52 protein-coding genes and 1 tRNA gene (2 of these 53 only partly in view) are annotated in these 55,921 nt (G+C 64.1%); 19 read left to right on the top strand and 34 right to left on the bottom strand.

Annotation, left to right across the window (positions count from 1 at the left end):
• Both ACEWQ0_RS01940 and ACEWQ0_RS01935 read left to right on the top strand, forming a co-directional pair.
• Positions 1–119, top strand: partial view of an acetoacetate--CoA ligase gene (locus ACEWQ0_RS01940; protein ID WP_476484328.1) — the 3' portion only. The gene continues 1,843 nt to the left of window position 1, outside the view; the window shows 119 of its 1,962 coding nt (coding positions 1,844–1,962); the start codon falls outside the window, past its left edge; its stop codon occupies positions 117–119.
• 433 nt (positions 120–552) lie between these two features.
• A complete protein-coding gene (locus ACEWQ0_RS01935) occupies positions 553–1,062 on the top strand; it encodes an REP-associated tyrosine transposase (protein WP_476484327.1) in 510 nt (169 codons plus the stop codon).
• 103 nt (positions 1,063–1,165) lie between these two features.
• On the opposite strand, the gene ACEWQ0_RS01930 is transcribed toward ACEWQ0_RS01935, so the two are convergent.
• A complete protein-coding gene (locus ACEWQ0_RS01930) occupies positions 1,166–1,705 on the bottom strand; it encodes an alpha/beta hydrolase (protein ID WP_476481650.1) in 540 nt (179 codons plus the stop codon).
• 281 nt (positions 1,706–1,986) lie between these two features.
• On the opposite strand from ACEWQ0_RS01930, the gene ACEWQ0_RS01925 reads away from it, so the two are divergent.
• The 3 genes from ACEWQ0_RS01925 to ACEWQ0_RS01915 all read left to right on the top strand — a co-directional run bounded on the left by ACEWQ0_RS01925 (position 1,987) and on the right by ACEWQ0_RS01915 (position 5,372).
• Positions 1,987–2,574, top strand: coding sequence for a LemA family protein (locus tag ACEWQ0_RS01925; protein WP_476481649.1), 588 nt, complete (start codon positions 1,987–1,989; stop codon positions 2,572–2,574).
• Positions 2,571–4,469 (top strand): DUF2207 domain-containing protein, encoded by a 1,899-nt coding sequence (locus tag ACEWQ0_RS01920; RefSeq protein WP_476484326.1) that lies wholly within the window; start codon positions 2,571–2,573, stop codon positions 4,467–4,469. The genes ACEWQ0_RS01925 and ACEWQ0_RS01920 overlap by 4 nt, the downstream gene beginning before the upstream one ends.
• 99 nt (positions 4,470–4,568) lie before the next feature.
• On the top strand, positions 4,569–5,372 hold the full coding sequence (locus ACEWQ0_RS01915; RefSeq protein ID WP_476481647.1) for an NYN domain-containing protein: 804 nt from the start codon (positions 4,569–4,571) through the stop codon (positions 5,370–5,372).
• Between the two features lie 116 nt (positions 5,373–5,488).
• Here the strand turns inward: ACEWQ0_RS01915 and ACEWQ0_RS01910 are convergent, their stop codons facing one another.
• From ACEWQ0_RS01910 to ACEWQ0_RS01860, 11 genes are all read right to left on the bottom strand, one after another.
• Positions 5,489–6,325: a mechanosensitive ion channel family protein gene (locus ACEWQ0_RS01910; RefSeq protein WP_476484325.1), complete on the bottom strand. Its 837-nt coding sequence runs from the start codon at positions 6,323–6,325 to the stop codon at positions 5,489–5,491.
• 270 nt (positions 6,326–6,595) lie between these two features.
• Positions 6,596–7,366, bottom strand: a complete 771-nt coding sequence (locus tag ACEWQ0_RS01905; RefSeq protein WP_476484324.1) for an SDR family NAD(P)-dependent oxidoreductase — start codon at positions 7,364–7,366, stop codon at positions 6,596–6,598.
• A gap of 84 nt (positions 7,367–7,450) precedes the next feature.
• Positions 7,451–7,855 (bottom strand): GxxExxY protein, encoded by a 405-nt coding sequence (locus ACEWQ0_RS01900; RefSeq protein WP_476484323.1) that lies wholly within the window; start codon positions 7,853–7,855, stop codon positions 7,451–7,453.
• Positions 7,856–7,910: 55 nt separating this feature from the next.
• Positions 7,911–8,804, bottom strand: coding sequence for a hydroxymethylglutaryl-CoA lyase (locus tag ACEWQ0_RS01895; protein WP_476484322.1), 894 nt, complete (start codon positions 8,802–8,804; stop codon positions 7,911–7,913).
• A gap of 4 nt (positions 8,805–8,808) precedes the next feature.
• Positions 8,809–9,978 (bottom strand): acetyl-CoA C-acyltransferase, encoded by a 1,170-nt coding sequence (locus ACEWQ0_RS01890; protein WP_476481642.1) that lies wholly within the window; start codon positions 9,976–9,978, stop codon positions 8,809–8,811.
• A gap of 248 nt (positions 9,979–10,226) precedes the next feature.
• Positions 10,227–12,044 (bottom strand): SLC13 family permease, encoded by a 1,818-nt coding sequence (locus ACEWQ0_RS01885; protein ID WP_476484321.1) that lies wholly within the window; start codon positions 12,042–12,044, stop codon positions 10,227–10,229.
• A 306-nt stretch (positions 12,045–12,350) separates the two neighbouring features.
• Entirely contained in the window at positions 12,351–13,499 is a 1,149-nt protein-coding gene (locus ACEWQ0_RS01880; RefSeq protein ID WP_476481640.1) for an isovaleryl-CoA dehydrogenase, read from the bottom strand.
• Between the two features lie 143 nt (positions 13,500–13,642).
• On the bottom strand, positions 13,643–14,746 hold the full coding sequence (locus ACEWQ0_RS01875; protein ID WP_476481639.1) for a Glu/Leu/Phe/Val dehydrogenase dimerization domain-containing protein: 1,104 nt from the start codon (positions 14,744–14,746) through the stop codon (positions 13,643–13,645).
• Positions 14,747–15,112: 366 nt separating this feature from the next.
• The gene (locus ACEWQ0_RS01870) at positions 15,113–15,316 is read right to left on the bottom strand and encodes a YgaP family membrane protein (RefSeq protein ID WP_476481638.1); all 204 of its coding nucleotides are present in this window, start codon (positions 15,314–15,316) and stop codon (positions 15,113–15,115) included.
• A gap of 134 nt (positions 15,317–15,450) precedes the next feature.
• Positions 15,451–16,701 (bottom strand): inorganic phosphate transporter, encoded by a 1,251-nt coding sequence (locus tag ACEWQ0_RS01865; protein WP_476481637.1) that lies wholly within the window; start codon positions 16,699–16,701, stop codon positions 15,451–15,453.
• A gap of 38 nt (positions 16,702–16,739) precedes the next feature.
• Complete coding sequence (locus tag ACEWQ0_RS01860) at positions 16,740–17,420, bottom strand: TIGR00153 family protein (RefSeq protein ID WP_476484320.1); 681 nt, start codon at positions 17,418–17,420, stop codon at positions 16,740–16,742.
• A gap of 179 nt (positions 17,421–17,599) precedes the next feature.
• Here ACEWQ0_RS01860 and ACEWQ0_RS01855 point away from each other — a divergent pair, with 179 nt between their 5' ends.
• The 4 genes from ACEWQ0_RS01855 (at position 17,600) to ACEWQ0_RS01840 (ending at position 22,173) form a co-directional block, all read left to right on the top strand.
• The gene (locus ACEWQ0_RS01855) at positions 17,600–18,880 is read left to right on the top strand and encodes an HD-GYP domain-containing protein (protein WP_476481635.1); all 1,281 of its coding nucleotides are present in this window, start codon (positions 17,600–17,602) and stop codon (positions 18,878–18,880) included.
• 112 nt (positions 18,881–18,992) lie between these two features.
• Entirely contained in the window at positions 18,993–19,502 is a 510-nt protein-coding gene (locus ACEWQ0_RS01850; RefSeq protein ID WP_476484319.1) for a response regulator, read from the top strand.
• Positions 19,503–19,541: 39 nt separating this feature from the next.
• The gene (locus ACEWQ0_RS01845; RefSeq protein ID WP_476481633.1) at positions 19,542–20,699 is read left to right on the top strand and encodes a hypothetical protein; all 1,158 of its coding nucleotides are present in this window, start codon (positions 19,542–19,544) and stop codon (positions 20,697–20,699) included.
• Positions 20,700–20,769: 70 nt separating this feature from the next.
• Positions 20,770–22,173, top strand: a complete 1,404-nt coding sequence (locus ACEWQ0_RS01840) for a sodium/proline symporter (protein WP_476481632.1) — start codon at positions 20,770–20,772, stop codon at positions 22,171–22,173.
• Between the two features lie 19 nt (positions 22,174–22,192).
• Here ACEWQ0_RS01840 and ACEWQ0_RS01835 read toward each other — a convergent pair whose 3' ends face one another.
• A complete protein-coding gene (locus ACEWQ0_RS01835) occupies positions 22,193–22,540 on the bottom strand; it encodes an ArsR/SmtB family transcription factor (protein ID WP_476484318.1) in 348 nt (115 codons plus the stop codon).
• Positions 22,541–22,696: 156 nt separating this feature from the next.
• Here ACEWQ0_RS01835 and ACEWQ0_RS01830 point away from each other — a divergent pair, with 156 nt between their 5' ends.
• Both ACEWQ0_RS01830 and ACEWQ0_RS01825 read left to right on the top strand, forming a co-directional pair.
• Entirely contained in the window at positions 22,697–26,218 is a 3,522-nt protein-coding gene (locus tag ACEWQ0_RS01830) for a methylmalonyl-CoA mutase family protein (RefSeq protein WP_476484317.1), read from the top strand.
• Positions 26,219–26,300: 82 nt separating this feature from the next.
• Positions 26,301–27,905: a peptide MFS transporter gene (locus ACEWQ0_RS01825; protein WP_476481629.1), complete on the top strand. Its 1,605-nt coding sequence runs from the start codon at positions 26,301–26,303 to the stop codon at positions 27,903–27,905.
• A gap of 72 nt (positions 27,906–27,977) precedes the next feature.
• Here the strand turns inward: ACEWQ0_RS01825 and ACEWQ0_RS01820 are convergent, their stop codons facing one another.
• The 6 genes from ACEWQ0_RS01820 to prmC all read right to left on the bottom strand — a co-directional run bounded on the left by ACEWQ0_RS01820 (position 27,978) and on the right by prmC (position 32,519).
• Positions 27,978–28,787, bottom strand: coding sequence for a prolipoprotein diacylglyceryl transferase family protein (locus tag ACEWQ0_RS01820; protein WP_476484316.1), 810 nt, complete (start codon positions 28,785–28,787; stop codon positions 27,978–27,980).
• Between the two features lie 85 nt (positions 28,788–28,872).
• Positions 28,873–29,667, bottom strand: coding sequence for a sterol desaturase family protein (locus ACEWQ0_RS01815; protein ID WP_476481627.1), 795 nt, complete (start codon positions 29,665–29,667; stop codon positions 28,873–28,875).
• Positions 29,668–29,678: 11 nt separating this feature from the next.
• Positions 29,679–30,350, bottom strand: a complete 672-nt coding sequence (locus ACEWQ0_RS01810; protein WP_476481626.1) for a TIGR04282 family arsenosugar biosynthesis glycosyltransferase — start codon at positions 30,348–30,350, stop codon at positions 29,679–29,681.
• Positions 30,347–30,919, bottom strand: a complete 573-nt coding sequence (locus ACEWQ0_RS01805) for a glycosyltransferase (RefSeq protein WP_476484315.1) — start codon at positions 30,917–30,919, stop codon at positions 30,347–30,349. The genes ACEWQ0_RS01810 and ACEWQ0_RS01805 overlap by 4 nt, the downstream gene beginning before the upstream one ends.
• 105 nt (positions 30,920–31,024) lie before the next feature.
• Entirely contained in the window at positions 31,025–31,432 is a 408-nt protein-coding gene (gene rnk / locus ACEWQ0_RS01800) for a nucleoside diphosphate kinase regulator (protein WP_476481624.1), read from the bottom strand.
• A 220-nt stretch (positions 31,433–31,652) separates the two neighbouring features.
• Positions 31,653–32,519 (bottom strand): peptide chain release factor N(5)-glutamine methyltransferase, encoded by an 867-nt coding sequence (gene prmC, locus ACEWQ0_RS01795; protein ID WP_476481623.1) that lies wholly within the window; start codon positions 32,517–32,519, stop codon positions 31,653–31,655.
• Between the two features lie 271 nt (positions 32,520–32,790).
• On the opposite strand from prmC, the gene ACEWQ0_RS01790 reads away from it, so the two are divergent.
• The gene (locus ACEWQ0_RS01790) at positions 32,791–35,685 is read left to right on the top strand and encodes a diguanylate cyclase (protein ID WP_476481622.1); all 2,895 of its coding nucleotides are present in this window, start codon (positions 32,791–32,793) and stop codon (positions 35,683–35,685) included.
• Positions 35,686–35,845: 160 nt separating this feature from the next.
• Here the strand turns inward: ACEWQ0_RS01790 and ACEWQ0_RS01785 are convergent.
• Positions 35,846–35,921, bottom strand: a tRNA-Phe gene (locus tag ACEWQ0_RS01785).
• A 152-nt stretch (positions 35,922–36,073) separates the two neighbouring features.
• On the opposite strand from ACEWQ0_RS01785, the gene ACEWQ0_RS01780 reads away from it, so the two are divergent.
• On the top strand, positions 36,074–36,523 hold the full coding sequence (locus ACEWQ0_RS01780; RefSeq protein ID WP_476484314.1) for a DUF6491 family protein: 450 nt from the start codon (positions 36,074–36,076) through the stop codon (positions 36,521–36,523).
• On the opposite strand, the gene ACEWQ0_RS01775 is transcribed toward ACEWQ0_RS01780, so the two are convergent.
• The 3 genes from ACEWQ0_RS01775 to ftsY form a co-directional block, all read right to left on the bottom strand.
• Positions 36,502–36,777, bottom strand: a complete 276-nt coding sequence (locus ACEWQ0_RS01775) for an oxidative damage protection protein (protein WP_476484313.1) — start codon at positions 36,775–36,777, stop codon at positions 36,502–36,504. The two genes, ACEWQ0_RS01780 and ACEWQ0_RS01775, sit on opposite strands and share 22 nt — an antisense overlap.
• A 64-nt stretch (positions 36,778–36,841) precedes the next feature.
• Positions 36,842–37,903 carry an A/G-specific adenine glycosylase gene (gene mutY / locus ACEWQ0_RS01770; RefSeq protein ID WP_476484312.1) on the bottom strand — a complete coding sequence of 354 codons (1,062 nt, stop codon included), beginning with the start codon at positions 37,901–37,903 and terminating at the stop codon, positions 36,842–36,844.
• A 119-nt stretch (positions 37,904–38,022) separates the two neighbouring features.
• Positions 38,023–39,012: a signal recognition particle-docking protein FtsY gene (gene ftsY, locus ACEWQ0_RS01765; protein ID WP_476481619.1), complete on the bottom strand. Its 990-nt coding sequence runs from the start codon at positions 39,010–39,012 to the stop codon at positions 38,023–38,025.
• Between the two features lie 168 nt (positions 39,013–39,180).
• On the opposite strand from ftsY, the gene rsmD reads away from it, so the two are divergent.
• Complete coding sequence (gene rsmD / locus ACEWQ0_RS01760; protein ID WP_476484311.1) at positions 39,181–39,735, top strand: 16S rRNA (guanine(966)-N(2))-methyltransferase RsmD; 555 nt, start codon at positions 39,181–39,183, stop codon at positions 39,733–39,735.
• A gap of 89 nt (positions 39,736–39,824) precedes the next feature.
• The gene (coaD, locus tag ACEWQ0_RS01755) at positions 39,825–40,322 is read left to right on the top strand and encodes a pantetheine-phosphate adenylyltransferase (RefSeq protein ID WP_476481617.1); all 498 of its coding nucleotides are present in this window, start codon (positions 39,825–39,827) and stop codon (positions 40,320–40,322) included.
• Positions 40,323–40,364: 42 nt separating this feature from the next.
• On the opposite strand, the gene ACEWQ0_RS01750 is transcribed toward coaD, so the two are convergent.
• Positions 40,365–42,956: a TonB-dependent receptor plug domain-containing protein gene (locus ACEWQ0_RS01750; RefSeq protein ID WP_476484310.1), complete on the bottom strand. Its 2,592-nt coding sequence runs from the start codon at positions 42,954–42,956 to the stop codon at positions 40,365–40,367.
• 208 nt (positions 42,957–43,164) lie between these two features.
• On the opposite strand from ACEWQ0_RS01750, the gene ggt reads away from it, so the two are divergent.
• The 4 genes from ggt to ACEWQ0_RS01730 all read left to right on the top strand — a co-directional run bounded on the left by ggt (position 43,165) and on the right by ACEWQ0_RS01730 (position 49,095).
• Complete coding sequence (gene ggt / locus ACEWQ0_RS01745; RefSeq protein ID WP_476484309.1) at positions 43,165–44,853, top strand: gamma-glutamyltransferase; 1,689 nt, start codon at positions 43,165–43,167, stop codon at positions 44,851–44,853.
• A gap of 217 nt (positions 44,854–45,070) precedes the next feature.
• Positions 45,071–46,759 carry a DUF1800 domain-containing protein gene (locus ACEWQ0_RS01740; RefSeq protein ID WP_476484308.1) on the top strand — a complete coding sequence of 563 codons (1,689 nt, stop codon included), beginning with the start codon at positions 45,071–45,073 and terminating at the stop codon, positions 46,757–46,759.
• Positions 46,756–48,099, top strand: a complete 1,344-nt coding sequence (locus ACEWQ0_RS01735; protein ID WP_476484307.1) for a DUF1501 domain-containing protein — start codon at positions 46,756–46,758, stop codon at positions 48,097–48,099. Before ACEWQ0_RS01740 ends, ACEWQ0_RS01735 begins: the two co-directional genes overlap by 4 nt.
• 90 nt (positions 48,100–48,189) lie before the next feature.
• Positions 48,190–49,095, top strand: a complete 906-nt coding sequence (locus ACEWQ0_RS01730) for an SDR family oxidoreductase (protein WP_476481610.1) — start codon at positions 48,190–48,192, stop codon at positions 49,093–49,095.
• Here the strand turns inward: ACEWQ0_RS01730 and ACEWQ0_RS01725 are convergent.
• From ACEWQ0_RS01725 to ACEWQ0_RS01680, 10 genes are all read right to left on the bottom strand, one after another.
• A complete protein-coding gene (locus tag ACEWQ0_RS01725) occupies positions 49,086–49,817 on the bottom strand; it encodes an MlaA family lipoprotein (protein ID WP_476484306.1) in 732 nt (243 codons plus the stop codon). The two genes, ACEWQ0_RS01730 and ACEWQ0_RS01725, sit on opposite strands and share 10 nt — an antisense overlap.
• Complete coding sequence (locus tag ACEWQ0_RS01720) at positions 49,814–50,134, bottom strand: STAS domain-containing protein (protein WP_476484305.1); 321 nt, start codon at positions 50,132–50,134, stop codon at positions 49,814–49,816. Before ACEWQ0_RS01720 ends, ACEWQ0_RS01725 begins: the two co-directional genes overlap by 4 nt.
• The gene (locus ACEWQ0_RS01715) at positions 50,127–50,732 is read right to left on the bottom strand and encodes an MlaC/ttg2D family ABC transporter substrate-binding protein (protein ID WP_476481607.1); all 606 of its coding nucleotides are present in this window, start codon (positions 50,730–50,732) and stop codon (positions 50,127–50,129) included. Before ACEWQ0_RS01715 ends, ACEWQ0_RS01720 begins: the two co-directional genes overlap by 8 nt.
• Positions 50,729–51,199, bottom strand: a complete 471-nt coding sequence (mlaD, locus tag ACEWQ0_RS01710) for an outer membrane lipid asymmetry maintenance protein MlaD (RefSeq protein WP_476481606.1) — start codon at positions 51,197–51,199, stop codon at positions 50,729–50,731. Before mlaD ends, ACEWQ0_RS01715 begins: the two co-directional genes overlap by 4 nt.
• Before the next feature lie 10 nt (positions 51,200–51,209).
• Positions 51,210–51,977 (bottom strand): MlaE family lipid ABC transporter permease subunit, encoded by a 768-nt coding sequence (locus ACEWQ0_RS01705; RefSeq protein WP_476481605.1) that lies wholly within the window; start codon positions 51,975–51,977, stop codon positions 51,210–51,212.
• The gene (locus ACEWQ0_RS01700; RefSeq protein ID WP_476481604.1) at positions 51,974–52,792 is read right to left on the bottom strand and encodes an ABC transporter ATP-binding protein; all 819 of its coding nucleotides are present in this window, start codon (positions 52,790–52,792) and stop codon (positions 51,974–51,976) included. The genes ACEWQ0_RS01705 and ACEWQ0_RS01700 overlap by 4 nt, the downstream gene beginning before the upstream one ends.
• Before the next feature lie 113 nt (positions 52,793–52,905).
• On the bottom strand, positions 52,906–54,246 hold the full coding sequence (hslU, locus tag ACEWQ0_RS01695; protein ID WP_476481603.1) for an ATP-dependent protease ATPase subunit HslU: 1,341 nt from the start codon (positions 54,244–54,246) through the stop codon (positions 52,906–52,908).
• A 3-nt stretch (positions 54,247–54,249) separates the two neighbouring features.
• The gene (gene hslV / locus ACEWQ0_RS01690; RefSeq protein WP_476481602.1) at positions 54,250–54,801 is read right to left on the bottom strand and encodes an ATP-dependent protease subunit HslV; all 552 of its coding nucleotides are present in this window, start codon (positions 54,799–54,801) and stop codon (positions 54,250–54,252) included.
• 129 nt (positions 54,802–54,930) lie between these two features.
• Entirely contained in the window at positions 54,931–55,830 is a 900-nt protein-coding gene (xerC, locus tag ACEWQ0_RS01685; protein ID WP_476481601.1) for a tyrosine recombinase XerC, read from the bottom strand.
• A 3-nt stretch (positions 55,831–55,833) separates the two neighbouring features.
• On the bottom strand, positions 55,834–55,921 hold the end of the coding sequence (locus ACEWQ0_RS01680; protein WP_476481600.1) for a DUF484 family protein. 593 nt of this gene lie beyond the right edge of the window; 88 of the gene's 681 nt are visible here — the last part of the coding sequence; the start codon falls outside the window, past its right edge; its stop codon occupies positions 55,834–55,836.

Here is a 55,921-nt window from a genome sequence, read left to right as displayed (position 1 = left end):
AGATCGTCGAACTGGCCGTGCGCGACGTCATCCACGATCGTGAAGTCAAGAACACTTCGGCGCTGGCCAACCCCGAAGCGCTGGAACAGTACCGCGACCTCGACGAGCTGCAAAGCTGAAGCGTTGCTCGTCGGCGGTGTAACGCCGACCTACGTGGGGGTTCGTCGGAGAGGTCGTCCGTCGGCGGTGTAACGCCGACCTACGTGGGCGGTTTGTCGGAGGGTCGGGTAGGTCGCGGTTACATCCGCGACGGGCGACGTTCGGGGTCTTGTTCACACGTGAGCGATGCGTGTTCCGATCGGCCAGGTTGTCCGTCGGCGGTGTAACGCCGACCTACGTGGGTGGTTTGTCGGAGGGTCGGGTAGGTCGCGGTTACATCCGCGACGGACGACGTTCGGGGTTTGCGTTTACATGTGAGCGATGCGTGTCCCGATCGGAGAGGTTGTCCGTTGGCGATGTAACGCCGACCTACGGTGTTTCTGGTTGAATTCCTACGGCGGGGCGGGCGGGGCGGCGGATGCCTCGCAGCACGGGGCGGTGCATCATGCCTGCATGCCTCGCTACAGACGCTATTTCGGAGACAACTGCTGGGTTTTTCTGACGCTGGTGTCGGCACAGCGGCGGCCGTGGCTGCGCGCGGCTGCAGAAAAGCGCATGGTGGTAGAGGGGTTTCGGGAAACGAAGGCGCGACACGGGTTTCGGCATCTGGCGCACGTGATTCTCGATGACCACCTCCACTGGATGCTGGTGGTGGACGACGGAGCGACCATTCCGCAGATCGTTTCCTGCTTCAAGCGATGCGTGGCTTTTTCACGACGCGACCGGCGGTTGCCGTGGCGGCAGTTGTGGCAGCGTCGCTATTACGATCATATGCTGCGTGATGATCGCGACTTGTGGCTGCATCTGGATTATCTCCATTACAACCCCGTCAAGCATGGTTATGTGGCCATGGCCTGTCAGTATCGCTGGTCCAGTTTTCATGCCTGGGTCAAGCGGGGGCAGTACAGCCATTCCTGGGGGACGAGCGAGCCGAAGCACATTTCCGGCATGGATCTCGAGTAGGTCGCGGTTACATCCGCGACGGACGACGTTCGGGGTTTGCGTTCACATGCAAGCGATGTGTGTCCCAGCCATCCACGTCGTCTGTCGGCGATGTAACGCCGACCTACGCGGGTGGTTGTCCAGTTGGCATGATGAATTGCCGGAAGATGGCCTTGAGCTCGGGCAGGGCGCTTTCGAGGCGGTGGTCGCTGTCGAGGAGGTGGAGGGCGGTGTTGTTCGCTTCAGCAAAGCGCAGGCTGTGCTGCCACGGAATGATGTCGTCGTGCCAGCCGTGAATCACGGCGAGCCGGTTCGATCGGGGCGCGTAGCTTTCTGGCACTACGCCATTGGGTACGCGGTCTTCCAGAAACAGGGCCGGGGCCATCAGGAACAGGCCGGCGACGGGAACGGTTTCGGCGGCGTGCATGGCAACCCAGCCGCCCATGGAGGAGCCGACCAGTACGGGTTCGACGGCCTGCCCACGCACGACCTCGATCAGCCGATCCGCGCGCGCGACGGGGTCGTCGCGCTGGTCGCGATAGTCGATGGCCAGGGTGTCGAAGCCGGCGCGGCGGGCAATGGGTTCGAGTTCGACGATTTTCAGACTCTGCGGGCTGGAGAGGTGGCCGTGGCTGAAGATGACGGTTGTCGTGGTTTGGCTCATACGTTCATTCACTCCTGTGTCCGGTCCGGATTGTTGCATCGTTTTGGCGGGGTGCCAATATCGTAGGTCGGCGTTACATCGCCGACGGGCCACCTTGATGGTTGGGGTGAATGTGGTACACGCATGAACAGGGCCTCGAGCTTTGTCCGTCGCGGGCGTGACCGCGACCTGCGTCGGACGGAATCCCCCTTTTCGCCGCCCGGGCCGTGGTCGGTTGGCGGCATGCTCAAGAAACGCGGACAGGCATATCTCGTTGTTTCGGTCCGATGTAGAATCTGTGGATGATCGAGGGAGTCCTGATTGCCGTTCTGCTCGTCCTGCTGGTGTGGGCTGTCTTCATCTTCAATCAGCTGGTGCGCTCGCGCAACCTGGTGCGGAATGGTTTTGCCGATATCGACGTGCAGCTTCAGCGTCGCCAGGATCTGGTGCCGCAGCTGGTCGAGGCGGTGCGTGCCTACAGCGGGCACGAGCAGCGCGTGTTCGAGGAGATCACGGCGCTGCGTTCGCGGGCGCGCGAGGCCGCCGGCGAGGGCAGGGCTCTGACCATGGCCGAAACCGAAGGGGCGCTGGCCTCCGGTCTGGGCCGCCTGCTCGTGCTGGCCGAGAGCTATCCGGACCTCAAGGCCACCCAGAGCTTTCAGCAGCTGACCGACGAGCTTGTCGAGACCGAAGACCTGCTCTCGCACGCGCGGCGCTTCTACAACGGCGCGGTGCGCGATCTCAATACCCGAGTCCAGCAGTTTCCCGACCTGTTGATCGCGCGGCTGACGGGCTTTGATCAGGCAAGCTACTTCAGCGCCGATATCGAGGCGCGCTCGGTTCCCGAAGTGGCCCGCCTGCTTTCGGTAAACGAGCAGGCGTCCCGGTGACATCCGGCCTGCCGCGGTTTCTGCTTCTGCTTGCGCTTGCGCCGCTGGCAGTGGCCGCCGAGGAGCGCATCGCCGAATTCGCCAGCGAGATCGAGGTTCAGCCTTCCGGCGAGCTGCTGGTCACCGAAACGATAACCGTCTTGGCCGAGGGGCGCGAGATCCGGCGCGGTATCTACCGGGATTTCCCCACCCGCTACCCGCAGCGCGACGGCAGGCGCGTGAGCGTGCCGTTCGAGATAACAGACGTGCGCCGCAACAGCGAGCGCGAGGATTGGCATATCGAGTCGATCAGCAACGGCGTGCGGGTCTATTTCGGCAGCGCCGACCGGACGCTCGACCACGGCCGGCACACCTACGAGCTGAGCTATCGAACCGCGCGCCAGGTCGGCTTTTTCGAGGATTTCGACGAGCTCTACTGGAACGTGACCGGAAACGCCTGGGCCTTTCCGATCGAGCGGGCCAGCGCCGTGGTGAACTTGCCGGCCGGCGCCGGGCCGGAGGAGCTGCGCCTGGATGCCTACACCGGACTTCAGGGCGAGCAGGGCAGCGACGTGCGCAGCGCGGTAGTCAGCGGCAGACGGGCCCGTTTCGAAACGACGCGCCGGCTCTCTCCCGGCGAGGGGCTGACCATTGCGGTCGGTTTTCCCAAGGGCCTGGTCAACGAGCCCACGGCGGCAGAGAAGCTGCGGCTGGATGCCCGGGACAATCGCGTGGCGATCATCGGGGCGGCCGGCACGCTCGTGATGGCGCTGTGGTACCTGTTTGCCTGGGCGCGGGTCGGCCGCGATCCCGACGGCGGCGCGATCTATGCGCGTTACAACCCACCACAGGGTTATTCGCCGGCCATGCTGCGCTATGTCTGGAAGATGGGCTATGACAAGACTGCCACCGCCGCCGCCCTGGTCAGCCTGGCGGTCAAGGGCGCGCTCAGGCTCGACAAGGGCGCGGACGGCTACGTTGCCGAGCGGCTCGATGGCGAGACCGAATCGGCAACCGAGGGCAAACTGCTCGAGCGCCTGGGCGAGCGCCTGACGTTCAAGAGGTCCAACCACAAGTCAGTCAGGGCGGCCCTGAAGGCGCACGAAAAGGCGCTTTCCGGGCGGATGGAGGGGCGCTATTTCAAGCTCAACCGCTGGTGGGTGATTCCCGGCATCCTGGTCTCCATCGCGACCCTGCTGGGCATGATCATGAGCCTGCCAGGAGAGGACAAGTTCGTTGCCGGCTCTTTGGCCGTGCACCAGACGGTCTGGAATCTGGGCACGGCCGTGCTGCTGATGCGCGTGTATCGTTCCTGGCGCGATCTCGAGGGCGTCACCGGCCTGCTCGGAGCGATCGGACTGACCGCCTTCAGCCTGCCCTTTGCGGCGGCGAGCGTCATCATCCTGGGCCTGTTCGGTCACATGATCGGCTGGATTCCCGCGCTGATCGTGGTGGTCATTGCCCTTGTCAATGGCCTGTTCTGGAGCTGGATGCGCGCGCCGACGCTGAAAGGGCGCCTGCTGCTCGATCATATCGAGGGCCTGCGCCTGTACCTGACCGTCGCCGAGCGCGATGACATCGAGCGCCGCCACGGCGACGCGCCGCCGCAGACCTTCGAGGAGTTCGAGCGCCTGCTGCCCTATGCCGTCGCGCTCGACGCCGCCGACACCTGGGCCAAGCGCTTTGCCGCCGAAATCGAAGCAGCGGCGCAGGTCGGCACCGCGCAGACCCGGCACTGGTATCCGGCCACCGTCAGCAGCGGCCGCTTCAGCGCAGCCGGCCTGGGCAGCGCGCTGGGTTCGAGCCTGGCCAGCGCCACCGCATCGGCCTCGACCGCGCCGGGATCGAGCTCCGGCGGCGGTGGCGGCGGCTTCTCCGGCGGTGGCGGAGGTGGCGGTGGCGGCGGCGGCTGGTAATCCGAAACCTCTGAAACGCAAAGAGCATGTACGCCTTTGCGTTTTAAGGGTTTTTCAAGCAGAGTATCGACAACTTTCTGATCTGTAACGGTAGACAACATGACATCCAACCCGACCCGCAACCTGGCCGTGTTCTGCGACTTCGAGAACATCGCCCTGGGCGTGCGCGACATGCGTTACGAGGCCTTCGACATCCAGAAGGTGCTCGAACGGCTGCTGCTCAAGGGCAATATCGTGGTCAAGAAGGCCTACTGCGACTGGGGCCGCTACAGCGAGTTCAAGCCGGCCATGCACGAGGCGGCGTTCGAGTTGATCGATATTCCTCACGTGCGCATCTCGGGCAAGAATTCGGCCGATATCCGCATGGTCGTCGACGCACTCGACCTGGCCTACACCAAGGGCCACGTCGATACGTTCGCGCTGCTCAGCGGCGACTCGGACTTTTCGCCGCTGGTCTCGAAGCTCAGGGAAAACAACAAGACGGTGATCGGTGTGGGCGTGAAGAGCTCCACGTCCGATCTGCTGATGTCCAACTGCGATGAATTCATCTTCTACGATGACCTCATCCGCACGAAACCTCGGCCCGCGAGCAAGAAGAAGGTGACGAAGAAAAAGAAGAAGACAGCGGCTCGAAAGATCGACAAGAAACAGCAGGAAGCGTTCGACCTGGTGCTGGAAACAGCCGAGGCGGTGTCCGCCGACCGCGATGCCGAGGAGAAAGTGTGGGGTTCCATGGTCAAACAGGCGCTCAAGCGCCGGCAGCCGGGCTTCAGCGAGTCGTATCATGGCTTCAAGAGCTTCAACAGCTTACTCGAGGAGGCGCAGAAGGCCGGGCTGGTCGAACTCGAACCTGATGAGAAATCCGGCGGCTACATCATCCGGTCAATCAAGTCCGAAGAGTGACGCGTCGTCCGTCGGCGATGTAACGCCGACCTACATCGGGCGGTTGATCGCATCGACGGTTGACCGGCGGCTGTGCGCCGCTCGCGCAGGTCGCGGTTACATCCGCGACGGACGACTCAATCGTCGCCCGCCGATCCTTCGCCGATGTGGTGCACCGTGCGCTGGGGGAACGGAATCGAGCATCCGGCCGCCTCGAGCTCGGCCTTGATCTGCTCGAGCAGTTCGCTGCGCACGACCCAGTAATCGGCCGCGTTCACCCAGGGGCGCACCGCGAAGTTGACGCTGGAGTCGGCCAGGTCCATCAGCAGGATGGCCGGCTCGGGGTCTTTCAGCACCTTTTCGTGGCCGGTAATGACCCTTTCGATCGCGGCGCGCGCCACCTTCAGGTCGTCGGCGTAGTCCACGCCGATGGTCAGGTCGCAGCGACGGGTGTCAAACGCCGAGTAGTTGGTGATCGGGCTGGTGGTAATCTGGCTGTTGGGCACGATCACGCTGCGGTTGTCGGTGGTCACCAGGCGGGTGTTGAAAAGGCCAACGCGATCGACCGTGCCCGACACGCCGCCGGCCTCGACGAAGTGCCCCTTGGTGAAGGGGCGGTAGCCGACCAGCATGACGCCTGCGGCGAAGTTCGAGAGGCTGTTCTGCAGCGCCAGCCCGATGGCCAGCGCGGCGCCGCCGAGAATGGCGATCAGCGGCGTGATGGCGATGCCCAGGTAGCTGATGGATGCCAGGATCACGCACATCAGGAGCAGGACGTAGAGGATGGTGCCGAGGAAGGCGACCAGCATGGCGTCGAGCTGGCGCCGCGTCATGGTGCGCCGCACCAGGGCGACGACCGCTTTGGCGACCCAGCGGCCGATGATGAAGATCAGGACCGCGCCGACAACCTGCCAGGCGACCGCGATGATCTGGCCGGTTTCGAGGTTGGCGAACCACTGCTGCAGGCTTTCCATGTGGGGCTCCCTTCGCTATTGTTCGGGTTGTTGGCGAATGATGTGCCGACGGTGGGGCTACGTCAAGGTTGTCCGTCGGCGATGTAACGCCGACCTACATCACCCGGTCGATCCGGCGTTGTCCGTCGGCGATGTAACGCCGACCTACATCACCCGGTCGATCCGGCGTTGTCCGTCGGCGATGTAACGCCGACCTGCATCACCCGGTCAAGCCGGCGTCGTCCGTCGGCGATGTGACGCCGACGGACGCGGGTCGGTGGAATGCGCGCCTTACTTCGGTTCCAGCCGCACGGCGCCGTCCAGGCGCAGGGTGGTGCCGTTGAAGTAGGCGTTTTCCACGATGTGGGCGGCCAGGCGGGCGTATTCCTCGGGCTTGCCCAGGCGTTTGGGAAACGGGATGGATTCGCCCAGGGCCTTTTGTACCTTCTCGGGCATGATGTCGACCATGGGCGTGTGGAAGACACCCGGAGCGATGGTCATCACGCGTACACCGAAACGGGTGAACTCGCGTGCCATGGGCAGGGTCATGCCGACTACGCCGCCCTTGGATGCCGAATAGGCGGCCTGGCCGATCTGGCCTTCGTAGGCGGCGACCGACGCGGTGTTGATGATCACGCCGCGCTCGCCGTCGTCATTGGGCTCGTTGTGCTGCATCAGGTTGGCCGCTGCCTTGCTGATGTTGAAGCTGCCGACCAGGTTGACCATGACCGTCTGCGAAAAGGTCTCGAGCGGCATCGGCGCCTCGCGGCCGAGTACCCGGCCGGCGCCGAGAATGCCGGCGCAGTTGACGGCAACATTGATCTCGCCGATCCAGTCTTTCGCCTCGCCGAGTACGTTTTCGACTTCCGATTCGCTGGTGACGTCGGTCCTGAAGAACTTCGCCTTGTCTTCGCCGAGCTTGCCGACGGCCTCGGCGGCCTTGTCTTCATTGACGTCGAGCAAGGCGACCTTGCCGCCGAGCGCGACGAAATGCTCGGCCACGGCAAGGCCCAGCCCCGAAACACCGCCGGTGATGACGGCCTTGATGTTGTTGGTATCCATTGAAAACTCCTGTGTTTTGAAGATCAAAAGCAAAACCTTTGAAACGCAAAGACGCGAAGACGCAAAGAAGAACTGACGCTATGCTTATGCATGTCTTGGTAAGTTGTTGACCACGCGTGTTATGCCATCCTTCATCAGTGAACAATTCCAGTTGGCCAGCAGTCCAAGCCGATGATTCGAAAGTTTCAGATAGGTGAAGAGCTGAGTCTTGTGAACAGGAAGAATGGCTTGGACCACTTTGCTTTCGACTATCACCGAGCGATCGATAATCATGTCTGCCCGAAAGCCGGCATCGATTTTCATTCCATCATAGTGAACTGGTAAAAAGATTTCGGTCGCTACTTCATGCCCGCGCTGGCGTAGTTCGTGGTCCAGACACGCTTGGTAGGTTGACTCAAGGAGGCCCGGGCCCAACGCACGATGTACCTTGACCATGGCATCCACAATGGCTGTGGCTGTTCCCTCGATCGCAGCTCGCGATTCACTCATTTCTTTGCGTCTTCGCGTCTTTGCGTTTCAAAGGTTTTCTGCTTCCAGAGTGCACCTAATTGCGTTTGAGGATGGCCTGCCCCGTTCTCGAGCGGGGGCGGTCGAGTTCGCCGGCGATCCAGTCGCCGACGCGGGCGAGGGTCTTGAGGTCGACGCCGGTTTCAAGGCCCAGGCCGTTGAGCATGTAGACGACGTCTTCGGTGGCGACGTTGCCGGTGGCGCCGCGGGCAAACGGGCAGCCGCCCAGGCCGGCGACCGAGGAGTCGACGACGCGCACGCCGGCTTCCAGGCAGGCGTGAATGTTGGCCAGGGCCTGGCCGTAGGTGTCGTGGAAGTGCACGGCCAGCTGGCCAATGGGCACCGAGCGGGCGACGGTCTCGAGCATTGCGCGCGCCTTGCCGGGCGTGCCCACGCCGATGGTGTCGCCCAGCGAGATTTCCGCGCAGCCGGCGTCATGCAGCGCTTCGGCGACACGCACGACATCCGCGATCGGCACATCGCCCTGGTACGGGCAGCCGAGCACGGTCGAGACGTAGCCGCGAACGCGCACGCCGTCGGTGCGGGCGCGGGCGAGCACGGGAGCGAAGCGCTCCAGCGACTCGGCGATGGTGCAGTTGATGTTTTTCTTGTTGAAGGCTTCGGAGGCGGCGGTAAAGACCGCGACTTCTTCGGCGCCGACCTTGCGGGCGCGCTCGTAGCCCTTCTCGTTGGGCACCAGCACCGGGTAGCGCACGCCGCTCTTGCGCTCGATGTGGCCGAAGACCTCCTCGGCGTCGGCCAGCTGCGGGATGGCGGGGGCGGCTACGAAGCTGGTGGCTTCAACCACGCCCAGGCCGGTGTCGGCGAGGCGTTCGATCAGCTCGATCTTGACCCCGGTCGGAATGGTGTAGGGCTCGTTCTGGAGCCCGTCGCGCGGCCCGACCTCGACGATGGTGACGGCGTCACTCATGGCCTCAGACAAGCTCGATGGCCAGTGCAGTGGCCTCACCGCCACCGATGCACAGGCTGGCAACGCCACGCTTGCCGCCGCGGGCTTTCAGGGCGTGAATCAGCGTGACCACGATGCGCGCGCCGCTGGCGCCGATGGGGTGGCCCAGGGCGACGGCGCCGCCGTTGACGTTGACCTTGTCGTGCGGCAGGTCGAGTTCTTTCATCGCCGCCATGGTGACGGTGGCGAAGGCTTCGTTGATTTCGAACAGATCGACTTCGTCGGCCTTCCAGCCGGCGTTGTCCAGCACTTTCGAAATGGCGCCCACCGGGGCGGTGGTGAACCATTCCGGCTCCTGGGAGTGGGTGGCGTGGGCGACGATGCGCGCCAGCGGCGCTGCACCGCGCGACTCGGCCTCGCCTGAACGCATCAGCACGAGGGCTGCCGCGCCGTCGGAAATCTTCGACGAGCTGGCTGCGGTGATGGTGCCGTCTTTCGCAAAGGCCGGACGCAGTTTGGGCATTTTCTCCACCGGCGATTTGGCCGGTTCCTCGTCGGTGTCGACTTCCGCTTCGCCCTTGCGGGTCTTGACCGTGACCGGAGCGATCTCGGCGGCGAAGGCGTCGGACTCGATCGCGGCCATGGCGCGCTCGACCGAGGCCTTCGAGAAGGCGTCCTGGTCGTCGCGGGTGAAACCGTACTTGGCCACGCACTGCTCGCCGAACTGCCCCATCATCTGACCGTCGTAGGGGTTCTGCAGGCCGTCGAAGAACATGTGGTCGAGCAGTTTCGCATGCCCCATTCTCAGGCCACGCTCGCTCAGGTAGGGCGCGTTGGTCATCGACTCCATGCCGCCAGCGACGATGACGTCGGCCGAGCCGGCCAGCAGGGCATCGTGGCCCTGCATCACCGCCTTCATGCCCGAGCCGCAGACCTTGTTGATGGTGGTGCAGCCGGTCGAAACCGGTAGCCCGGCACCCAGCGCGGCCTGGCGCGCGGGCGCCTGACCGACGCCGGCGGGCAGTACGCAGCCCATGATGACCTCGGAGACGTCCGCGCCGTCGACGCCGGCATCGGCCACGGCGGCCTTGATGGCGGCCGCGCCCAGGTCGGGCGACTTGACCGGGGCGAACTGGCCCTGGAACGAGCCGATGGCGGTTCGGCGAGCGGAGACGATGACAATGGAGTCGGTCATGAGGCAAATCCGTGGGTTTGGAAATGGAAGTTATCTATTATCGCAGGTTGGGCCGAAAGGTTGCTACAGCAAGCCGGCGCCGGTTGCCACCAGGGTGCGCCGGGTGCTGTAAAAACCTGTAACCACGGAAGGCGCGGAAAGTCACGGAAACGGCTGTGCCGGAAAAGCTCCCGGAGCACATTCGATCCGATTTTTTCCGTGCCTTCAGTGTTTTCCGTGGGTTCAGAGATTTCGGGTTTTTTCGAGATTCAGAGCCAGAAGCCCCAGATGGCGGTGCTGGTGACGACCATCAGCAGGGCGTTGAGGGGGGCGCCGACTCTGGCGAAATCGGTGAATCGATACAGGCCGGTGCCGTGGATCATGGTGTTGGTCTGGTAGCCCACCGGCGTGAGGAAGCTGGTCGAGGCGGCGAACATCACTATCAACACCAGCGGCAGGACGGGCAGGCCGAGCTGGTCGGCCAGGCCGATGGCCACCGGAACCAGGATGACCGCGGCGGCGTTGTTGCTGACCATCTCGGTGAGTACGGTGGTGATGGCATACAGTGCCATGAGCACCAGCAGCGGATGCCAGCTGCCGGCGTTGGCGGCCAGCAGACCGGCCAGCCAGGCCGCCGCACCGGACTTGGTCATGGCGATCCCCAAGGGGATGACGCCGGCGAGCAGGAAGATCACGTTCCAGGCCACGCCCGAGTACAGATCCTCGCGGGCGAGGCAGCCGGTAAAAAGCATGGCCAGCACGCCGATCAGCGCGGTGATGACAATGGGCAGGGGCGTGAGCACGGCGGCGAGCACCACCCCGGCGACGATCAGGCCGGCCGTCCACATGCGGGCGCGGTCGAACTCGTCTTCGAAGGTGTCGAGCACGATCACGTCGGGGTGGCGCCGCAGCTTTTCCAGCGCGGTGGTCGACAGCTGCAGCAGCACGATCTCGCCCACCCGCAGCGGCTCATCGGCCAGGCGCGGAGCGCTCACGCGATCGGCTTCCAGCCCCACCGGGCGGGCCTGGTAGCGGCGCCAGAAACCGACCTTGCTGCCGTGTTCACCGTTGAAGACGCGCTCGTTGCGCAGCAGGATGCGCGCCAGGTGGCCGTCGCTGCGCACGCCCCTGGCGTGGCCGAAGTCCGAAATCAGCCTGACGTCATCGGATTTGATCAGATCAGCGACCTGGCGGCGCGTGCCGCGCAGCTGGAGGACATCGTCGACCTTCAGGCGGGTAGTGGCCGCGCGCTTGATGTGCGACTCGCCGTCGCGGATCAGGCGCACCACCTCGGCGCCGCTGTGGTCGTCGAAGTCGGCCTCGCTGGCGCTCTTGCCGACCAGGCGGCCGCCGGAGGCGACCCGGACCTCGAAAATGAAATCTTCCTCGTTCTTGTCCTGCACCGACACGCGGTCGCCTCTGGGCAGCAGCCAGCGCCCGACGACCAGGAAATACAGCACGCCGGTGGTGAGCACGATGGCGCCGACGTGGGTGAACTCGAACATGCCGATGGCGCGGCCGAAGTCGGGATGGTCGGCGGCCAGAGCCGAGGCCAGCAGGTTGGTCGAGGTGCCGATCAAAGTCAGGGTGCCGCCCATCATGGCCATAAAGCTCATCGGCATGAGCAGGCGCGCCGCGCTCGAGCCCGAACGCCGGGCCATGTCGAGCACCAGCGGGATGGCCACGGCGACCGCCGCGGTGTTGTTGATCAGGCCCGAGACCGGCCCGACGAGCAGCGCGATGATGATGATCTGACGCGACTCCGGGCCTTTCATCCACGGTGAGAGCAGTAGGCCGAGGCGGTGCACCAGGCCGGTGCGCTGCACGCCGGCCGACAGGATGAACATCGCCAGAACCGTCACGGTGGCCGGCGACGACAAGCCAGACAGGCCTTCACGAACCGTGGGAAACGCGGCCTGGAGGTCGATGCCGCGCTCGACCAGCCACTGCGAATGAAACAGCAGCGGAATGGCGGTGACCGTGATCAGGATCAGAAAGGCGGTGACGTCCAGCGGAAAGCGCTCGCTGGCGAACAGGTAGAGCGCGATGGCGATGATGACGAAGACCAGGCCGATTTCGACGGTCATTCAGGATCCAGCCGGGGTAATGAAAACCAGAACCTTTTTAACGCAAAGACGCAAAGCAGCAAAGAACGCAAAGAAAGCCTGATGAAATAAAACCTCACCTGATTATGGACGTTACTCAGCCAGCTCAGGGCCCGGCTTTTTGAAACCGCAGATTCACCCAGATTCAGTAAGAAAAAAAGTCTTATAACCACGGGAAACACGGAAACACGCGGAACACGTGCTCCGTGAGCCCAATGTTTCTTGTTTGTTTTCTTTTCTTTGCGTCCTTTGCTGCTTTGCGTCTTTGCGTTTCAAGGATTTTCCGTCTCAGCTTCGCCCGGCGGCGAGTTCGCGGCCGATGAGCATGCGGCGGATTTCGTTGGTGCCGGCGCCGATATCGTAGAGTTTGGCGTCTCGGAGCAGGCGGCCGGTGGGGTATTCGTTGATGTAGCCGTTGCCGCCCAGAGCCTGGATGGCTTCCAGCGCGACGTTGACGGCGCTTCTCGAGGCGTGCAGCAGGCAGGCTGCGGCGTCGATGCGCGAGCGCTCGCCGGTGTCGTAGGCGGCTGCAAGCTGGTAGGCAAAGCCGCGGGAAGACTGCAGCGCGGCGTACATGTCGCCGACCTTGGCCTGCATCAGGCCGAAGTCGGACAGCGCGCGGCCGAACTGCTTGCGCTCGCGGATGTAGGGCAGCACATTGTCCATGGCGGCCTGCATGATGCCGATCGGGCCGCCGGAGAGCACCAGGCGCTCCGAGTTGAGCCCTGACATCAGGATCTTCACGCCTTCGTTGACCTCGCCCAGGACGTTTTCTGCGGGAATTTCGCAGTTGTCGAAAACCAGCTCGCAGGTGTTGGAGCCGCGCATGCCCAGCTTGTCGAGCTTTTGCGCCTTGCTGAAGCCGCTGAAATCCTTCTCGATGAGAAAGGCGGTCATGCACTTGCTGCCGGCTTCCTGCCCGGCGGTGCGCATGTAGACCACGGCGACGTCGCATTCAGGGCCGTTGGTGATCCACATCTTCGAGCCGTTGGCGACCCACACATCGCCCTTCTTTTCGGCGCGGCAGCTCATCGAGCCGACCACGTCGGAACCGGCGCCCGGCTCGGACATGGCCAGAGCGCCGACCCATTCGCCGGAGACGAGCCGGGGTACGTACTTCTCGCGCTGGGCCGCTGTGCCGTTGCGGTAGAGGTTGTCCACGCACAGATTGGAGTGGGCGCCGAAGGACAGGCCGATGGAGGCCGAGGCGCGGGAAATTTCTTCCATTGCCACCAGGTGGGCCAGATAGCCCATGTCCGAGCCGCCGTGCGCTTCGGGAATGGTGATGCCGAGAAGGCCCATGTCGCCGAGCTCGCGCCAGAGCTCCTGCGGAAATTCATTGCTGCGGTCGATTTCTTCCGCGCGCGGCGCGATCGAGTCTTCGGCGTAGCGGCGCACGCTCTCGCGCAGCATTTCGATATCTTCGGACAGTTTCATGGTTGGGTGCCTGTCATCAGAAAGAGCCTTGAAGCCAACAGGGGCAAGAAGGGCACGAGGTGAAAATGGAACCTGTTCATTGTTCGTATCCTTCGTGCCCCTGGTGGTTCATTCAGCCCCGGAAGAGCCCGGGCGCTCCGGAGTTACTGGTTGCCACGTTCGCGGCCGGGGAAGCGGTGCGAGCGGCCCATGAAGGGCAGCTTGAGCTTGCCGATCATGGCGATGCGCTCCTCGGCCATGCGGTTGGCGGCTTTCCAGGTCGTGATGCCGTCGCGTTCGGCAATCTGGAAGATCTTGGAGACATTGTAGTAAATGGCGCGCGTCATGCGCTTGGCGCGCTCGCGGTTATAGCCTTCGAACTCGATGGAGACGTTCATCAGGCCGCCGGCGTTGACGGCGTAGTCGGGCGCGTAGATGATGCCGCGGCCATCGAGCTCGTCGCCGGCCTCGTCGTCGGCAAGCTGGTTGTTGGCCGAACCGCACACGATCTTGAACTTGAAGCGCGGGATGGTCTGTTCGTTGACGATGCCGCCCAGCGCGGTGGGCGCAAAGACGTCCGCGTCGACGTCGTAGATGTCGTCTACTCCGACGGCTTCACAGCCGAGTTCGACGGCGGCCTGAACCGGCTCGTCGTAGATGTCGGCCACGAACACCTTGGCATTTTCGCGCCGCAGCAGCTTGACCAGCTCCATGCCGACGTGACCCACGCCCTGAACGGCAAAGCTGTACTTGCTGATGTCTTCGTCGCCGAACTTCTTCTGCAGGCTGGCGCGAATGCCCTGCAGGGTGCCGAAGGCGGTGAACGGCGAGGGATCGCCCGAGCCGCCGTGAACCTGATGGACACCGACCACGTTGCCGGTTTCCTGGAAGACGTACTCCATGTCGTTGACGTCGATGCCCACATCCTCGGCGGTGATGTAGCGCCCGTGCAGCGAGTCGATGAAGCGGCCCATGGCGCGAAACAGTGCTTCGGACTTGTCCTTGCGCGGGTCGCCGATGATGACGGCCTTGCCGCCGCCGAGGTTCAGGCCGGCCACCGAAGCCTTGTAGGTCATGCCGCGCGACAGGCGCAGCACGTCGTCGAGCGCTTCCTGCTCGGTGGCATAAGGCCACATGCGCATGCCGCCCAGCGCCGGCCCGAGCGTGGTGTTGTGAATGGCGATGATGCCTTTGAGGCCGGCATCCTTGTGGTGGCAGAAGATGACCTGCTCGTGCTCGGTCGTGTGAATGGTTTCAAACAGATTCATTGACGGTCCTCCATGGCCTGCACCCGTGCGGTTGCAGGCGTTCAGTGCCGATTCCGCTTCGAATCAGCCGGGTTCGATTCATTGATTGCCATGCCCGGTAGTGATTTTCCCCGCAATGGCGTTTTCAGGAAAGATCGAGGCATCGAATGCCCGCCCGGCCGAGTGCTGACGGCAGACGAGTCAGCCGCTTATTTTAGCCTGATCAGGAGGTGTCGTGTCGGATTGTGCCGCGGCGCGCTTTCGAAGGAGGGCGCGAACGATCGAAGGAGGGCGCGAACGATCTGCAGCTGGGTGTGAAGATCGCGCCCGGGACCACGCCCGGGCGCTGAAGCGTTTCTCCGGCGCCCGGGCTCGCCGGTGAGCGTGTCAATCAAATGCCGGGCCGGGCTGCTTGCCCATGAGCTTGAGTATTCTGGCCAGCGGGCAGAACCCGGTCAATGAAGCCTGCAGCAGGTTGAATCCGATAAAGGCCGTCAGCAGCAGCCAGTAGGCGCTGTGGAGATGTGACAGCGCCACGCTGACAAGCACCATGAAGCCCGCGAAGGCGAAAACCAGTCGGTCGATGTTCATGACGTGTTCCTTGGAAGCAGTGAATTGACCATAATATAAGCAAAGACTAATATATAAGTCAAGCACACAGGGGCAGGCCTGCATTGTGGCACCGCAGAATCAGCTACGGGTCTTGTGGCCGAGGGACAGCCTGCTCAGGTCGCCACGGCCCGAATGGCAAGGAAAAAGAAGACCGAAAGCAGGGCGCCGGCCGGAATGGTGATGACCCAGGAAAGGAAGATCGAACTGACGGTCTGGAGATTGATCGCGGCGATGCCGCGGGCCAGCCCGACCCCCAGAATGCCGCCGACAACCGTATGGGTTGTGGAAATGGGCAAGCCGGTGCCGGAGGCCATGACGATGGTTGCGGCCGCGGCGAGCCCGGCGGCAAACCCGCGGCTGGGCGTGAGCACGGTGATCTTGCTGCCGACCGTGGCGATGACGCGATGACCATACGTGGCCAGGCCAATGACAATGCCGGTGCCGCCGAGGATCAGGATCCATATCGGCACGATCGCCTGCTGCTCGACGCTGCCGCTGCTGGCAACGCTGACCACTGCCGCAACTGGTCCAATGGCGTTGGCAACATCGTTGGAGCCGTGGGCAAAGGCCATGGCGCAGGCGGTCACGACCATCAATACGCCGAAGATGCGCTCGACGGCGTAGTAGTTGAGTTCGGTATCGTCGAGGTTGGCAGCGGGGATGCGCAGGATGAAAATCGTGCCAACGCCGGCAATCACGGCGCCGACCAGCACCGCCAGGGCATACGAGTGCGCCGGGTCGAGGTCGACGCCGATATGCTTGAGGCCCTTGAATACGGTGACCAGGGTCATGAAAAACCCGGCCAGGAAGATATAGCCGGGGACATAGCGCCGCGCCGCCTTGAGCGGGTCGGGGCGGTCGAGAACCAGCCGCTGAACGCTGGTGAACAGCAGCCAGGCGATGAAGCCGGCCATCAGGGGGCTGATGACCCAGCTCATGACGATCTGGCCGACCTGGTCCCAGTGAACAGCGGAAAAGCGGATGCCGATGGCGGCAAAGCCGACAACCGCACCGATGATGGTGTGGGTGGTGGAGACCGGCCAGCCGCGCGCCGAAGCCAGTAACAGCCAGGTTCCGGCAGCGAGCAATGATGCCAGCATGCCGTAGACCAGCAGCTCCGGCTGGCCCTGCAGAAGCGAGGCGTCAACGATGCCCTTGCGAATGGTGCCGGTGACGCCGCCGCCGGCCAGCACCGCGCCGCTGAACTCGAATACTCCGGCGATCAGGATGGCCTGCTTGATGGTGATGGCACGTGACCCGACCGAGGGCGCCATCGCGTTGGCGACGTCATTGGCGCCAATGCCCCAGGCCATGAACAGGCCGAAAAACGCCGCCAGGATGATGTAGAAAATCGCCTGTTCCATCTAGACTCAAGGCCCTTTGGGGTGTTTTTCCAGTCGTGCTAGCGCGCGATCATCAGGTGCAGTCGACTGCCGACCCGCTGGGCCAGGTCGCCCAGGTCGCCGGTCCAGTCGATGACCTTGTAGACGAACATCACGTCGATGGGCGGAAAATCCTTCTCGAGCTGGAACAGCTTCGCTCGGAACTCCACCTGCAGGGCATCGCTGTCGTTTTCGATCTTGTCGAGTTTTTCGATCATGCCCATTACCAGCTCGATCTCGCTGCCGCGAAAGCCGGTTTCAAACAGCTCGTCGAGCTCGTTGACCGTCTTGTGCGCCTGCCTTACGGCGTCCAGGCAGCGGTCGACAAAGCTCAGATACAGATCCTGGAGGACATCGGGGATGACCATGCGCCGCCCCAGCATCAGACCGGAGATGTCACGGGTCTTGTTGGCGATATGGTCCTGTACCGAAAGCATTTCGAGCACGTCGGTGCGGGCGACCGGCATGAACAGGCTGCGCGGCAGGCTCAGGCGCAGCTCGCGCTTGAGGTCGTCGGCTTCATGCTCCAGTTTGACGATGGCCTTGCGTACGCTGGTGGCCTCATCCCAGTCGCCGGCCTGGGCGGCGCGCACGAAGCGGGGCAGTTGTTCGGCGCAGTCGGCTGCCTTTTCGAAATGCTGCTGCAGCGGGCGCACGGGAGACTGGCCGAAGACGCGAGAGATATAACCGGTTGGATTCATCGGGGTTCGTGTCGGGCTTGCCGGGGTCTGGCTTTTGGTTGCTGCGGATTGTACCAGCTAATACGATGCCAACACGGGTGGACAAGGGCTTGTTCAAGATCGTGAGCTGCCGTGGTTGTGTGACCGGCGTCTCAGGCCTTTGCTGGCATAATGCCGGGCAGCTTCAGGGGTGTCAGCGCATGCCGGAACAAAAGGAACCGTCACACTCGCACTGGTCGCGGGAAATGATCGTTCATCCTTCTGATCTGACGATCGGGGATTTCGTCGTGCGCCTGGACATTCCCTGGATCGACACGCCGTTTCCGCTGCAGGGCGTGGCGATCGATACAGAGGATACCCGCGCGTGGTTCGAGGGCCACTGCGAGTGGGTGGTCATTGACCGCGAGCGCAGCCACCGGCCACCCGACCCCGACCGGGGGTCCGGGTCAACACAGCGCGCTGCCCGGACACCGCTGCCGGCTGCCACCAGCCCGCGTCATCCGATCAATGCCCTGCGCGGCAAACGGCTCGACCACGACAGCGTGGGGGTAGCGCTGCGTGCCTACAGCCTGCTCGATACGCAGGCACGGCAGCTGATTCGCGGCTTTGCGCATAACGGTGCGCTGGAGATCAAGACGGCCGAGCGCGTGGTCGCTGAGCTGGGCGGATATCTGCAGCGAAATCTGGCGGCGATGGTCTGGTTGACGCGGATCAAGGAGCGCGACGACTACACCGCCCGACACTCGATCAATTCGGCCATTCTGGCTCTAGGTCTGGCGCATGCCCTGGAGTGGGCGCCGGATCAGATCGAGCGCGCCGGCCTGGCGGCCCTGCTGCACGACGTCGGCAACGTCGAGATCGACAGCTCGATACTCAACAAGCCCGACCTGCTCAGCGAAGAGGAATATCGCCACGTCAAGACACATGCCCGCAAGGGCCATCAGCTGCTGTCTCGCCGTGATGACGTTGATGAGGTCGTGGCCCTGGCTGCGCTCGAGCACCACGAGCGCGTCGATGGCGGGGGGTACCCCGACGGCAAGCAGGCTGCCGATATCCATCGCGTCTCGAAGCTGGTGGCCATTGTCGACGTCTACGATGCGGTGACATCGCACAGAAGCTATCGACCGGCACGGTCACACCATGACGCCCTGGGTGTGCTGTGGCGCGGCCGGACGCACAAGTTCGACCGCGACATGGTCGAAACCTTCATTCAGTTTCTCGGCTGGGTCGCGCCGGGCACGCTGGTGCGCCTGTCCAGCGGCGCGCTGGCCGTGGTCGAGGAAACCAACATTGCCCACGGTTTCTATCCGCTGGTGCGCAAACTCATCCCCGGCGCTTCGGGCTATCGCGCTGGTGAACGCATCGATCTGGACGCGCTGCGTGACGATGACGGCAATCCGCTGATGCATATTCAGGACGTGCTCCCGGACGGGCTGCCCGGCGTCAACGTCAAGGCAATGCTGGTATCGATGCTCGATTGAGCGCGCTCGCTCTGGCGCCGCCGGGCTTGATCGGCCGAATCAGCGGAAAATGTGATTGGAATGCGCCGCCCGATCAAGGGATAATCAAGCGATCGAGTGACCGGGAAACCCAATGAGCCAATTGGATCGATTTCGCCGCCTGCTGGGGATGCGCCAGCCCGATGATCGCCGTCAGCGTCACCGCCTGCATGCCAGGCGGGGGCTGCGGGTGCTGATCGTGGACGACTCGCGCACGATTGTCAGCGCGCTCAGCCACATGCTGGACCAGAACGACTACGAGACGAGTACGGCAGACAATGCGGAGACGGCGCTGGCGATGGCCAGTGAGGACCCGCCCGATCTGATCTTTCTTGATATCGTGTTGCCGGGGATGAGCGGCTTCAGCGCCCTGCGTCAGCTGCGCCGCAACGCGGCAACCCGGTCGGTGCCGGTGGTCATGATCAGCGGCAATCCGCAGGCGGTCGAAGAGTTTTATCTCAAGAAGATCGGCGCCGACGGGTTCATGAAGAAGCCCTTTGGCCGCTACGAAGTGTTTTCTCATATCGAGCGCCTGGTCAGCGCGGGCGAGCTGCCGGCGCGCAGCGCACGCGAGCCCGATTCAGGCCAGCCGCCCGAAGAATAGATTTTTTTGTTGTCGCTGTAGTCCACAGGAGTTCTTGTCGTGCCGGGTTCATGTTTCAGCAAGATCCTTTCTCCGACGTTGGTCTTTGCCGTGGCCCTGGGCCTGATGGCTTCTGCCCAGGCGCTGGCCTGGGATTTTGGCGGTGACCTTCGGGGCGGTTTCTACGCCAGTGAACGCGACGCGCGCGACGGCGGCAACCGCAGCGATGAAAGCCTGCGCGCCCGTGCCCGCGTGTTTGCCGAGACCGCGATTGCCGGCAACTGGTCATTTCGCGGCCGGCTGGCGACCTGGGTCACCAGCGACGGCAACGACTTTTCGTTCGAGCTCGATCGGTATCGCGCCTCCGGGACCGGCACGCGCTCGGGCGAGGCGCATATCGACCAGTTCTATTTTCAGTGGGCCGATGAGGCATCGCAAAACCAGCTGCGCCTGGGCCGGTTCCAGACCAACTTCAGCCTGCCGGTCGTGCCCGGTAAAAGCCTGGACCGCAACGACGCCTCGAACGTGGGCATCGGCTGGACCGACGGCGCCCACTGGATCAGCCGGCTCGGCGGCGGCTGGGAGGGGCACGTGATTGCCCAGCTCAACCATCGTCGGGGCACCGGCAACACCATTCGCGGGCCGATCGATTTTGCCGACAGCTCCAGCCGCCTTGGTGCTTATCTGGGCCTGCGCTCGACGGCGAAGTGGGGGCCGCTGTTCATGCGCATGCTCACGCTCAACTGGATGCCGGATGCGCTGGCTCCGAATGGGGTATCGAGCCCGGTTCGCGAGGACTACCTGACCATGACCGCCAAGGCGGCTGCAGAATGGCCCCTGGGCAAGGGCCCAACGCGGTTTGTGCTTGCCGGCGAGTATGGCCACGCCTTCAACACGCCAAAGGAGCGGGTCATGCTCACCGGGCTTTCCGGCGACGATGTCGACGGCGATGGCTATCAGATCAGCGCCAATCTGTTCGATATCCGCCCCGGCCACAACCTTGGCGTGGTTTACGGGCGCGTGGAGTCGGGCTGGCTGATCGCCAATGATTTTCGCAACAACGACGAGCTCTACGAGATTCGCTATCAGCACCATTTCAGCCCGTCGCTTCGGGTTGCGGTCCGTTTCCGGATTCGCGAGGAAATCGAGCGTCGCGCTGCTGCCTCCGGCCTCCAGCGAGACCGGGATCTCTACGTCCGCCTTACCTACAAGTTCTGAAGGCTGCGCGCGGTCGGTCAACGGCTGCATCCAGCGGCGTTCGGGATCGTTCATGAACAGGGAGTGATCAATGGTTGCCGCTACGCTGGCTGTTTACTTGGTCGTGCTGCTGTCCATCGGCGTATGGGCGCAGAAGCGAGTGGGAGATACGGCCGACTTTCATCTGGCCGGGCGTCGTCTGGGACCCATCGTGGCCTCGTTGAGCGCATCGGCCAGCTCGTCTTCGGCCTGGACGTTGCTGGGCGTCAGCGGCGCAGCCTGGGCCTGGGGGCTGCAGGCCGTGTGGCTGATACCCGCTGTCTGGTCGGGGTTTTTCATCAACTGGGTCTTTATTGCGCCGCGGCTGCAGCCAGCCAGCCATGGCAATGGCGCGCTCACTCTGGTGGAGTTTCTCGGCCGCGGCGCAGATGCAGCCAGTGAACGCCGGATTCGCGCCTTTGGCGCCGTCATCATCCTGTTCTGCTTCACCTTTTACGTGGCCTCGCAGTTCCAGGCGGCGGGAACAGCGATCAGCACCACGCTGAGCGTCCCGCCCATGGCGGCGATCATCTGCGGTGCGGCGATCGTGGTGGCCTATGTGTTTCTTGGTGGTTTCTGGGCGGCAAGCGTCACCGACGCCCTGCAGGGCCTGATGATGCTGTTTGTCGCCGTTGTCCTGCCCATCGTCGCCCTGGTTGCGGTGGGCGGTCCTGCGGGTCTGCTTTCCGGGCTGCAGGCGCTGGAAGACCCCGCGCTTGCCCGCCTGGTCGATCAGCCGGGCCTGCTGTTGTCGATGGTGTTCGTGGCGGGGCTTTTCGGTATCGGCCTTGGCTATCCGGGGCAGCCGCATGTGGTCAACCGATTCATGGCGCTGCGCTCGGCGTCCGAAGTCCGATTCGCGCGCACCATCGCGCTGGTCTGGGCGGCGGTGATCTATGCCGGCATGGTGGTGCTGGGCTGGGCCGGGCGTGTGCTGATGCCCGAGCTGGCCGACGGCGAGTCGGTGCTGCTGGTGCTGGCCGTCGACCTGCTGCCGTCCGTCGCCGGCGGGCTGGTGGCCGGCGGGGTGCTGGCGGCGATCATGTCAACGTCTGACAGCCAGCTGCTGGTCGCCGGTTCGGCTGTCAGCCACGATCTGCGGCGCGGGCGCGTCTCGCTGGCGATCGATCGCATCGTCATCGCGCTGCTCGGAATGGCGGCGGTCGCGCTGGCGCTGTGGTTTCCGGCCTCGATTTTCGACCGCGTCCTGTTTGCCTGGCAGGCTCTTGGCAACGCCTTCGGTCCGCTGCTGGTGGTGATGCTGTTTTCCGCAGGCGTGCGTCCCGGCTACCGTCTGGCGGCCATGCTGGCAGGCTTTTCCCTGACGGTCGTGATCAGCTTTTTTCCGCAGGCCCCGGGTAACGCCGTGGAGCGGCTGGTGCCGCTGTTCATTGCTCTGGGAATTGCCCTGGCCGGCAGGGAAGGGCAGCACGGGCCGGCTTCGGAAAAGCGTTAGTGGCGGTCGGCTTTCGGGCTCAGACTGGCTGGCAGAACTGTTCGTAAAGCGTCGCCATCAGTGCGCGCACTTCTTTGCTGGCCAGCGAATAGTGAATGGTCTGCTGCTCGCGCCGGGTCTTGACCACGCCGGCCTGGCGCAGCACGGCCAGGTGCTGCGACAGCGCCGACTGGCTCAGCGGCAGGTGCCGATTGATCTCGCTGACCGACAGCTCGGTGTCGAGCAGGTGGCACAGAATCATCAGCCGATGCGGATTGGCCATCAGCTTGAGGAAGCTCGCCGCGCTCTCCGCGTGTTGTTCCAGCTCCTGCGGGGAGGGCAGTTCCAGGCGCGCGGGCGGCGCCGCAGGGGCGGTGACGGTTTTCATGATCGCGCAATTATCGCGCAGATCGCGGCTGGGCGCAAAACTCGAGCTTACAGGCGCCTGTGCTGGCGTCTTGCTCAGGCTGCGCGAACAGGTTTTGGTTGGCCGAGCCGCGACCGGCTACAATGAGAGGTTTCCGTTACCGCCCGACTGCACGCCATGAATCAGACTGCCGAAACGCTTTCGAACACCCCGCGTACTGAATCCAACCTGCCGCTGCGAGTGGTTACCGCTGCCAGCCTGTTCGACGGACACGATGCCGCCATCAACCTGATGCGGCGGCTGATCCAGGATCAGGGCTGCGAGGTGATTCATCTGGGGCATAACCGCTCGGTGGCCGAGATCGTGCGCGCGGCCATCTGCGAGGACGCCGACGCGGTTGCCGTCAGTTCCTATCAGGGTGGCCACATGGAGTACTTCAAGTACATGGTCGACATGCTTGAAGAGCTGGGCGCCGGCCACATCAAGGTGTTCGGCGGCGGCGGCGGCACGATCACGCCCGAGGAAATCAGCGAGCTGCATGACTATGGCGTGACCCGCATCTATCACCCGGACGACGGGATGAAGATGGGACTGGTGGAAATGATCGGGGACCTGGTCGACAAGGCCCGCGAGGCGCGCGCCGGGCGGTCAGCCGAGCGGGCGGCAGCCGCTGATACCGACGGTGGTTCAGGGCAGCGGTTCGACGTTCAGGACGTCGCCCATCGCCTGTCGGCAATCGAAAACGGTTCGATTTCAGAGCACGAGCTGGCGCGGCTGCGCAAGTCGGCGGAAAAAGCCACCGGTGTGCCGATCGTGGGTCTGACCGGTACCGGCGGGGCCGGCAAGTCTTCGGTGACCGACGAGCTGCTCAACCGCTTTCTGCAGTATTTCCCGGAAATGCGCATCGCGGTGCTGGCTGTCGATCCTACCCGCCGGCGCACCGGCGGCGCGCTGCTGGGGGACCGCATCCGCATGAACACCCTGCGCTCCGAGCGGGTGTTCATGCGCTCGATGGCCACTCGGCGGCAGCACCTGGCGACCTCCGAGGTGGTGGCCGATTCGCTGGCGCTGCTCAGGACCTCGGGCTTCGACCTGGTGATCCTGGAGACGGCGGGCATTGGTCAGTCCGGCTCGGAAGTGGTTGATCTGGTCGACTTTCCGGCTTACGTGATGACGTCGGATTACGGTGCCGCCAGCCAGCTGGAGAAGATCGACATGCTCGACTTTGCCGAGCTGGTCATTCTCAACAAATTCGACCGGCAGGGCTCGCTCGACGCGCTCAGGGACGTGCGCAAGCAGTGGAAGCGCAATCGTCTGGCTTTTGATCTGGCCGACGAAGACGTGCCGGTCTATCCCACCATTGCCAGTCAGTTCAATGATCCGGGTGTGACCTGGATGTTCGGCAATCTGTGCCGACTTCTGCGCCAGCAGGAAGGTGCGACCGTCGCAGGGCAGGATTCGGAAGATGCGTCTGCAAAGCCGCAGTGGGGAAGCGAGCGCTGTGATTTTGCCCCGGATCTGGAGCTGACCGATCGGGAGCCCAAGGCATCGATTCTGATTCCCGGCAAGCGGGTGCGCTATCTGGCCGAAATTGCCGAGCAGGGACGGGCGCTCAATGAGCATATTCTCGAGTGGGCCGAGGAGGCCCGCCGGGCTCAGCACTTCTACGAAGCTCTCAGGGAGCTTGATGCACAGGATCTGCCCGAGCCGATGGCATTGCCTGCTGCCACTGAGGCCGCCACCCCGCAAGAGGATGCGGCCATCACCACGCTGCGACAGCGCTATGCCGAAGCCCTCAAGGCCATTCCAGAAGAGAGCCGTGACCTGCTCAGGGCCTGGCCCGACCTCAAGGCTTCCGTAGAAGCCGAAGAGTTCAGCTACGAGGTGCGCGGCAAGACCATCAGCGGCTCGAACTACCGCGAGTCGCTTTCCAAGCTGGCCATTCCCAAGATCGCGCCGCCGCCCACGCGCGACTGGGGTGAGCAGCTGGTGTTTCTGATGAAAGAGCACTTGCCCGGGCACTATCCCTACACCGGCGGCGTTTATCCGTATCGCCGCAGCGGCGAGGATCCGATCCGGATGTTCGCCGGCGAAGGCACGCCCGAGCGCACCAACCGGCGCTTCCACTATCTGTCCGAAGGCCAGCCGGTCAGCCGCCTGTCGACGGCCTTCGACTCGGTCACGCTCTACGGCGAAGACCCGGCCGAGCGGCCCGACATCTACGGCAAGGTGGGCAACTCGGGCGTGTCGATTGCCACGCTCGACGACATGAAGAAACTCTACTCGGGTTTCGATCTGGCCGACCCGACCACTTCGGTGTCGATGACCATCAACGGCCCGGCGCCGATGATCATGGCGATGTTCATGAACACCGCCGTCGATCAGCAGGTCGAAAAGCACCTGAAGGAAGCCGGCCAGTGGGAGGCTGCGCAGAAAAAGCGCGCCGAACTCCTGGGCGACGACCGGCCCGAATACATCGGTGATCTGCCGGCATCGAACGACGGGCTGGGCCTGGGCATGCTGGGCGTGACCGGTGATCAGCTCGTCGACGCCGAGACCTACGAGAAGATCAAGGCCGACACGCTCAAGGTCGTTCGCGGCACGGTGCAGGCCGATATCCTCAAGGAGGATCAGGCCCAGAACACCTGCATCTTCTCGACCGAGTTCGCCCTGCACATGATGGGCGATATCCAGCAGTACTTCATCGACAAGGGCGTGCGCAACTTCTACTCGGTGTCGATCTCCGGCTACCACATCGCCGAGGCCGGGGCCAACCCGATCAGCCAGCTGGCCTTCACGCTGTCGAACGGCTTCACCATTGTCGAGTACTACCTGGCGCGCGGGATGGACATCAACGACTTCGCGCCCAACCTGAGCTTTTTCTTTTCCAACGGCATGGACCCTGAATACGCCGTCATCGGCCGGGTGGCGCGGCGCATCTGGGCGCGCGCCATGCGCGAGCGCTACGGTGCCAACCGGCGCTCGCAGATGCTCAAGTACCACATCCAGACCTCGGGGCGCTCGCTGCACGCCCAGGAAATCCAGTTCAACGACATCCGCACCACGCTGCAGGCGCTGTATGCCATCTTCGACAACTGCAACAGCCTGCACACCAACGCCTACGACGAGGCGATCACCACGCCCACCGAGGAGTCGGTGCGCCGGGCGGTGGCCATCCAGATGATCATCAACAAGGAGCTGGGCCTGAACTACAACGAAAACCCGTTTCAGGGCAGCTATATCGTCGAGCAGCTTACCGATCTGGTCGAAGAGGCCGTCTACGCCGAGTTCGAGCGTATCTCCGAGCGCGGCGGCGTGCTGGGAGCAATGGACACGATGTACCAGCGCGGCAAGATCCAGGAAGAGTCGCTCTACTATGAGCGCAAGAAGCACGACGGTTCGCTGCCGCTGATCGGCGTCAACACCTTCAAGCCTTCGGCGGGTGATGAACAGGAGGGCGGCGAGATCGAACTGGCCCGCTCGACGACCGACGAGAAACAGCAGCAGGTGCGCAACGTACAGGCTTTCAATCGCCGCTACGACTCGAGCGCGGATGAGGCGCTTGCGCGCCTGCAGGCGGTTGCGCGCGAGCGCGGCAATACCTTCGAGGCGCTGATGGAGGCGGTCAAGACCTGCTCGCTGGGGCAGATTTCGCACGCGCTCTACGAGGTTGGTGGGGAGTATCGCCGCAACATGTAATCGGTAATCTGCCTTGATTCAGAGCCGGTTTTCTGGTCAACTTCGCTGATTGCTCAGCATTGACAAGCAAGGGACTTCATTGATGGCTCAATCCAGAGAGGGAACGCCGGCGCCGCCGGGACAGCGCAAGTTTTTTGGACATCCGGCCGGGCTCGGCACGCTGTTCTTCACCGAGCTGTGGGAGCGCTTCAGCTACTACGGCATGCGTGCGCTGCTGGTGCTGTTCATGGTCGCCACGGTGGCCGAAGGGGGGCTGGGCTTTGACGACGAGACCGCCACGGCCATCTACGGCCTCTATACCGCGGCGGTCTACCTGGCCGCACTGCCGGGCGGCTGGCTGGCCGACCGCGTATTTGGCCAGCAGGATGCCATCTGGTACGGCGGCATCATCATCGCGATCGGCCATATCGTGCTTTCGCTGCCGGGCTTTACCGGCATTCCCGAGCTCTACGGCTTTTTCTTCGGGCTGATCCTTATCGTTATCGGCACCGGCCTGCTCAAGCCCAATATCTCCAGCTGCGTGGGTGAGCTCTACCCCGAGGGCGGTGCGCGCCGCGACGCCGGCTATGTCATCTATTACATGGGCATCAACCTGGGTGCCATGCTGGCCCCGCCGATTGCCGGTCTGCTGCGCGTCAACATCGGCTGGCACTGGGGCTTTGCCTCGGCCGCCGTGGGCATGATCGTGGGCCTGATCACCTACCGCATCACGCGCCGTCATCTGGGCGAGTTCGGCAAGCATCCCGAAGCGAACTCGGTCGACAAGCAAGGGCAGACCAGGATCATGACCTGGCTGATCTATGCCGGCGCTGCCGGCCTGTTCGTGCTGGCGGTGCTGGGGCTGGAGGGCGTGCTCAGCATGAACGCCCGCCGTATGTCGGCCTACAGCGCCTATGTCATTCTGGCGGTTGCGGCCATCTTCTACATCCGCGTTCTGATCGATCGCGAGCTGACCAGCCTGGAGCGCCGCCGAACGGTGGTGCTGGTGGCGCTGTTCATCGGTGCCGCGCTTTTCTGGTCGGGCTTCGAGCAGGCCGGCTCCTCGCTCAACCTGTTTGCCGATCGCTATACGGCGCGTGAGATGCTCGGTACGGTCATCCCCGCCGAGGCGTTCCAGTCGCTCAACGCCATTTTCATCGTGCTGCTGGCGCCGTTCTTCTCGGCTCTGTGGATCAATCTCGGCCGCCGCAACATGGATCCGTCGATTCCGTTCAAGTTCGCGCTCGGCTTTTTCCAGCTGGGGCTGGGCTTTGCCTTCATGTGGGTGGCCTCGCTGTTCATCCAGAGCGGCGAGAGCGTGCTGCCGACCTGGCTGCTGTTCACCTACCTGTTCCACACCACCGGCGAGCTGTGCCTCAGTCCCATCGGCCTGTCGGCCACCTCCAAGCTGGCGCCGCGCCGCTACTACAGCCAGATGATGGGCATGTGGTTCTTCGGTGCCGCGCTGGGCAACCTGCTCGCCGGGCTCCTGGCCGGCGGGTTCAGCGACGAAAATATCGCCGATTTCCCCAACCTCTATCGTCAGATCGTGATTTTCCTGGCCGTGGTGGGTGTCGGCTTCCTGATCGCCACGCCGTTTCTGAAGAAACTGGCGGCGCTCGACGAAGACAAGGTCAACAACCTCGCTCGCCAGGACGAGCCCGGTGCCTACGAGGCCGGCGGGCCGAAGGAGCCGCCTCGGGATTGAGCCGGGGTGAAAAGGATGCAGCAAGAAAGCGAAGCGGGCGCCACTGGCGTCCGTTTCCTTTCAGGTCGGGCGTCAATCGTCGAATCGTTCGAGATTGTGGGCCAGGGACGCCGCCGACAGCGTGCCGAGATGGGTGTTTACCTGCCTGCCGCTGCGGTCGTAGAAAAGCGTCGTCGGCAGGGTCCGGTTGCCGGTTGCGCGCCCGATTCTGGCGCCAGTGTCGGTCAATACGTGGTCAAGCGACAGCTCGTGCCGGGACAGGAAATCCTGAATGGTTTCGGGTTGTTCGCCCTGATTGACGAAGATGAAGGCGACATCCGGGTTTTCCTGCTGGGCTTTCTCGAGGACGGGCATTTCGCGAACGCAGGGCGGGCACCAGCTGGCCCAGAGGTTGACAACCACCGGTCTGCCGTCGGCAAGCTGCGGCAGCGTGGTCGTGCGGCTGTCGAGTGCGGTCAGCGTGGTGTCCGGAATGCCCGGTGCCGGCGGCTGGATAACGCCGGTGATCAGCGCTCCCGCGACCCAGGTCACAAGGCCCGCGGCGACTGCGCCGCTCAGGGCGCGGCGAACGGCCGGCCGGCGCCACAGCTGCCAGAGCAGCACAAGCAGCGCGCCGATGATGCCGAAGAGCGGATCGAATCCACCGTCGCGGATATCGATGATGCCGATGAGGTCGCTGCGGTACTGTTCCCAGTAGGTGAACACGAACGCCACGCGCGCCGACACGATGCCCGCGAAGAGCACGTTGAACACCGGATCGGTTACCGATGCCTCCTTTTTTCGGCCCGCAACCGCGGCGACGAGCAACGCGACAATGCCGGCGGCCAGAAAGAGCGCCCGGCCCATTGGAAGCGCCAGAGGTCCGATATCGAGGGTTGCCATTCAAGTCTCCTTCAGGGCTTCGTTGCCGGGTTCAAACCCCTGAGATGCTGGCAGCGGCAGGGAGTCACGCAGCTACGGGTTTCCGTCAGTCTGCCTTTTTCGGGGTTTGGCGAAACGGATTGATCAGCAGCCGGGGCAGGGATTGCTCGGCTTTTGATCGGAAGTGCTCCAGCCCGATCGGCATGCTGCGCTCGTCGTCCCGCGGCGCGGGCGTGTAGCTGCCGAAGATCCGGTCCCACGCCGACAGGTGAAAGCCGTAGTTGCTGTCGGTCTCCGGCCGCCAGGTGGAGTGGTGGATACGGTGCATGGAGGGAGTGACGATCAGCCAGCGCAGGCGTCGGTCCAGCGTCGGCGCGAAGCGAAAGTCAGCGTGGGTGAACAGCGCGCCCGCCGACAGCAGAACCTCGAAGACCAGCACCGCGGCGGGGTGCGGGGCCAGCAGCCAGACCAGGCCCAGCTTGATGCCCATCGATAGCGCGGTTTCGAAGGGATGAAAGCGTACCCCGGTAGTCACGTCGAAAGCCGTGTCGGCGTGATGCACGCGGTGCATGCGCCACAGAAAGGGCACGATGTGGAGCAGTCGGTGCTGCCAGTAGATCGCCAGGTCGAACAGCAGCACCGCGGTGGCGATCTCCAGCCACCTCGGCCAGGCCAGCCAGCCATACAGGCCGCCGCCGTGAACCTGCACCGCCAGAGCGACCGCCAGCAGCGGAAAGGCCAGGCGGAGCAGCAGGGTGCCCAGCACGACCAGGCCGGCGTTGGTCAGTTGTCTGGGTGACCACTGACCGTCGCCGCGCGCCGGCCACAGGCGCTGGAAGATCAGCAGCAGGGCCAGCGTGCCGAGGAAGATGGTCAGGCGAATGAGGGGTTCGTGTTGCATTTGTCAGGATTTCAGCGGACCGGCCTTTCCAGGGTTTCTGCAAGCGTTGCCAGCAGCGCTTGTTGAGACGGCAGCGGGTCACGCAGGTTCCGCAGCTCCTGGGTCAATGGCCATATGTCCGCCCGGGTGTCCAGATCGGTCAGCATCGGCAGCTCCAGCCATTCGCCATCATCACCAATGGACTCCCGAAACGCCCGCAGCGTATCCGGACGGCTGTAGACAACGCGTGTCCACTTCTTCAGCGGCGGTACATGGTTGGCGCCAAACGTCCAGAAGCCGCCGTCACGGGCCGGTCCCAGCACCCTGGCGGCAGTTTCCCGGCGCAGCCACTCGGCAGCGCGGTGCAGCACGGCGGGTTCGAGCTGCGGGGCGTCGGCGCCCAGCAGCAGGCCGCCACCGTGTCGCCGGACAAGCTGGTCGAGGACGCGATGCATGCGCGCGCCCAGGCTGCCGCCTCCCTGCGCCAGCAGCGGCAGATCTGGCCAGCGAGCCCCGGATTGCTCCACGGCCTCGGCGCTGGCCCAGTAGACCGGGCCGCTCTCCGACCGCCGCGCGGCCTGGGCAACGGCGGTGGCACACTGCAGATACAGTCGGGTTGCCGACTTGTCTCCGATCGTGGCGGCCAGGCGGGTCTTGAGCGGTGTCAGCCCGGGAGTCTTGACGAAGATTGCTATGGCGGTCATGAAAGCCCGGTGGTGTCGCTGGCGCGCGCGCTTCGAATCAGGCGGCGGGCCGCGATCTGGTGCTGCCAGGTCAGGCGCAGCCAGCCATGCGCGCCGTAGCGCCGGGCGCTGGTGGCCACGCGCAGCCCCATGGGCCGGACCGGCACGCCGGCGCTGCGGGCACGCACAATCAGGTCGAGATCTTCGCCGCGTTCCAGGTCTTCGCGAAAACCACCCAGGTCCTGCAATCGCCCGCCTGGCATGCACAGGCTCTGGTCGCCATAGGGCAAGCCGAAAAAACGCGAGCGCAGATTGGCGCCGAGGGCGTTGAGCCTCGTGAGCCTCGGCCCGTCGGGCAGGAACCGCAGCCAGCCGTAGCCGATGGCATCGTGCGCGTGCCTGGCAAAAGCCACGGCGCGATCCAGGGCGGTGGGCGCGATCACGCTGTCGGCGTGTACGAACCACAGCCAGTCTGCGCTGGCCGCCCGGGCGCCCGCATTGAGCTGCCGCGCGCGGCCGGCGGGGCCGACAACCGCGATCGCGGCGCGTGGCCAGCGTTGCTTTGTGGAGGTGGCCGCGCTGATGATCAATTCGCAGCTTGGCGGTCGCGCTTCCAGTGCGTGGTGTAATTGTGGATCAAGCCGGTCCCGCGGTCCGACCGGAACAACGAGGCTGAGCAGGTAGCCGGGCATGTCTCAGCGGTGCAGCTCGCCCTCGCGCTCGGGTTGGTAGACGACCTGCTCGACGCGCACGTGCATGCTGCCGCCGCCGGGGCGCGGCCAGTCGATGCCCTTGCCTTCCTGCATGCCCAGCAGGGCGCTGCCCACGGGTGCCATCACCGAAATCTGTTGTTCGGAATCGGTCAGCGAGGCGGGGTAAACCAGGGTTTTGGTATATTCATGTCCGTCGACGGACAGGCGCACCCTGGAGTTCATGGTCACGACATCAGCCGGTATCTCCCCCGGCTCGGTCAACACGCCGCGGGCCAGCTCGGACTCGAGCTCGGCCATTCCGGAGAAGGCGTTGTTCGGCAGATCATCGAGCAATTGCTCGAGCCGGTGAAGATCCATCGATGAGATGGTGATGGGAGGTCTGGTGCTCATGGTTACATCCTGCAGCGTCCGTATGTGCAAAAAGCCGGCAGCGTCCGCATGACGGCTGCCGGCCCTTTGCATTCGAAAATCTTGCCCCGTGGGTACAACAGTGTACTCCTTTCCGGCCCGATTGTGCCAAAGCGACTCAAACACTGCGCGACCAGCATGGGGCGGCTGTAGCCGGTGCGGCGCGTTCCCGGAGGGTTGGCGCTGTGAGAAATAGAGGGTGTCAGGACTTGTCGGCGGGTTTTTTCCCGAGCGATACTCGCTCGATCCCGGCCAGGTCGCGCCGGGAGGCCACCTGCGCGAATCCGGCCGCCTCCAGCAGGGCGCGAACCGCGGCCGCCTGGTCGTGGCCGTGTTCGATCAGTAGCCAGCCGTCACTCGTCAGTCTTTCGAAGCTCGCGGGCAGGAGTCGACGGATGACAGCGAGGCCATCCGGCCCGGCGGCCAGCGCTGCGTGCGGCTCGAAGCGCAGGTCGCCGCTGGCAAGGTGGGGGTCGGCCGCGCCCACATAGGGCGGATTGGAGACAATCAGCTCGAAGCGGTGATCAGGCAGTGGCTCGAGCAGGTTGCCGTGGAAAAGCGCGACTTGATCCAGGCGCAGACGATCGCGATTGATCGCGGCCACGGCCAGTGCGTCGCCCGACTGGTCGACGGCCGCGATACGCCACTGCGGTCGTTCTGCAGCCAGGGTCAGGGCAATGCATCCGGAGCCGGTACCGACATCGCAGATGCGGGCGCATTCGGGCAGCTCGAGCGACAGCGCCAGCTCGATCAATAGTTCGGTTTCGGGGCGTGGAATCAGCACGCGTTCGTCAACATGGAAATCGCGGCCGTAAAACTCCCGTTGGCCGCATAGCTGTGCGATCGGCCGGCCTTGCACACGTTGTTCTACCAGGTGCTCGAGGCGTGCCGCCGACGCCGCGTCGATCGGGTCGTCGTCATGGGCATACAGCCAGCTGCGATCGCAGTCCAGCGCATGGCAGGCCAGCAGGTCCGCCTCGAGGCGGCTGTCAAGGCGCTTGCGCGCCCGGACAAGCGCTGTTGCGACGGAAAGCGCGGATTCGTGATCATCGTTCGTGGTCGAGTGCATCAGACAGTGTGCCCAGCTTCGTGACGAACCCCCCAAAGCTTGATTATGCCGCCTTGTGAAGCGCCGGTGACCGCGGCATGATGAATGTTGCCGCACCTCGAGTTATTTGTTTTGCGGGGGGGCGCTTCAATTGCCGTGTTATCCGGGCACGTTCCCGATGGACCTGATGCGAAGAACGATGACATCAGATAATCGACCTCGAACGAGGGCGGCCTGGCTGCCGCTGTTGCTGTTGGTTGCCAGCCTGCCCGCCGCTGCGGCACAGCTTAACATGCATCGTTACGATACCCGCGACGGCATTCCGCAAAGCCAGGTCAGCAGCGTGCACCAGGATGCCGAAGGCTATCTCTGGGTCGGTACTTACGGTGGCCTGACGCGATACAACGGCGATCGTTTCACTGTCTTTGGCGCTGACAGCGGTCTGCCGAGCAGCTTTGTTGCGGTTGTGGACTCCGGCCCGGACGGCACTGTCTGGGCAGGCACGGCTCAGGGATTGTGCAGAAAAGAGGCCGCTGATTTTGTCTGCATCAGCCCGCCGGGCATGGATCAGCTCCTGGTCAATGATGTCCTGATCGGTCGCGATCAGGTGCTGGTCGCTGCCGACGAAGGGGTGTTTCGTTATGCCGGTGATCGGCTGGAGCCGGTGAGCCAATGGAATGAAAGACCCGGCTCGAGGGTGATTCATGCGCTGGCCTTCGATGATCGCGGGCGGGCGTGGCTGGCGGCCCAGAGCGGCCTTTTCCGGCTTGAGCCCGACCAGACCGTGGCGGTTTCTCTGCCGACCGATGACCCCGCAGTACATAGCCTGGAGTTCCACGGGGGTCAGCTCTGGGCCGGAGCGGGCGGGCGGCTTTTTGCCGTCGACCCCGCGTCCGCAACGGTCACGGAACATGAGCTGCCGCTGCCGCCGGGGACGCGCATCAACGACATCGATTTCGATGCTGAGCAACGGCTGTGGCTGGCGAGTGCGGAAGGGCTGGTCAGGGGGTTTCCCGGTGAGCTGGAGCATCTGGGCACGCGCGAGGGTCTGCCCAACAAGCGCTTGCTGGCCGTCACCCACGATCGCGAGGGGCTGGTCTGGCTGGCGACCGATCAGGGGCTGGTCAAGGTTCTGCCCGGCCCGTTCGAAGGCTACTCGGCCCAAACCGGTTTGCTGTCGTCGTTCGTTCGCACCATCAATGAAGACGATCAGCAGCGTCTGTGGCTGGGCACGCACGAAGGGCTGCAGATCGTGCCGCGCCGCGACGGGCACCGCGATTTCGAGGCGTCCACCGTGTTGCGGCGCGAGGACGGCTTGCCCGACAACCGGGTCTACAGCATTGCCTTCGAACCACCCGATGTGGCCTGGATTGCCACCGGCCAGGGGGTGGCGCGCTGGCGGCCGGGGCAGGGTGTGACCGAAGTGATCGACAGCACCAGCGGTTTGCCGTCTCAGGAGGTCCATGCCCTATTGACCGATCATCGTGACAGGCTGTGGATCAGCAGCACTCGTGGCACGCGTTATCGTGATCGTGGCGCGCTGCGCACGCCCGATGAGTCTGTTCTGGCCGATGCGTTCGCCTTTCGGATCCGCGAAGACGATGCCGGACGCCTCTGGTTTGCGACATTGCGCAGCGGCCTGCTGGTGCTCGACCCGGAAGAAGGCCTTCAACAATATCGCGCTGCAGAGGGCCTGACTGACCAGATATTGTGGGATCTGGCGCCGTCGGCGGACGGCTCGATGTGGGTCGGCAGCAACGGCGACGGCATTTTCCGGGTCTGGCCCGATGGCCGCATTGCACAATTCACCCGTGACGATGGGTTGGCCGACAATTCGGCCTGGCAGGTGCTGGAAGATGATCACGGCCGCGTCTGGGCCTATACCAATCGCGGCCTGTCGCGGATGGAGGACGGTAGGGTTGTCAACTACACCCGGCGCGATGGGCTTTTGCACCTGGAGGGCGGTGCCACCGGTGCGCTTCAGAGCAGCGACGGCTTGCTGTGGTTTGCCTCGGCCGACGGTCTGATGCGCTACGCCGCAGAACGGGAGTATCGCAATACCCTACCGCCGCCGGTCGTCATCGAATCGGTCCGTCTCGACGGGCGGGCCGTGAATGCCGGTGATCGGCTGCCGTTTCGTTCCGGCAGCCTGGTTCTGCGTTTTGCCGGCCTGAGCTTTCAGGACGAAACTGCCGTGCGCTTCAAATATCGGCTCCGTGGCGCCACCAGGCGCTGGTCGAGCCCTGCTGCCAGCCGGCAGGTGACCTATGCCAACCTGGGCCACGGTGACTACGTTTTCGAGGTCAAGGCTGCCAACCCGGACGGCGTCTGGAGTCCGGAGCCGGTGCGCTTTGCTTTCCAGGTCATCACCCCTTTCTGGGCCAACCCCTGGTTCATTACCGCTGCTGCCCTGGGCTTGTTTGCGCTTTTGTGGTTTGCGGTGCACCTGCGCCTGCGCCACATCAAGGCGACGCGCCGACGCCTGCAGCGTATCGTGCGCCAGCGCACCTCGGAGCTCAGCGAGGCCAATCAGCGGCTGCGCCATACCGCGCGCACCGATCAGCTTACCGGTCTGCCCAACCGACGCTATCTGGCCGAGCGCATCGGTGAGGACCTCGCGCGCTGCCGGCGCGCTCACGCCGACGGGATGTCGACCAGCAGCGACCTCGCGTTTCTGATGATCGACCTCGACGACTTCAAGCGCATCAACGATGAGTTCGGGCACGATGTCGGCGACAACATGCTGGTGGCGTTCAGCCGGGTAGTGTCGGATCGGCTGCGCAAAAGCGACTACATGATTCGCTGGGGCGGCGAGGAGTTCATGGTCGTCGCCTGCCAGACCGAAGCCGAAAACGCCGGCCAGATCGCGGAACGCATCATGACTGCCGTGCGTGCGGCGGACTTTTCGATCGATGAAGGCGGTGAGCCGATCGCCGTGACCTGTTCGGTAGGCATAGCCTGCTATCCCTTTGGTGAATCGGTCGACGCGCTCGACTGGGAGCAGGTCGTGAAGCTGGCTGATGTCGCCGTCTATCAGGCCAAGGCTGCCGGCCGGGACTGCTGGGTGCAACTCATGCCCGGCGAGCGGTTCTCAGCGAGCGACCACGCCGACTTCATTCAGGCCGCCAAGACCGATACCGAGGCCTTGATAGAGCAGGGCGCGCTGCGCCGCCGACAGGGAAGTTGATCGAAGACAGCAGGGAAAAGCGGCCAGAGGTCGCCAGGGTGGAACCGGAGCGTCAGCGCAGCTCGCTGGCCACAGGCCAGCCATCTAACCGCCGCGCGAAGCGCGAGAGGCGGTTCGTTGGCAAGAGTGGATCGGAAGCGAGTCGGGTGAAGCGGGAAGGTGGTGGCCAGGGACGGAATCGAACCGCCGACACGGGGATTTTCAATCCCCTGCTCTACCGACTGAGCTACCTGGCCCTGTTTGCTGCCTTCCGGCTCATGGCCGGCAAGCCGCACATTAAACCCCTTTTGGCTGCCGAAGTCAACCGCGATCGCACGGCACTTTTTTCCGGGCTTGCCGTCCATAACCAGTGAACTTCGACTGAAAAGGTGTAGCAATGCGCACGATCATGCTCATTTTGATGCCTGTCATGATCGCGGCGTGCGCCGTATCCGGTGAGTCACGCGATCAGTTCAACGAGCTGGCCCTCTACGAGCGTCACGCCGGCGCCAGCCAGAGCTGGGTGCGATACACCAACATTCGCAACTGGTGGGCCGTGGGCCCGCACGCGGTCGTGTTCGAAATGGATCGCTCGCGTCACTATCTGGTGCGGCTCATCGGGGCCTGCGATCTGAATCTCGATACCGCGATCTCGATGCGCCTGATCAATTCGCGCCGCAACGTGCTCAGCGAGTTCGACCGCGTCGATATCCGCGGCCAGACCTGTCAGGTTCAGTCGGTTCGTCGCCTGGACCTTGACGCCGTGGAGGCCGAGCTGGCAGAGCAGAACCAATCGCTGCCGGAGGGGCAGGGCAGCCCCGCGGCGGAAGTCGACGATCAGTCCTCGGGTGGGGTGTAGCCTTCGGCCTGATCGACCTCGCCGCCGAACAGGAACGCTTCGGCCTGCGCCTCGAGATACCGACGGTGCTCAGGGTCGATCGGGCTCAGGCGCTTTTCGTTGATCAGCATGGTCTGGTGGTCGAGCCACTTCTGCCAGGCTTGTTTCGAGATGTTTTCGTGGATTCGCTGCCCGAGTTCGCCGGGAAGTGGCGGGCGGGGCAGGCCTTCGGCTTCGCGTTCGAGGTACTGACAGTGGATTTTGCGCTCGCTCATCTGAAGTGATCTCCTGAAGATGGGGTTCAATGATACGTCTCTGGCCGGGTGCGGGGGTGCCGGTTCAGCGTTGGCGGAAAAGCCGTTCGATCATCCGCCGTATCGGTTGTGGCAGGCCGCGGCGCAGGGCCTGGGCCGGTGTCAGCCAGCAGCTGTCAGGGTCTTCGCTCACCTGAAGGTCGCTCGGGACGCGAACCCGCTGGAAATGAATATCGAGCGTGAAGTGCGTGAACTGATGAACGACGGCTTCCGGTGGCTCGGCGGCGCAGCTGACGCGCGCAGGCTGGATGTCGCCATGCTCCGGCAGCGTCCACAGCCCGCCCCAGATTCCGGCAGGCGGGCGCCGCTGCAGCAGGAGTTCGCCGCGGTCGTTTTCGATGATCATCAGGGTTGTCGTGCGCCGGGGCCGAGGCTTGCGGGGCTTCTTTCCGGGCAGTTCTTCGATGCGCCCGGTCAGCCGGGCGACGCAGTCGGCGGCGACCGGGCATTGCCGGCAATCCGGGTGCCGCGGGCTGCAGATCATCGCGCCCAGATCCATGATCGCCTGGGTGTAGTCAGCGGCGCGATTGTCGGGCGTACAGTCTTCGGCGCGGGCCCATAGCGCCCGCTCTACCGCGGCTCGTCCGGGCCAGCCCGCAATGCCGGCATGCCTTGCCAGCACGCGCTTGACGTTGCCATCGAGGATGGTGGCGGGCCGGTCATGCGCCTGGGCGACGATGGCGTTGGCGGTCGATCTGCCGATGCCCGGCAGGGCGTCGAGCGCATCGGCATCGGCAGGCAGCTCGCCGTCGTGGTTTTCGAGACAGGCAAGGGCGGCCGCGTGCAGATTGCGGGCCCGGGCGTAGTAGCCCAGGCCCGACCAGAGCGCCAGCACCTCGTCGATAGGAGCACGCGCCAGCGTCTCCAGGTCGGGGAAGGCGGTCATGAAGCGCTCGAAGTAGGGAATGACCGTGCGCACCTGCGTTTGCTGCAGCATGATCTCGGCTACCCAGACCCGATAGGGCGTGCGGTTCTTCTGCCAGGGAAGGTCTTGGCGACCATGAGCTTGCCACCAGGCCAGCAGGCGTTCGGCGAAGGCGGCTTGAGGCACCGCGGAAGGCACGGAGGTTTCAGGTGGCGTCGGCATTGGTTCGAGGCCCGCGTGGGTCGCGGCTACATCCGCGGCGGACGAGACAGGGGCTTGGGACACGCATCAGCCAGGCGTGATCACCGCTCAACGACCGTCGGTCGGGATGTGGTCCCGATTCAGGCTTCGACCGGCAGGATCGCATGCACGAAGGTGCCGGCGTCGAAGGGGCGCAGGTCGGCGACCGATTCACCCACGCCGATGAAACGAATGGGAATTTCCATTTCCTCGGCAATGGCAAACAGCACGCCGCCGCGGGCGGTGCCGTCAAGTTTGGTCACCGCAATGCCGGTCAGCTGCGCGGCCTCGTTGAACTGGCGCGCCTGTGCCAGCGCGTTCTGGCCGGTGCCGGCGTCGACCACCAGCATGGTTTCGTGCGGCGCCTCCGGGTCGATCTTCTTCATCACGCGGATGATCTTGGACAGCTCGGCCATCAGGTTGTCCTGGGTATGCAGCCGCCCGGCGGTGTCGGCAATCAGCACATCCACCTCGCGCGCGCGCGCTGAATGCAGCGCATCGTAGATCACCGCGGCGGTGTCGGCGCCGGTTGCCTGCGCCACGACCGGCACGTCGTTGCGTTCGCCCCAGGCCTGCAGCTGCTCGACTGCGGCGGCGCGGAAAGTATCGCCCGCGGCCAGCATGACCTTCTTGCCTTCGTCGAGGTAGCGTCGCGCCAGCTTCCCGATAGTGGTTGTCTTGCCCACGCCGTTGACGCCGACCATCAGGATGACGAAGGGCTTGTGCTCCTCGCCGATGGCGAGGAAGTCCTCGCAGGGCTCGATCAGGTCGTAGAGCTCGGCTTGAACGGCCGGCAGCACCTGAGCGGGTTCGCTGATCACGCCCTGGCGCACGCCGTCGCGCAGCCGGTCGACGATGCGAGTGGTTGCGGCAACGCCGACGTCGGCGGTCAGCAGCGTGGTTTCGATCTCTTCGATGAGGTCTTCGTCGATTCGCTCGGCCGAGCCGATCAGGCCAAACAGGCTGCCGAGGCTGGATCGGGTTCGCTCGAGACGCTTTTCGAGCGGATCGGCATCGGACTGTTCGGCCGGGCGGACCTGCGTGGTTTCCACGCCCTTGCCGGATTTCTTGCGCTTGAAGATGGAAAACATCGGAATTGGTTCAAAGGTTTACGTTTTAATTGCCGTGACGATTCTCGCGCAGGCTGTGGTGGCATCTGCGGCGAATGAGCCGAACACCCCGAACACGGGTGGCGGAAGTGTCGGCGGATTGCAACTGAACGGTCGGCTCGCTCGTCAACCCGGTATGCTATCACCCCCATGACAGGCAGGATCAGGATTATCGGCGGCCAGTGGCGTGGCCGGAAGCTGGAGGTTCCGAACCGCCCGGGCCTGCGCCCGACCGGCGACCGCGCGCGCGAAACCCTGTTCAACTGGCTGCAGGCAAGCGTGCCGGGGGCCCGTTGTCTGGACCTGTTTGCCGGCACCGGCGCGCTGGGGCTGGAGGCGCTTTCCCGGGGCGCGGCGCTGGCGGTTCTGGTGGAGCGCGATCGGCGCCTGGTCGCAGCGCTGCACAAGGTCGCCGAAACCTGGCCGGGCGGCGAGCGTATGGAGGTGGTCGGCGGCGATGTGCGGCGCTGGCTGCAAACCGATCATCGCTCCTTTGATCTGGTTTTCATCGACCCGCCGTTTGCTGATGGTCTGCAGAAAGAGCTTCTCGGGTGCCTTGTCGATGACGGGCATCTGGCGCCGGAGGCGCTGGTTTACCTCGAGCAGGATGCTCGTCTGCCGGAGCCGGAGCCGTGCGAACGCTACGAGATGCGGCGGAGCAAGGTTCTGGGCGAGGTCCGGATGACGCTGCTCGCAAGGCGCTGAACCCAATCGGCAGGTGGCGTGTCGCGGCGTCCGGGCGGATTTCTGACCGGGCGTTATAATGCGCGTTGATTTTTTCCGAGACGCCTGTGATGTCCCAGCCCGATTATGGCCTTGCCGTCTATCCCGGCACCTTCGATCCCATGACCCACGGGCATACCGATCTGATCGCGCGTGCTTCGCACATGTATCGTCGCATTATCGTGGCGATTGCCGAAAGTCCGCACAAGCAGCCGTCTTTTCCGCTCGACGATCGCATCGGGCTGGCGCGACAAGTGCTCGCCGAGGAGGGATTGGACAACGTTGACGTGGTTGGCTTCAACAACCTGCTGGCGCATTTTGTCCAAGAGCATGGGGCGGGGGTGATCCTGCGTGGTTTGCGCGCGGTATCGGACTTCGAGTACGAGTTTCAGCTCGCCTCGATGAATCGCCACCTGATTGAAGATGTGGAAACCGTGTTTCTGACGCCGGCGGAAAAGTACAGCTTCATTTCCTCATCGTTGGTCAAGGAAATTGCGCGGCTGCAGGGCGATGTCGGTCGTTTCGTCAACCCGCGTGTTTCTGCCGCGCTGCGCGAGCACTACTCCTGAAAGCGCGACCCGGCCGCCAAGTGGCGGCCGGGGCGAAGTGGATCAGAAGCGCAGGTCCACCCGCGTGTAGATATAGCGGCCGTTGAAACCAAACGGCGAGAAGCCCGAGTACGGGAAGATGAGATCGAAAGTGCCAGCCGAGCGGCCGGTGCTTTCGAGGATCTCTCTGGACGTGTCGGGATAGACGTCGAAGACGTTGTTGGCACCAAGCGACAGCGACATGGCATCGTTGGCCTGGTAGCTGACCTCGAGGTCGGTGATCCACTTGGCCGGCAGTTTCTGATCGTTGGCCTTGTCTGTACCGGCGTCGACCGTATCGCCGAAGCGGGTGGTCATCAGGTTGACCGTGAAGGCGTTGTAGTACCAGGTGCCACCGATATTGAACTTGGTCTTGGGGGCGCCTTCCTCGAAGCGCTTGCGTTCACGACGGGAGAACAGGTTGTCTTCGGTGACGCCGACCTGCGCCAGCTCTTCCGGCGGATCGATGACGCTGGTGACCTCGTTGTCGGTGTAGTTGAAACCGCCGGCCAGGTTCAGTCGGCCCCATTCGTTGAGCTCCAGATCATAGCTGCCGACCAGGTCGACGCCGCGCGTCTTGCTGTCGATGCCATTGAGGAAAAAGCGCGCGCGATTGGCACCGGTGCCTTCCAGCAGCCGCTCGATGCCCGGCCCCGAGAGGTTTTCCGAAAGCACGATGCGATCATCGATCTTGATGTGGAAGAAATCCGCCGTGAGGTTGAGCCCCGGCATCGGGGTGAACACGAACCCGGCGGAGAACGAAACGCTTTCCTCTTCCTGCAGGCCGGGCGAGCCCAGTGCCTGGGCGACCTGGCTATCGGGACGGAAGGTGCCGGTTTCAGTGGGCACTGAGTCGACGAATACCGTGGCCACCGAGGTAAAGGTCTGCTGCGCGAGTGAAGGTGCGCGGAAGCCGGTGGAGCCCGAGGCGCGGATCGCGACCGAGTCGTTGATGCGGTAGCGCCCGGCCAGCTTGCCGTTGAGGGTCGAACCGAAATCGGAATAGTCCTCGAAGCGCAGGGCCGCAGTCATGTTGAAGTCAGTCGTGAGGTCGGCGTCGGCTTCAGCATAGATGCTGGCGCTGTCGCGGCTCTGGCTGATGGCCGATTCCGGCGTGAAACCCGGGAAAACCTGACTGCCAGCAGCGCCGGGGAACGGACCGTCAATGTAGCTGGCTCTCTCACCGGCCTCGATCTCGTAGCCTTCGTCGCGGTATTCAACGCCTGTGGCGATGTTGACCGGCGTGTTGCCGAACTGGAACAGGCGCGAGGCGTCGGCATTGAATACCAGCTGGTCGTTTTTCAGGCTGCCGGCGAAAAACGTCGTCGGGCTGGTGGGCCCGAGCGAGGCATTGAGGGTGTTGTCGACGCCGAATTCGAGGTCGTTTTCACCATAGGTCAGGGAAAAGTCCAGGAACCAGTCGGAAAGGTCACCGCGAACGCCGATGGCCGCGCTCTTGTCGCGGGTGTCGGTGGTGATCAGGGGCAGAAAGCCCTCCGGATAGATCTCGGGAACGTTGCGAGCGTCGAGTGCGCGTCGATAGAAACCGCCGGCATCCCCTTCGCGATCAGCGTAGCTGCCAAAGGAGTACAGCTCGAAGCCGCCGTTGCCCAGCGGCAGTCCGGCGTTGTAGAACAGCGAGAGTTCCTCGACGTTGGGGTCACCGAAACGATGATTGATGCGGTTGAACGTCAGCTCGCGCGGATCCAGGCTGCCGTCGTCCAGACGCGGGAACTGCTCACGCGGATCGAAGCCGGCGCGGTTGGTCGGGTTGCTGCTGCGGAACTGGCCCGAGGCATGGAAAAAGCCCTCGCTGCCCAGGGCAAAACCGCCGTCGGCGCGCAGGGTCACGGTCTCGCCGTCGTTGGCGGTTCGATCCTTGCCTTTTTCTATCTTCAGCTCCTCAAGCGGGCTGATGGCCACGTTTGCCACCCGCGGCACGCCGTCGACGCTGGTGTGGTTCTGGCCGTAGATTGCCGACACACCGAAGCCGCCCGGCTGGTCCCTGAGCACGATGTTGATCACACCGGCAATGGCGTCCGAGCCGTACTGTGCCGCGGCGCCGTCGCGCAGCACTTCGATGCGTTCGATTGCGTTGGGCGGGATGAGGTTGAAGTCCACCGCGGTCGAGCCGCGGCCCACCGAGCCGTTGAGGTTCACCAACGCCGAGGTGTGACGTCGCTTGCCGTTGACCAGCACCAGCGTCTGGTCGGGAGCCAGGCCCCTGAGCTGGGCCGGGCGCACCTGGTCGGTGCCATCGGTGATTGAAGAGCGCGGAAAGTTGAAGCTGGGCAGCAGCCGCGACATGATCTCGGCCGTTTCGGTCATGCCGGTGGAGATGATCTCGTCGGCCGAGATGGTGTCGATGGGCACGTTGCTGTCGGCGGCGGTACGACCGCGGCGGCGCGTGCCCGTCACGGCGATGCGGTCGGTGGTGTCGGCGTTCTCTGCAGCGCGTTCGTCTGTATCAGCGCTGTCCTGCGCGGCAGCCGGAAAGGCGATCATGGCCAGGCCAATCGCCAGACCCATGGCCAGGCCAACCGTCTGGCCGCTGGTGCTGACCATACGCCAGCGTCTTGAGCGCTCGCAGTGATTTTGACGATGTACTTCTTGCATGTCTTCCCCTCCTCTTGTTGGGTGCGCCTGTGGCCGGAGTGACGCGCAGGCGCTGGCGGTCTGAAAACTGGCAGGTGGTTGTCACTATCCCGCCGGCGTTAAATAAATGCAAGCAGTTCGTTAACTAGAGGTCTTGCGGCTGCGTGCTATATTCCGGGCCTGAACAGTGAATTCGAACCGACAGATGGAGCGAGTGATGCGCCCAGTGATGAACCAAGCCTTCCGCGCAACCCTGACCTGCCTGCTGCTGGTGGCCTTCTCCGCCGCGGCGGCCGCCGGCCCCGGCCGGGCCGCGATTTCGAGCGCGCACGAACTGGCCACGAATGCCGGCGTGGAAATCATGGAAAAAGGCGGCAACGCCTTTGATGCGGCGGTGGCCGTGTCGGCCGCGCTGGCCGTGGTCGAGCCGGAGTCGTCCGGCATCGGCGGCGGCGGCTTCTGGCTGCTGCACCGCGTTGCCGATGGGCATTCGGTGATGGTCGACGGGCGTGAGACCGCGCCCGCTGCTGCCACCGCCGACATGTACGTGAATGATCAGGGTGAAGTCGATCGCGATCGCGCCATCAACGGCGCGCTGGCCGGCGGCATTCCCGGGGCGCCGGCGGCCTGGGTGCATATCGCTGAAGCCTACGGCAGTCTGGAGCTGTCAGAGTTGCTCGCGCCGGCCATCCGCCTGGCCGAAGAGGGCTTTCCGGTAGATGCCAAGTATCACTCCCTGATTGGTTACCGTGCCGAGGTGATGCAGCGCTGGCCCGAGACGGCCGCCATATTCATGCCCGATGGCGATGTACCCGCTGTTGGCGACATCATTCGCAATCCGGATCTGGGCAAAACCCTGCGCGCCCTGGCTGAACACGGCAAAGAGGGTTTCTACAGTGGCGAGGTGGCAGCAAAGCTGGTCGAAGGGGTGCAGGCCACCGGGGGCATCTGGACCCTGGCAGATTTTGCCGATTATGAGGTTGTCGAACGCGAGCCGGTGCGCAGCAGCTATCGCGGCTATCAGCTGATCACCGCCACGCCGCCATCTTCGGGCGGTATCGCCATTGGCCAGATGCTCAAGCTGGTCGAGCCCTTCGACCTGGCCGGCATGCAGCAGGCCGAGCGCGTGCACGTGCTGGCCGAAGCCATGCGCCGCGCCTATCGCGACCGCGCGCTCTACCTTGGTGACCCGGATTTTGTCGACATTCCCGCCGACATGCTCTTGAGCGATGATTATGCCGCCGGCCTGCGCACCACGCTGCGCCTGGATCGGGCCACACCCTCGTCGATGCTGGCCGCCGATCCCGACCGGCTGGGCAAGGAAAGCACCGATACCACGCATTTCTCGCTGATCGACTCGGAAGGCAACATGGTTTCGGCCACGCTGACGGTCAACCTGCCGTTTGGCGCAGCCTACGTGCCGCCGGGCACGGGCGTGCTGGTCAACAACGAAATGGACGACTTTTCCGCCAAGCCGGGCGAGCCCAACGCCTACGGCCTGATCGGTTTTGCCGCCAACGCCATCGAGCCGGGCAAGCGCATGCTCTCGTCGATGACCCCGACCATTGTCATCGGCGACGACCGCACCGCCGTGCTCGGCACGCCGGGCGGCTCGCGCATCATCACCATGGTGCTGCTGGGCGTTCTCGATTTCATTGACGGTAACGGCCCGGAAAGCTGGGTGTCGCTGCCCCGCTTCCACCACCAGTATCTGCCTGATGAAATCTCGATCGAACCCGATGCACTGACTGCCGCGCAGATCAAGCTCCTGGAAGAAAAGGGCCACACCGTGACCGTACGTGATCGCACCTGGGGCAACATGCACGGCGTGATGTGGAACCGCCAGACCGGCGAACTCGAGGCCGCCCACGATCCACGCTGGGAGTCGGGCGGGGCGGTCGTGATCGACATCGACTGAGGTTCGGGCGTTCGGGTCAATCAACTCTCGCCCCGGACTTGATCCGGGGCCTCCTGCATGCCGATGCCGCTGCCAGGATGGTTTTGGCTCGGAGCCGAGACGACGGCGCATTCGCGGCTTGTAAAGCTGTTTTCAACCTGCCTGAGCCGTGATGGTGGTCACGGACAGCCAGGGCGTTTTCCGCTAAGCTGGCGCTCACGCATCCGGATTGCAGCTTATGGACAGCAATACCGGGGGGACCATGCGCGACGCCGTTCAGGGGAGCGGCGATCGCATCTTCGATGACCGCTTCGAGGATCAATCCAGCGCCGGCCTGGATTTTGCCCGCCGCGTTCTCGAGCGCGCTACCTATGGCGCGCGACCCGAAGACATCGATCATTTTCTCTCGCTGGGCTCCAACGACCAGGCGCGCCTGAACGCCTGGCTGGACGAGCAGCTCGCCTGGCAATCCTTGGACGACAGCGATCTCGATCAGCGCCTGGCGGCCGCTGGCTATCAGACCCTGGATAAATCGACTGCTGAGCTGTGGGCCGATCATGTCCGGGGTAGTGACGATCGGCATCTTCCAGTGGCCGAGACCGAGGCCGCGCGCATCATGCGCGCCGTTTACTCGCGCCGGCAGCTCTACGAGGTGATGACCGAGTTCTGGCACGATCACTTCAGCATCGCCGGCCGGGAGTTCAGTATTGCCCCGGTATTCGCGCAATACGACCGCGATGTCATCCGGCCGCATGCCCTGGGCAGTTTCCGCGAGATGCTCGAGGCAGTGGCGCGCTCGCCGGCCATGCTGATCTACCTGGACAACAAGGACAACCGCGCCGGCGGCTACAACGAAAACTGGGCGCGCGAGCTCATGGAGCTGCACACCCTGGGTTCCGACGCCTATTATCCCGGCGCCGCGCACGGCCAGATCCCGAAAGGTGACGACGAGCTGGCGATCGGCTACAGCGACGCGGATGTCTACGACGTGGCGCGCTGCTTTACCGGCTGGACCATTCGCAACGGCCACTGGGGCATGCCGGACAATCCCCAATACGACACCGGCGAGTTCGTCTTCTACGACAACTGGCACGAGTACGGCAGCAAGTACGTTCTCGGCGACTGGATCGACCCGCTCGGGCAGATGGAAGCCGTGCTGGCCATGAGCTACATGTGCATGCACCGCCAGACGGCCAAGCACCTGTGCACGAAACTTTGCCGACGCTTGATCGACGACGATCCGCCGCCGTCCCTGGTGGAGTCGGCCGCGGCCGTCTGGCACGAGCACTGGCAGGCCGACGACCAGATCGCCCGGGTCGTACGCCATATCCTCAGCTCCGATTTTTTCGTCAACGGCGGTGGCGTCAAGACGCGCCGGCCCTTCGAGCTGATGTGCGCGGCTTTCCGCAAGACCGCAGCCGAGATCGAGCCGCAGCCGACCGGGGGCTGGAGCCCTTACGGTGACCTGCTCTACCGCTTTCGCCAGACCGGGCACGGCTGTTTCCGCTGGCCCTCGCCGGATGGCTACCCCGACACCGCCGATCGCTGGACCTCGGCTTCGGTCATGGGCCAGACCTGGCGCCTGCTCAGCCGCATGCCCGAGCTCGACGATGACAATGACCAGTTTCTGCTGCGCATTCACGAGCAGACCCTGGCCGGACTGCCCGCGTTATCGCAGCGCAGTGCGCAGGGCCTGGTCGATTTCTGGCTGGAACGCCTGATCGGGCGACCCGTGGCGTCGTCGCGTCGGGCCGAGCTGATCGATTTCCTGCGCCAGAATGCCGCTGCCAGCGCGCCGCTGGATATCACCAGCGATCTGCCCGATGGCCGCTGGAACACAGGCGACCTGAGCGAGCATTACACGCCTGCGCGGCTGCGCGCCACCGTGGCCCTGATCATTATGCTGCCGGAGTTCTACCAGCGATGAAACGCCGCGCTTTTCTTCAAGGCTGTTGTGCCGCTGCGCTTGCCGGCGCGGTGCCGCTGAGCACCTTCTGGCGCCCGGCTGTCGCTGGGCAGGGCAGCAGTGACGTGATCGTCTACGTCTTCTTGCGCGGCGGCATGGACGGCCTGCACCTGGTCGTGCCTTACGCTGGCGCCGAACGTAGTCACTACGAGATGCTGCGCTCGAACATGGCCATTCCCGAGTCGGGGCTGCGCCAGATCACGGACAATTGGGCGCTGCACCCGCGCGCCGGCGGCGGACCCGGCGACAGCATCGGCAGCACGCCGAAGTGGCTGCACCGGCTCTGGAACAGCGACAGGCTGGCCATTGTCCAGGGCGCGGGCATGCCCACCCACCTGTCGCGCAGTCATTTCGACGCCCAGGCCTGGATGGACCTGGGCACGCCCGGCAACAAGAGCACGGCCGATGGCTGGCTGACGCGCTACCTGGCCGCCGCCGACGGTCTGCCGGCCGCGGATATCGCGCCCGTTTTCGGTTTCTCCGACACCCGCCCGATGTCGCTGATGGGCTCGACTGCCGCGCTGACCGTGGCCTCGCCCGAGTCGTTCCGGGTCGACGGCTTTCACTGGTCCTGGAACGAGAACAACCCGGACCTGGCTGGTCATCAGGCCGCCCATCGCCGGCTCGATGCCTTGTGGAGCGCCGGCGGCAACAGCCCCCTGTTACAGGCCGGGCGCGATACCGCCGAGGCGCTCGAGCAGATGCGCGCGATGAACTTCGAGGCCTACCAGCCCGACGGCGGAGCGCAGTATCCTGACGGCACGCTTGGCGACCAGCTTCGCAGCCTGGCGCAGCTGATCAAGCAGAACATGGGCATTGTCGCCGCCACCGTCGACTATGGCGGCTGGGACACGCACGCTGGCCAGGGCATGCCTGATCCCGGCAACCCGGATCACTACGACTACTACGGCATTCGCGTCGAGGAGCTTTCGCGGTCGCTCGACGCCTTCTACACCGATCTGGCCTCGTCATCGCAGGGCAATCTGATGAACCGCGTCAACGTGGTCGTGCTCAGCGAGTTCGGCCGCAAGATCCGGCCCAACGCCGCCAGCGGCACCGATCACGGCCACGGCAACGTCATGCTGGCGCTGGGCGGTCGCGTCAACGGTGGCATGCACGGCAGTTTTCCGGGGCTGGATGCCGGCTCGCTGTTCGAAGGCCAGGATCTTGCCACGACCACCGACTATCGGCAGGTGCTGGCCGAGGCACTGGTGCGGCGCATGGGATTGCCGCCCGATCATCTTGACGCCGTTTTTCCGGGTATCGGGGGTTATTCGCCGCCGGGCGTTTTTGTACCCTGAGTGGTCTTTCCGCGGCGTGCCTGCAGGATTTGATGCACGCACCGGCTGAGTTGGTATGCTGATCTGCAGCTAAGACAGAGGTGATTGTGCATGGACAAGAAAACGCTGCTGGTCTTCGGCGCGACAGGCACCCAGGGCTATCCCGTGGTCGAGGCGGCGATCAACGCCGGCTGGGCGGTGCGTGCGGCGACCCGTGATCTGGATCAGGCACAGGAAATGCTGCCCGGAAGCGTCGACAAGGTGCACGCCGACCTGCTCGACAAAGACGATGTTCAGGCCGCAGCCGATGGGGTTGACGCCGTGTTTTTTCACCTGCCGGTGATGCCCGATCTGCCGGAGGCCGAGCGGATCGTTGACCATGTGCTTGCTGCCGCAGCCGATCGAAAGCTTGGGCGGGTGGTGTTTACCACCAGCGGCTATTGCGGTGACGACATGCCGCCGGGGCCCTTCGTTGACGGTCTGCGCCGGCTCTCCGAGCGGATTGTCTCGGCCGATGTGCCGGCGGTGGTTCTGCGCCCGACGCTCTATCTGGGTAACCTGGTGTGGCCACACGTGACCCGCGAGATTCGCGAGTACGGTCGCCTGATCTATCCGCCGCTGGATATCGATCAGCGTCTGAACTGGACTGCGACCGAAGATCAGGGGCGGATCGCAGTGGCTTGTCTGGACGCCGATGTGGTCGGCGAGGTGATTGACGTGGCCAGTCCCGAGGCGGTGTCCGCTCCCGAGCTCTGTCGCCTGCTGGTCGATGTCTACGGTCGCGAAGTGCATTATGCGCCGCTGAGTATCGACGCTTTTGCCGAGTCGATGAGCCACTATACCGGCAGCGCACATGCCGGCGAGCTTCTCGCCGGGCTGTATGCGGGCTATGCCAGTCTCGACGACGGGCCCCGGGTGGATACGGCGGCGCTGGAGCAGCGCCTGAATGTCAAGCTGACGCCCGTCAGCACCTGGGTGCGCGACCGCCTGGGTTACCTGCTTTCGCTCTACGGCTGACCGTCGTCGAGAAAGGCTTCGTAGTCCGGCAGTTCGTCGTCGCCGTCGCCGATGGCGTGGCGGCGGCGCTGCAGCCAGCCATCGCGCATGAAGGTATAAGGGTCGTAGGCGCTTCTGAGGTCTTCGTCGAGCGGCAGCAGAGCGTGGCGCAGCTGGAGCACGTTGAGCCCGATCAGGCCATAGCTGGACTCTTTCAACGTCCAGCGCCAGACGAAATCGGTATAGATGTCGGATCCGCGGCCCAGGCCATCGCGCAGGGTCGACGGCCCGAGAAACGGCAGCATGATGAAACGGCTGTCTTCCCAGCCCCAGACCGCCATGGTCTGACCGAAGTCTTCGTCGAAGCTCTCGATGCCGCTGTCGGTAGCCGGATCAAACAGGCCGGCCAGCCCCACGGTGGTGTTGACCAGAAAGCGCATGAACTCGGTACCGGCATCGGCCGGGCGGCCCTGCAGCAGCAGGTTGATCTGGTCAACCGGAGAGCGGATGTTGGCGAAAAAATTGCGAATGCCGCGCTGCGCCGGCGCCGGCGTGATCTTGCCGTAGCCGACCGCCAGCGGACGCACGATTGCCTGGTCTACTGCCGAGTTGAACTTGAAGACCTCGCGGTTGTAGTGCTCCCAGGGGTCCTGGGGATGGCGCTCGTCCGGTGGCGCCGGCGTGGTCGCGCAGCCGGCCAGCAAGATGACGGCCGCGGCGGCCAGCAGCAGTGAGCGGGTCATTCCTGCGCTCCGGAGTCGGTATTTCCGGCCGCCTGCTCCCACCCCAGCAGCGGGGCAACCCCGGTCAGGCGGGCAATGACCTTCAGTGCCCGCGGCGGGGTGTCAAAATGCAGATCGGCACCGGCCTGCCGGGCCTGCGCTTGCCACTCCAGAAGCAGGGCCAGCGCGCTGGAGTCGGCGCTTTCGACCTTCTCCAGATTGATGCGCGAAGACAGTGGTAGCTGCTTGAAGCGGTCGCGGTAGTGCCGCTCCAGCGCGGGCACTTCCCGGGCGGTCATTTGCCCTTCCAACCACAGTGTCTCGCCGCTGTCAGTCATCGATCTCCACCTCGTACTGCCCGCTTTGCAGGCGCTCGAGCATGTCGTCAAAGCTGGTCTCGCGAATCTCCTGATCGATCTGCGAGCGGAAGGTGGCCACGTAGGAAATGCCTTCGACGATAACGTCGAACACCTGCCAGCCTTCGTCGGTCTTGCGCATGACGTAATCCACCGGTGCTTTCTGGCTGCTGTCGAGCTGCACCCGGGTGCGCACCCGGGTCTGGCGCTCGGTGTTCTTGCCGGCCAGCGGCAGGATTTCGACACGCTCGTGGAGGTCGTAGTCGAGCAGGGCGGTGGCGTAGCGGTCGAGCAGCTGCGTGGCCAATGCGTCGGCAAACGCCTTGATCTGCTCTTGATCCCGGCCGCGGGCGTTGCGGCCCAGTACCAGGCGTGCCGAGTAGACTTCGTCGATGATCGGCAGCAGTGCCATCTTGACGTCGCGTTTGAGCTCTTCGGGGTCATCCCGGTAGTGCTGCCGGTTGTCCTGGATCAGTTCCGACAGATGTGCGGTGGTGTCGGCAATGACGGATGCCGGGTCGTCGGCTGCCTGAACCGCGCTGCCAGCAAGCAGAATCATGAGTCCCAGAATACGAATCACTGCTCTTCTCCTTCACCTTCGGTGTTGAACATGTAGCGGCTGATCAGCTGCTCGAGCACCATCGCCGAGCTGGTGATCAGAATGCTGTCGCCGTCTTGCAGCGCTTCGGGCGAACCCCCCGGCTCGAGGCCGATGTATTGATCCCCGAGAATGCCGCTGGTCAGGATCGAGGCCGAGGTGTCTTCGGGAAGCTGATCGTATTCGCTGCTGATGCGCATGGTTACTCGGGGTTCCAGGGTTTCCGGGTCGAGCACGATCGACTCGACCATGCCGATGGGCACCCCGCCCATGCTGACATTGGCGCGCGGCTTGAGGCCGCCGATGTTGGAGAATTCGGCGGTGACTTCGTAGTGCTCGCCCGACACCACGCCCCGGTCGGTAGCGTGCAGAGCAAGAAAGACGAGCGCGGCGATGGCCAGCAGCAGAAAAACGCCGGCGGTCAGTTCGATTTGTTGGGACGATCTCATGGTTTTCCCTTCAAAGCATGAATGCTGAAAGAACGAAGTCGAGCATCAGCACGACGATGGCGGTCGCGATCACGGTCTGGGTTGTTGCCAGGGCCACGCCTTCGCTGGTGGGGCGCGCCGACCAGCCGAACCAGACCGCCAGCCAGGCAGCCACGAAGCCGAAGCACACCGACTTGAGCATGCCGCCGCCGAAGTCGCGCATCAGCCCGACCGATGACTGCATGTTGGCCCAGAAGGTGGTTGGATCACTGCCCATCAGGTAGACGGCAAAGAAAATGCCGCCGACAATCGCGGTCAGGTTGAAGATCAGCACCAGCGCCGGCAGGGCAATCAGGCCGGCCAGCAGGCGCGGCTGCACGATGCGCTCCATCGGGTCGATGGCCATCAGGTCGAGCGCGTCAAGCTGCTCGGTGGCGCGCATCAGGCCGATTTCGGCGGTAATCGAGGTGCCCGCGCGCCCGGCAAACAGCAGGGCGGCCAGCACCGGGCCAAGCTCGCGAAACAAGGACAGGGCCAGCACCGTCGATACGGCATCGGCCGCGCCGAAGCGCGTCAGGGTGTCATAGGTTTGCAGCGTCAGCACCAGGCCGACGAAAAAGCCGCTGATGACGATGATGACCAGCGAGCGTACGCCGGCAAAATATACCTGGCGCAGGATCTCGCCCAGCTGGCGCGGGCCAAAGCGCATGCGCGAAATGGCCGTGAGCAGAAACAGGCCGGCTCGGCCAAGCTCGCGAACGGGGGCGGCCAGTACGGTATGTGATGGGCCGGCGCTCATCTCGTTTCCCCTTGCGTCAGCAGCTGCTCATCGAGCGTTGGGCCGGGATAGTGAAACGGCACCGGTCCGTCGGGCTGGCCCTGCATGAACTGGCGCACCAACGGGTTGTCGCTGGCGGCCAGCTCGTCGGGCGTGCCCGCAGCCACCAGACGACGGTCGGCGATGATGCAGGCGTGTTCGGCCAGCCGGGTCACCTCACGCACGTCGTGGGTGATGACGATGCTGGTGGTGCGCAGGGCCGCATTGATATCGCGGATCAAGCGCAGGGACACGCCGAGCGAGATCGGGTCGAGTCCGGCAAAAGGCTCGTCATAGATGACGGTCTGTGGGTCCAGCGCCATGGCGCGTGCGGTAGCGACGCGGCGCTTCATGCCGCCTGACAGCTCGGCCGGATAAAGATCGGCGGCGCCGCGCAGGCCCACCATCTCCAGTTTCATCAACACCACGCGGCGTATCAATGACGCGGGCAGGTCGGTGTGCTCGCGCAGAGGCAAGGCGACGTTGTCAAAGGCCGTCAGGTCGGTAAACAGGGCGCCGTTTTGCAGCAGCACACCGATGTTGCGACGGACACGGCCCAGCGCCTTGCTGCCAAGGCGATCGACCCGCGTCTGACCGATCCACACCTCGCCAGCATCGGGCTTGAGCTGGCCGGTGATCAGCCGCAGCACGGTGGTCTTGCCCGCCCCGCTTGGGCCCATCACGGCCGTGACCTGCCCAGCGGGCACGTCGAGGTCGAAATCCTCGAGAATCGCACGCCCGCCCAGACGAACAGTCACGCCCTTGAGCGAAATGGCTATATCGGAAGCTTGACTCATATTGATTAGGATTATCCCGGCCTGTCCGTGATCCGACCGCAAAGGCGGCCGCAAGTTTGGTTTGCGTGCCGCCCGATCTGCGCTCGCTGCCGGTCGTTGCCCGCTTGCAGCAGTTAAAGAATGTAACGGCTCAGGTCTTCGTTTCCTGCCAGATCCTTCAGCGAGCGATCGACGTACTCGGCATCGACAACCACCTTTTCACTGCTGTGGTCGGGTGCAGAATACGAGACTTCCTCGAGCAGACGCTCCATGATCGTGTGCAGCCGTCGCGCGCCGATGTTCTCGGTCGATTCATTGACCGCGAAGCTGATTTCGGCCAGGCGGGTGATGGCGTCGTCGGTGAACTCCAGATCGAGGCCCTCGGTGGCCATTAATGCAACGTACTGCTCGGTCAGGCAGGCGTCAGGTTCGGTCAGGATGCGCTTGAAGTCCTCGACCGACAGGGCCCGCAGCTCCACGCGAATGGGCAGGCGACCCTGCAGCTCGGGCACCAGGTCGGAAGGTCTGGCGACATGGAAAGCGCCCGAGGCAATGAACAGAATGTGGTTGGTGCTGACCGGTCCGTAGCGCGTGTTGACCGTGGTGCCTTCGACCAGCGGCAACAGGTCACGTTGCACGCCCTCGCGCGAAATCTCGCCCGAGCCGCCCCCTTCGGCGCGGCGGGCCACCTTGTCGATTTCGTCAAGAAAGACGATGCCGTGCTGCTCCGCGATCTTGAGACCCTGCTGCTTGACCTCTTCGTCGTTGATCATGTGCGCAGCTTCTTCCTCGACCAGCACCGGGATGGCGTCCTTGACCTTCATGCGGCGCTTTTGCTTGCGCTGCCCGGACATGTTGGAAAACATCTGCTGGAGCTGGTTGGTCATCTCTTCCATGCCCGGCGGCGCCATGATCTCCACGCCCATGTGCATGTCGAGATCGACCTCGATCTCGCGCTCGTTGAAGTCGCCGTCGAGGAGCTTTCGCATCATCTTGCGCCGGGTCTCGGTGGAGGTATCGGTTTCCTCCTCTGGCGCATTGGCAAAGCCCGAACTCTGCTGGCGCGGCAGCATGATGTCGAGCACGCGCTCGACTGCCGCGTCTTCGGCGCGCGAGCGCACCTTGTTCATCGCCTCGTCGCGCGCCAGCTTGTAGCCCGCTTCGGTGAGGTCGCGGATAATGGACTCGACATCCTTGCCGACATAGCCCACCTCAGTGAACTTGGTCGCCTCGACCTTGATGAAGGGCGCCCTGGCCATCTTGGCCAGGCGGCGTGCGATTTCGGTCTTGCCGACACCGGTCGGCCCGATCATCAGGATGTTCTTGGGCGTGATCTCCGGCTGCAGCTTCTCGTCGACCTGCATGCGTCGCCAGCGGTTTCTCAGGGCGATGGCCACAGCGCGCTTGGCATCGGCCTGGCCAATGATGTGGCGATCCAGTTCCTGGACGATTTCGCGGGGTGTCATCTGCGTCATGATCTACTCGGTTGAGTTGGTGTCGAGCGTCTCGACGGTGAAATGGTGGTTGGTATAGATGCAGACCTCACCGGCAATCGTCAAAGCCTCGCGGCAGATCGCCTCGGCGTCGAGCTCGGTGTGGCGCTGCAGGGCGCGGGCGGCAGACTGGGCAAAGGGGCCGCCCGATCCGATCGCGATCAGGCCCTCTTCGGGCTCGATCACGTCGCCGTTGCCCGAGATGATCAGCGAGGCCTCGTGATCGGCCACCGCGAGCAGCGCTTCGAGGCGCCGCAGCAGGCGATCGGTGCGCCAGTCCTTGGCCAGCTCCACGGCCGCGCGAGTGAGATGGCCGGAATGCATCTCCAGCTTGCTTTCAAAGCGTTCGAACAAGGTGAAGGCGTCTGCCGTGGCGCCGGCAAAACCGGCCAGAATCTGGCCCTTGTACAGTCTTCTGACCTTGCGCGCGTTGGATTTCATGATCGTGTTGCCGAGCGTGACCTGGCCGTCGCCGGCAATCACCACCTGGTCGCCGCGCCGCACCGAAACGATGGTCGTGCCGCGATATTGTTCCATTGTCGTGGGCTCGCTGCCGTTGGGTGAGGGAAGAACATGGGGGTCTTTACGGCATGGGGCAAGGCAGGGGTGCGTAGAACCGAATCTCGATGGTCGAGACCGGCGTAGCCGGGCGGCTTGGGTGGTTGCTTATTCGGACTTCTTCCTCGCTCTCGGATGGGTCTCGTCGTAGACCTTTGCCAGGTGTTGAAAGTCCAGATGAGTGTAGATCTGCGTTGTGGTCAGATTGGCGTGGCCCAACAGCTCCTGAACGGCCCTGAGGTCGCCGGAAGACTCGAGGATGTGGGAAGCGAAGCTGTGCCTGAGCTGGTGCGGATGAACGCTCTGGTCGAGCCCCTGGCGCTGCGACCAGTAGGCGACGCGTTTCTGGATGGCGCGCACGCCAAGGGGTCGGCCCTTGAGGCTGGTGAATATGCGTCGCTGGTCGATGCCGGCGGCTGCGGCGTGAATCTTTTGCCACTGCCCGAGGGCGCGTACGGCATGCCGGCCCACCGGTACGATACGCTCCTTCCGCCCCTTGCCGAGTACTCGAACCATGCCCTCGCCGAGGTCGAGCTGATCCCAGACCAGACCGGCCAGTTCGCTGACCCGCAGGCCGGAAGCATAGAACAACTCGAGCATGGCGCGGTCGCGGATGGCGAGCTCGTTCTCTTCGGGAATCTCGAGCAGAGCCTGAACCTGATCGACATCGAGCACTTCCGGGAGTTTGCGCCGGACCTTCGGTGCGCGCACATCCTGTGCCGGATCGCCCGCGATGATCCGTTCGCGTCTGAGGTAGCGGAAAAAACGCCGCAGCCCGGACAGTCGGCGCTGCACGCTGCGCGGCGACAGGCCACGACGGTGCTCGCTGGCGGCAAAGCTGCGGACATCCGGCTGGGAAAGCGCCTCGATGCGCTCGATGCCGTGTTCGCGGCACCAGGCCGCGAGACGATCAAGATCGCGACGATAGGCGTCGATGGTCGCCGCGCTGAGCCCGGCCTCGTCTGCGGCATGGGCAAGAAAGGCGGAAATGGCCGCCCCGATATCCACGGCTCAAGCGCGCTTGCGTTCGTCCCCGGCGTTCTGCTCGAGGCGATGGCGAATGGTGGTGCCCAGAAGCTCGAGGAACAGCGTGCCCATG

Source organism: Wenzhouxiangella sp. YN9 (assembly GCF_056324165.1).
Note: the sequence above shows the minus strand (reverse complement) of the source record. Positions and strands in the feature narration are given on the sequence as shown.

Bases quoted from the DNA above. Each gene is read 5' to 3' on its own strand.
- ACEWQ0_RS01905 (WP_476484324.1), bottom strand. From the start codon at position 7,366: ATGGATACCAACAACATCAAGGCCGTCATCACCGGCGGTGTTTCGGGG.
- ACEWQ0_RS01810 (WP_476481626.1), bottom strand. From the start codon at position 30,350: ATGACCGCCATAGCAATCTTCGTCAAGACTCCCGGGCTGACACCGCTC.
- ACEWQ0_RS01820 (WP_476484316.1), bottom strand. From the start codon at position 28,787: ATGGCAACCCTCGATATCGGACCTCTGGCGCTTCCAATGGGCCGGGCG.
- coaD (WP_476481617.1), top strand. From the start codon at position 39,825: ATGTCCCAGCCCGATTATGGCCTTGCCGTCTATCCCGGCACCTTCGAT.
- ACEWQ0_RS01855 (WP_476481635.1), top strand. From the start codon at position 17,600: ATGCCGGAACAAAAGGAACCGTCACACTCGCACTGGTCGCGGGAAATG.
- ACEWQ0_RS01825 (WP_476481629.1), top strand. From the start codon at position 26,301: ATGGCTCAATCCAGAGAGGGAACGCCGGCGCCGCCGGGACAGCGCAAG.
- ggt (WP_476484309.1), top strand. From the start codon at position 43,165: ATGAACCAAGCCTTCCGCGCAACCCTGACCTGCCTGCTGCTGGTGGCC.
- mutY (WP_476484312.1), bottom strand. From the start codon at position 37,903: ATGCCGACGCCACCTGAAACCTCCGTGCCTTCCGCGGTGCCTCAAGCC.
- mlaD (WP_476481606.1), bottom strand. From the start codon at position 51,199: ATGAGATCGTCCCAACAAATCGAACTGACCGCCGGCGTTTTTCTGCTG.
- ACEWQ0_RS01870 (WP_476481638.1), bottom strand. From the start codon at position 15,316: ATGAACATCGACCGACTGGTTTTCGCCTTCGCGGGCTTCATGGTGCTT.
- ACEWQ0_RS01890 (WP_476481642.1), bottom strand. From the start codon at position 9,978: ATGACCGACTCCATTGTCATCGTCTCCGCTCGCCGAACCGCCATCGGC.
- ACEWQ0_RS01835 (WP_476484318.1), bottom strand. From the start codon at position 22,540: ATGAAAACCGTCACCGCCCCTGCGGCGCCGCCCGCGCGCCTGGAACTG.
- ACEWQ0_RS01935 (WP_476484327.1), top strand. From the start codon at position 553: ATGCCTCGCTACAGACGCTATTTCGGAGACAACTGCTGGGTTTTTCTG.
- ACEWQ0_RS01850 (WP_476484319.1), top strand. From the start codon at position 18,993: ATGAGCCAATTGGATCGATTTCGCCGCCTGCTGGGGATGCGCCAGCCC.
- ACEWQ0_RS01700 (WP_476481604.1), bottom strand. From the start codon at position 52,792: ATGAGTCAAGCTTCCGATATAGCCATTTCGCTCAAGGGCGTGACTGTT.
- ftsY (WP_476481619.1), bottom strand. From the start codon at position 39,012: ATGTTTTCCATCTTCAAGCGCAAGAAATCCGGCAAGGGCGTGGAAACC.
- ACEWQ0_RS01725 (WP_476484306.1), bottom strand. From the start codon at position 49,817: ATGACCCGCTCACTGCTGCTGGCCGCCGCGGCCGTCATCTTGCTGGCC.
- ACEWQ0_RS01840 (WP_476481632.1), top strand. From the start codon at position 20,770: ATGGTTGCCGCTACGCTGGCTGTTTACTTGGTCGTGCTGCTGTCCATC.
- ACEWQ0_RS01815 (WP_476481627.1), bottom strand. From the start codon at position 29,667: ATGCAACACGAACCCCTCATTCGCCTGACCATCTTCCTCGGCACGCTG.
- ACEWQ0_RS01735 (WP_476484307.1), top strand. From the start codon at position 46,756: ATGAAACGCCGCGCTTTTCTTCAAGGCTGTTGTGCCGCTGCGCTTGCC.
- ACEWQ0_RS01730 (WP_476481610.1), top strand. From the start codon at position 48,190: ATGGACAAGAAAACGCTGCTGGTCTTCGGCGCGACAGGCACCCAGGGC.
- ACEWQ0_RS01930 (WP_476481650.1), bottom strand. From the start codon at position 1,705: ATGAGCCAAACCACGACAACCGTCATCTTCAGCCACGGCCACCTCTCC.
- ACEWQ0_RS01740 (WP_476484308.1), top strand. From the start codon at position 45,071: ATGGACAGCAATACCGGGGGGACCATGCGCGACGCCGTTCAGGGGAGC.
- ACEWQ0_RS01885 (WP_476484321.1), bottom strand. From the start codon at position 12,044: ATGACCGTCGAAATCGGCCTGGTCTTCGTCATCATCGCCATCGCGCTC.
- ACEWQ0_RS01720 (WP_476484305.1), bottom strand. From the start codon at position 50,134: ATGACTGACAGCGGCGAGACACTGTGGTTGGAAGGGCAAATGACCGCC.
- ACEWQ0_RS01790 (WP_476481622.1), top strand. From the start codon at position 32,791: ATGCATCGTTACGATACCCGCGACGGCATTCCGCAAAGCCAGGTCAGC.
- ACEWQ0_RS01875 (WP_476481639.1), bottom strand. From the start codon at position 14,746: ATGAATCTGTTTGAAACCATTCACACGACCGAGCACGAGCAGGTCATC.
- hslU (WP_476481603.1), bottom strand. From the start codon at position 54,246: ATGACGCAGATGACACCCCGCGAAATCGTCCAGGAACTGGATCGCCAC.
- ACEWQ0_RS01705 (WP_476481605.1), bottom strand. From the start codon at position 51,977: ATGAGCGCCGGCCCATCACATACCGTACTGGCCGCCCCCGTTCGCGAG.
- ACEWQ0_RS01830 (WP_476484317.1), top strand. From the start codon at position 22,697: ATGAATCAGACTGCCGAAACGCTTTCGAACACCCCGCGTACTGAATCC.
- rnk (WP_476481624.1), bottom strand. From the start codon at position 31,432: ATGAGCACCAGACCTCCCATCACCATCTCATCGATGGATCTTCACCGG.
- ACEWQ0_RS01915 (WP_476481647.1), top strand. From the start codon at position 4,569: ATGACATCCAACCCGACCCGCAACCTGGCCGTGTTCTGCGACTTCGAG.
- ACEWQ0_RS01750 (WP_476484310.1), bottom strand. From the start codon at position 42,956: ATGCAAGAAGTACATCGTCAAAATCACTGCGAGCGCTCAAGACGCTGG.
- ACEWQ0_RS01780 (WP_476484314.1), top strand. From the start codon at position 36,074: ATGCTCATTTTGATGCCTGTCATGATCGCGGCGTGCGCCGTATCCGGT.
- rsmD (WP_476484311.1), top strand. From the start codon at position 39,181: ATGACAGGCAGGATCAGGATTATCGGCGGCCAGTGGCGTGGCCGGAAG.
- prmC (WP_476481623.1), bottom strand. From the start codon at position 32,519: ATGCACTCGACCACGAACGATGATCACGAATCCGCGCTTTCCGTCGCA.
- ACEWQ0_RS01860 (WP_476484320.1), bottom strand. From the start codon at position 17,420: ATGAATCCAACCGGTTATATCTCTCGCGTCTTCGGCCAGTCTCCCGTG.
- ACEWQ0_RS01880 (WP_476481640.1), bottom strand. From the start codon at position 13,499: ATGAAACTGTCCGAAGATATCGAAATGCTGCGCGAGAGCGTGCGCCGC.
- hslV (WP_476481602.1), bottom strand. From the start codon at position 54,801: ATGGAACAATATCGCGGCACGACCATCGTTTCGGTGCGGCGCGGCGAC.
- ACEWQ0_RS01775 (WP_476484313.1), bottom strand. From the start codon at position 36,777: ATGAGCGAGCGCAAAATCCACTGTCAGTACCTCGAACGCGAAGCCGAA.
- ACEWQ0_RS01865 (WP_476481637.1), bottom strand. From the start codon at position 16,701: ATGGAACAGGCGATTTTCTACATCATCCTGGCGGCGTTTTTCGGCCTG.
- ACEWQ0_RS01910 (WP_476484325.1), bottom strand. From the start codon at position 6,325: ATGGAAAGCCTGCAGCAGTGGTTCGCCAACCTCGAAACCGGCCAGATC.
- ACEWQ0_RS01895 (WP_476484322.1), bottom strand. From the start codon at position 8,804: ATGAGTGACGCCGTCACCATCGTCGAGGTCGGGCCGCGCGACGGGCTC.
- ACEWQ0_RS01925 (WP_476481649.1), top strand. From the start codon at position 1,987: ATGATCGAGGGAGTCCTGATTGCCGTTCTGCTCGTCCTGCTGGTGTGG.
- ACEWQ0_RS01900 (WP_476484323.1), bottom strand. From the start codon at position 7,855: ATGAGTGAATCGCGAGCTGCGATCGAGGGAACAGCCACAGCCATTGTG.